Source organism: Prochlorococcus marinus str. MIT 9201 (assembly GCF_000759955.1).
In the GTDB taxonomy this organism is placed as follows: domain Bacteria; phylum Cyanobacteriota; class Cyanobacteriia; order PCC-6307; family Cyanobiaceae; genus Prochlorococcus_A; species Prochlorococcus_A marinus_G.
The window spans coordinates 169,246-214,646 of the sequence record NZ_JNAL01000007.1 but is presented as its reverse complement, the minus strand read 5'-3'; the positions used below and the strand labels follow the sequence as shown (position 1 = coordinate 214,646).

The window sequence follows — 45,401 nt, the reverse complement described above, 5'->3', positions numbered from 1 at the left end:
GCTGCTGCAATCCCTGAATAGCTATTTAATAAAGATATGACAACTGGCATATCTGCTCCACCAATTGGCAAGGTAACTCCGATACCTAATAAAGAAGAAACTATAACTAAAAGCCAAATTGAATTTGTATTGCCGTTTATCAAGTCAAAAAAGGCTATCAAGGAAGCAACTGCAAAAACAATATTTACAAAATGTCTAACTTTGCTCTGTGTCCATCCTGGAGTTGACAACCAACCCTGTAACTTTGCCATTGCCACAATTGAACCTGTGAAAGTTATGGCACCTACAAATATAGAAACAGATATAGAAACCTCATTAATCAGTGACTTGAAAAAATCAATTTTTTCTAAACTATTTGAAATTGGAAAAATAGCTACTCCCAATGCCACTAAAAGCGAAGACATTCCTCCACAACCATTGAACAATGCAACTGTCTCAGGCATCGAAGTCATGGGTACTTTTTTTGCGAGTATTGCTCCGAATAAACTACCTACAATTGATCCAATTATTATCCAGATCCAAGACTGAATCGCAATTCCAGATGTACCCAAATAATAAGAAAGCAATCCTACTACTGATAGCGACATTGCGAATGCAGCTAATCTATTGGCATCTCTCGCCGATTTTACTTTTGACAATCCTTTTATTCCCAAAGCCAGTAAAAGTACAGCTAGAAGGTCAATAACGAATTTAATGATTACAGGTAGATTCATACTAAAAATTACTTTTTATTTGATGGTTTACGACTAAACATCGCGAGCATTCGATCAGTTACAAAAAAGCCGCCTACAACATTGAAAAGAGCAAATCCAAGAGAAATTGAACCAATGATTAAAAGTGGAATGTTACCTTCTGCTTTAACAATCAAAGTCAATGCTGCCAACATTGTTATTCCTGAAATTGCATTTGCTCCACTCATTAAAGGTGTGTGAAGAGTAGGAGGAACTTTTCCAATTAACTCAAGGCCTAATAAACTACCAAGTAAAAGAACCCAAAGAAGACTTATAAAAGACATAATTTTAAAACCTCAATTTTCAAAAACTTTATTTTGAAGAACAACTCCTTCATCGCTTAATAAACATCCAGAAATGAGTTCATCCTCTTTTTCTAATTTAATTACACCATCTTTTATAAAAGGTGTAATTAAAGATGTTAAGTTCTTAGCATAAAGTGAACTTGCATCATAGGGAACTGATGCTGGCAATTCGCCAGCTCCTATCAGTTTTACCCCATCTTTAATAATAGTTTCATTTGATTTTGTTCCTTCACAATTACCTCCCTGAGAAACTGCCAAATCAATCACTACTGCACCAGGCCTCATTTTTTTAATCATGGGAGAATCTATTAAAACAGGAGCCTTTTTACCAAGAACTTGCGCAGTACATATAGCAACATCAGCTTCAGATAAATATTTAGTTAGCGTAGCCTTCTGTTTTGAAAGGAATTCAGCTGTGACAGCTTTTGCATAACCTCCAGCCTCTCCAGGTTTTTCATCCACTTCAGGAAGTTCTATAAATCTTGCTCCGAGAGACTCTACTTGTTCCTTAACAGCAGGTCTAATATCAGATACAAATACTATTGCACCAAGTCTTTTTGCTGTGGCAACTGCCTGCAATCCTGCAACGCCTCCACCGAGAACAACTACTTTTGCGGGTTGAACTGTGCCTGCTGCAGTCATAAGCATTGGGAAATATCTATCTAACTCACTTGCAGCTAAAAGAACTGCTTTATATCCAGCGATATTAGCCTGTGAAGAAAGAACATCAGATGATTGAGCTCTACTAATCCTTGGAAGCAACTCTAGTGATAAAGCTGAAATCTTATTATTACTTATAATCCTGAGAAGCTCCTTATTACCGTATGGGTTAAGAAGACCAAGAAGAATAGCGCCTTTTTTTAATTTAGTTAAATTATCCTCTGATGGAGTTTGAACACAAAAAATTAAGTCCGCTTCACCCCAAATTTTTTGATCAAAGTCACTTATTATTATTCCGCCCGATTCTTCATATGATAAGTCACTAAATCCTGATAATTTTCCTGCTGAAGTTTCAATATAAACATCACATCCAAGGCTTTTTAATTTCTTTACTGCTTCTGGTGTAGCTGAAACTCTCCTCTCACCAGAGCTTGTTTCGGAAGGAATAAGTATCTTTGTCAATTTATTTTTTTTTTTAACATTTTAAATATAAATTGAATAAAGTCAAAAGTCTTGGATATTTGTTAAAAATATATTTTCTTTTCTATAAAAAATAGCTATCTAGAATATGTAGGTACTAAATAATCCAATGAGTATAAAAGCAATCGAATGTCCCGATGGAGTATGTCATAGTCATCATGGTGGTCATGCTGTACCAAGACAAGCTATGCAGAAAAATCTAGAAAAACATGGTAAAGACTGGTGTGAGAAATTAGCAGAGAGAATTTATGAAATGTCAGTTGATACTTATTCACAGACAGTAATGCCCAGTCTCCACTCGGCAGGTTGGCAAAGAAGGCATTTAGATTGGGAATTTAAGCTGGCAGAAAATGATTCCGAACCTGATGAAGCTCTTGTTGAAGGAATTATTAATGCCACAGAAAGCTTTTTAAGGAGTAGTGAGGTGCATCGGTTATTTATTCAAGAATTAGTCCAGGGCACATTTGAGGAAGCAAATGATAAAAAAATAATTTCTAAAGCAATAAAATCTATCATTGAAGAAGAAATAGTTTGTTCACTGAGAGAGAAGAAAGAAACTCTTTTAAAGAAAGTATCAGCAAAATTAATATCAGAAGAAAAAGTTAGCGAGGAACTTGCAATAAATTCAGCTAGAGATGGTTTTGAAGAAGTTGAAAGGCTACTCGCAAATCATAGTGAGGCAGTTTAACCCTATATCTTTATATTTTCTTTATAATTGCCAAGAAATTTGGTTCAAATATAAATTAAAGATTAAATTATTGTTTGGAAGTACAAAGTTGTAACTTATTAGACAATACATATCCCTTTTAATGTGTTTATCTATATACAACTTCTAGATTTCAATGGACAATTTCATTAGAAAAAGGATTGATATTGCAACATGTTGGGCTACCAATAGAATTTCTGCGATGGATACTCTAGAAAGATACGAAGATAGCTATGCAATAGCTGAAGAATTCAGAGAGTGGATATTACATATTGGAGAAAAGAATGAAAATTTAAAAGATTCTGTTTTAAATTTCCCAAAGGAATTAAAAAAATTATTAGACCATAAATTCAACGATTAAATAATTAAACATTCGAGTGAAATCCGCCCTACATTATTTGGGTTAGTTGATTATTATTGGTAGTGAAATAAGTAAATAAATGGAAAATAAAGAAAAAAAATCTAACATAGAAAATGTTGTAATTATAGGATCAGGTCCTGCGGGTTATACAGCTGCAATATATGCAGCAAGAGCAAATCTTCAACCTTTGCTCGTAACAGGATTTAATTCTGGTGGAATTCCTGGCGGGCAATTAATGACTACAACATTTGTTGAAAATTATCCAGGTTTTCCAGATGGGGTACTAGGTCCTGAATTGATGGATCTAATGAAGGCTCAAGCAGAAAGATGGGGTACTAATTTATATGAAAGTGATGTTGTTTCAATAAATACTGATTCACATCCCTTTGAATTAAAAACTTTAGAAGGGACTATAAAAGCTAACTCAATTATTATTGCAACTGGTGCAAGTGCAAATAGATTAGGAGTGATAAACGAAGATAAATTTTGGAGTAAAGGAATAAGTGCTTGTGCAATTTGTGATGGAGCGACTCCACAATTCAGAGATGAAGAATTAGCTGTTATAGGAGGAGGCGACTCTGCATGTGAAGAAGCAGCATACCTCACAAAGTATGGCAGCAAAGTACATTTGATTGTTAGGTCAGAAAAACTAAGGGCTAGCGCAGCAATGGTTGATAGAGTAAAAGCTAATCCAAAGATAGAAATCCATTGGAACACAAAAGTTAATAAAGCTGATGGTTCTGAATGGCTTGAGAAAATAGAAACTATTCACTCTAAAGAAGGTAAAGGGGAAATCAATATAAAGGGTCTTTTTTACGCGATAGGACACACACCAAATACCAAGTTCTTAGGCAACAAGATTGATTTAGATAATAAAGGTTATATTGCTTGCAAATCAGGAAGACCAGAAACATCTATTCAAGGCATTTTCGCAGCTGGTGACGTTGTTGATTCTGAGTGGAGACAAGGAGTTACCGCTGCAGGAACTGGATGCATGGCGGCATTAGCTACCGAAAGGTGGCTAGCAGAGAAAAACTTGGCAAAAACTATAGTCAGAGAAACACCCGAACCAGATAAAAAACTCAATTCATCAGATTTTCATGAAGAAGAAGTTAATGAAGATACTTTCGATTCAAATTCTGAATGGCAAAAAGGCAGTTATGCTTTAAGGAAACTTTATCACGAGAGCAAAAAACCTCTATTAGTAATTTTTAGTTCCCCAAGCTGCGGCCCATGTCATGTTCTGAAACCACAGTTAAAAAGAGTAATTAAAGAACTTGATGGTGCAGTGCTTGGCGTTGAAATAGATATTGATAAAGATCAAGATATCGCAAAACAAGCTGGTATTAAAGGAACACCAACCGTACAACTTTTTAAAGAAAAATTATTAAAAAAACAATGGCAAGGTGTTAAGCAAAGGAGTGAGTTTAAAGAAGCGATAAAAAATATTATCTAAAGTAACCTTTTATTTATTATTTCTCTTAGGATTATTTTTATTAGTAGTAGGTCTCGCACCACCCGCATTTCTTTCTCTATAAGTTATCCTTCCTCTAGAAAGATCATAAGGACTTATTTCAACTAACACTTTGTCTCCAGCTAATAATTTAATTCTAAATTTAGTTAATTTACCTGCAGCTCTACATAAACATTGATGTCCTTCAGGTTGTTCTAAGGTAACCAAATAAAATCCATTCCCCTGCTCTTTTTCTATCACACCTGAAGTTTCAATCATTAATTAATCTTGTACTAAGTTCATATTATCAGAAAAAGATTAGCCAAAATTGATTTAAGAAAAATTACATAAATAAAAATGTGAACTTCAATTCAAATTGAAAATTTAATTTCATTAATTATTTGAAGTTGACCATAGTAAAAATTTGCTTTCGCAATTTTATCAGAATCTTCTAATTGATCAAAAAAAACAAACCCAAGGCTTTCCCATAATGAAGATCCACAAACATTATTCAATTCATTTTTTGCTTCTTTTGCAAAAATATCTAGTTTTCGTTCAAGGTTTTTAGATTTAGAAACAGACATAAAAGTTTTATATATAGTACAAATATACTATACAAGTCTAAAATTGCAATATTAAAAAGGTAATCTCTTTTTTTCTTCAATATTTAGATCTGCTTCCATTTCCCTTAATCTTTTTAGTATTTGTTGGTAGTACTCCTTTATGTAACTCTCCAGGGAGGTCATATCTTCTTTTTTAAGTTCCAATATTTCATAAGTTTTGCTCATGTCAGCATCTAATGATTCACCACTACTAGTTACTTCGGCAAAAGCCAATCTTTCAGCAACATTTAAAGAATCTTGGAAAAAGGAAACTACTTTTTGAGTGATACTAATTAGGAAAGGGGAAACTCTAAAAATTTTTGCTTTTTTTTCACTAAATTTTTCACATAAGGATATAACTTCGTTTGAATCCCATGCTTTGGGACCTACTAATGGCAATGATGTTCTATGAGTTTTTGGGTTATTTACTGCTGCTACAACAACTTTAGCCATATCTTGAGTATTCATATAAGCAATTTTAGTTGGAGTTCCACTCATCCATACTGCTTGACTATCCAAAATTGGGATGGCGAACTGACCAATAACTCCTTGCATAAAAGCTGCACATTTGAAAATTGTATAGTCTAAATCAGATTTCTCAAGAAGTCTTTCAGTGCAAAATTTTATGTCCATCAAAGGAACATTTCTAAACTTCTCTGTTAAAAGAATAGAAAGGAATATTACTCTTTTTACATTTAGAGATTCACAGGCATTAAATAAATTAAGTTTTCCATCCCAATCTATTTCATAAATACTTTTAGGATCATCTGGCCTACTAGTCGCTGAATCAATAACTACTTCAATATCTTGCAATGCATATTCAATATCAGAAGAATTTAACAAATTACCTTTAGTTAATTCACAACCCCACTCTTGTAGAAAAGAAGCTTTTCTTGGGTTTCTTACAAAGCATCTTACTTCATGTCCATCTTCTATAGCTTGCTTCGCTATTTGTCTGCCAAGTGTCCCTGTTGCTCCTACTAAAAGAATCTTCATATTTAAGATTTACTTAACTTTTAGACCATAACTCAAATTGAGATGTATTCGTGAGAATCAATCTCCCTGAAACTTTAATAACAAAGCACCACAAATCAATCCTATTGGTATCAGTACCCAAAAAACTGCTGCAATACTAAAAATTTCTTTAGCCATAGTAAAATTTATTGGTTACTATAATTTACATTCAATATACATTTATTTGTTAAAAAAGTAGATAATGCAAATATCTTGAAAATTTTGAATATATGAACAATAATTTTAAAAAAAAAATAAACATTCCTAATTACTGGAATTGGAATGGTTTTAAAATTTGCTGGAGTGTTGCAGGTGAAGATAATGAAATTCCAATTATATTTCTACATGGATTTGGCGCTAGTCGAAAACATTGGAGGAAAAATTTAGAATATTTTGCGAAAAGGAATTATGCCTCTTATTCTCTGGATTTAATAGGATTTGGGGATTCAGATCAACCTGGGATTAGACAAATTGGAAAATTAAATAATGAGATTTGGTCTAATCAAGTGAAAGACTTTATTACACAGGTGATAAGACCAAAGAATTCTAAGAAAGTAATTCTTATTGGTAATTCTTTAGGATCACTAGTTGCTTTAACATGTGCTGTTTCATTAGAGGATCAGATTGCAACAGTTATTGCATCTCCTTTGCCAGATCAAATAAAAGAAAATAAAAAATTGATAACAAAAAAATCATCATTTAAAAAATTTCAAGATAGATGCATAAGAATATTTTTTATGTTTTTCCCTTTGGAGATTATTTTGTTTTTAATAACCAAATTAGGAGTTATAAAACTGGGATTAAATTCTGCCTATTTCAAAAAAGATAATATTGATCGCGAACTTATAGATTTAGTAACCAAACCAGTTTTAAGACGAACTTCAGCTAGATCACTAAGGGCAATGTGCATTGGAATGTCTTCAAGGGATGAAAAATTTCAAGCTTCTTACCTTTTGAGAAAACTCAGTGCCTCAAAAAAAGTTCCTTTTTTGTTGATTTGGGGAGCAAAAGATAATTTCATTCCTTTGTTTGTTGGTAAAAAGATTGCAAATTTCCATAGATGGGTAAAATTAAAAATAGTATCCAATTCAGGTCATTGTATCCATGATGAAGATCCTTCAGTATTCAATAGAATCTCTTATGAATGGATTAGGGATTTAAAAACCTTTTAAAATATGAAACATACATTATCAGTTCTTGTAGAGGACGAATCAGGAGCTTTGAGTAGAATCTCAGGTCTATTTGCCAGAAGAGGGTTTAATATAGATAGCCTTGCTGTAGGCCCTGCGGAATCGAAAGGGATTTCAAGATTAACAATGGTTGTAGAAGGAGATGATGAAACTCTTCAACAGATGACTAAGCAACTTAATAAATTATTTAATGTTCTGGGAGTTGTAGATTTTACCAATCTCGCTGCTGTTGAGAGAGAATTAATGTTACTGAAAGTATCTTCAAAAGAAGATACAAGAAGCAATATCTTAGATATAGTCCAAATATTCCGAGCAAAAGTTGTAGACGTTTCAGATATAGCTTTAACACTTGAAGTTGTTGGAGATCCTGGCAAGTTAGTTGCTTTAGAGAAATTACTTGAGCCCTATGGCATTCTTGAAATAGCAAGGACTGGCAAAGTTGCTCTTAAGCGCTCTTCAGGAGTTAATACAGAAATGTTGAAAATCAACAAATATTCTCTAGAAATTTAATTAGATATTTTAATTTCCTTGATATAGTCTTCTTTATTAATTTTTTCAAGTACTTCTAATCCATTAATAATTTCTCCAAAAATGGAGTATCTTCCGTCTAATTCTGGAATCTTACTAGTTACAAAAAAAAATTCTGTAGAGGAGGATTTACTTTTCCCTCTTTTAACCATAGCAATTGAACCACTCTCAAAAGTATTTACCAAATTTTCAGTTTCATTAGGATCTTTTATTTGATAGTTGTATCTTGGTTTAACTTCATCTTTAAATTTTATTTCTAAAGGAATTGAGGGACTTGTCTTATTTATTTTTTGATTTTGTTCAAGATTAAAATTATTTTCTGGATAAACACCTCCGTGTATAAATTTCTGTTGAGGATAATTAATTATTTTGTAAAAATTTTTATTTTTATAAATATTTTTGCCTATGTTATCTAGAAAATTAGATACTGTTACAGGGTTATCTTCGCCAAATAATTTAACCTCAAAATTACCTTTTGAAGTTTTAAAATAAACAATCTTATTAACTTGGATACAACTAATTTTAAGTTTTTGACAGTAATAACTTGAATCAATCTCATTTTTAAAACTACAAGCTTGAACCAAAAACAAAAATTGAATAAAAGATAATGTTTTTAAAAAATATTTTCCTTTTATTTTAGGCCCTCCAAATTAACATTTAAAAACTTAGCCAGACGAGCACCTTCTTCTTCAACTTGGAGCAATGGTTTAAGTTGACCTGCTCCGCTAAGAGGAAGAGGTTTTTTTCTACCTTTGAGTACTAAAGCAATTCTTCTTCTAGGATTAAATCCCTCACTTATATCCAACTTAACTGATTTAATTTCATCGAAATTCAATTTAACTTCAATATCTTTAAATAATCCTTTTCTTTTTATTTCTACAGATTGTGTGGATTTATCAAACGAATTACTTCCTGAACCAAAGTTTATGTATACCAAATACCACAAGTAAAAATTTAGTAAATTGGCTATGACTCCGTATGCTCCCATTATTATTCCTTGAGGTATAAATAATAAGGTTGAAGGGTTTCCAAGAGGAAGTAGATCCCTTCCTGTATAACTAGATAAAGAAGCCAAAAGAAACCCAATACCTCCTATTGTTAGCATTCCTCCAATAATATAATTTGAAATTTTTCTTGATCCATCAATTTTTTGTTCGATTTTATCGAAAGACCTGAGATCTGAATTCATTTTTTATCTTTTTTGAACCTAATTCAGATAATTTAACAAACTTAGGGAGTATTCTTACCTATTTTTTAATAAAAAAGTCAGGAAAGCTTTACAAGGCGTTTCAGATATACAAATATTTCCCCACATTACTCTAAATCTTTGTTAAAGTCACTGCGTATCCCGAAGCTAAAAAACGATTTCTCATGACGATCGCAGTTGGTAGCGCCCCACAAAGAGGATGGTTTGATGTCCTCGATGATTGGTTGAAGCGCGACCGCTTTGTATTTATTGGTTGGTCCGGACTACTTTTACTTCCTTGTGCTTATCTTTCTATAGGTGGTTGGTTCGTCGGAACAACATTTGTTACCTCTTGGTACACACACGGAGTTGCAAGCTCCTACCTTGAAGGTTGTAACTTTTTAACAGCAGCTGTAAGTACCCCTGGTGATGCCATGGGACACAGTCTTCTATTTTTATGGGGTCCTGAAGCCCAAGGTAGTTTCGTAAGATGGCTACAACTTGGTGGTCTTTGGAACTTCGTTGCATTACATGGAGTATTTGGCCTTATTGGTTTTATGCTTCGTCAGTTTGAAATTGCTGGCCTTGTTGGAATTAGACCATACAACGCATTAGCTTTCTCAGCGGTAATTGCAGTATTTACAAGTATTTTCCTTATTTATCCTTTAGGACAGCATAGTTGGTTCTTCGCACCTTCATTCGGTGTTGCAGCAATCTTCCGTTATATACTGTTCATTCAAGGTTTTCACAATATAACTTTAAATCCATTCCACATGATGGGAGTTGCTGGAATTCTTGGTGGTGCCTTACTTTGCGCTATTCATGGAGCTACAGTACAAAATACTTTGTATGAAGATACAAGTATTTATACAGATGGTAAGGTTCAAAGTTCAACATTTAGAGCTTTTGATCCAACTCAAGAAGAAGAAACTTATTCAATGATTACAGCGAATAGATTCTGGAGTCAAATCTTCGGTATTGCTTTCTCAAACAAGCGTTTCTTACATTTCTTGATGCTATTTGTACCTGTTATGGGTATGTGGACGTCTTCAATCGGTATTGTCGGCTTAGCACTAAACTTAAGAGCTTATGATTTCGTAAGCCAAGAAATACGTGCAGCAGAAGATCCAGAATTTGAAACTTTCTACACAAAAAATATACTTTTGAACGAAGGTATGCGAGCATGGATGTCTTCTGTGGATCAACCACACGAAAACTTTGTATTCCCTGAGGAGGTTCTACCACGTGGAAACGCCCTTTAATAGTTTACTTAGAGCCCCTAACCAGAGTATTGAAGAAACTGGTTACGCTTGGTACGTAGGTAACGCCAGATTAATTAATTTATCTGGCCGTTTACTTGGAGCTCATATTGCTCACACTGGCCTCATAGTTTTTTGGGCCGGTGCAATGATGCTATTCGAAGTGAGTCATTTCACATTTGATAAACCAATGTGGGAACAAGGCTTAATTTGTATGCCTCACGTAGCAATGTTTGGTTTTGGAGTTGGCCCTGGTGGCGAAATTACTGATGTTTATCCCTTCTTTGTTGCAGGTGTAATGCATTTAGTTTCTTCAGCAGTTTTAGGATTTGGTGGTGTTTATCACTCATTAGCCGGTCCTGAAAAACTTGAACAAGACTTCCCTTTCTTTTCTACAGATTGGAGAGATAAGAATCAGATGACTAATATATTGGGTTATCACCTAATTGTTTTAGGAGTCGGCGCTCTTTTCTTCGTTTTTAACTGGATGTTTGTAGGTGGCGCTTATGACACATGGGCACCAGGTGGTGGAGAAGTTAGACTAGTCAGCCCAACATTAGATCCTAGAGTTATCCTTGGATATCTATTCAGATCTCCATGGGGAGGAGCTGGTTCTATAATCGGTGTTAACTCTATTGAAGATATTGTTGGTGGACATGTTTATGTTGGTATTACTGCCATTATTGGTGGTTTATTTCACATTTTCACAAAACCTTTTGGATGGGCAAGAAGAGCATTTATTTGGAATGGTGAAGGACTACTAAGTTATGCTCTTGGTGGAATTTGTGTAGCAAGTTTTATTGCTTCAACATTCATCTGGTTCAACAATACTGCTTACCCTTCAGAATTTTATGGCCCAACAAATGCTGAAGCTTCACAGGCTCAAAGCTTTACTTTCCTTGTGAGAGATCAAAGAATTGGTGCTAACGTAGGTTCAACAATGGGACCAACAGGTCTAGGTAAGTATCTCATGAGATCTCCTACTGGTGAAATTATATTTGGTGGTGAAACAATGAGATTTTGGGATTTCAGAGGGCCATGGTTAGAGCCTCTAAGAGGACCTAATGGATTGAGCCTTGAGAAAATCCAAAATGATATTCAGCCTTGGCAGGTAAGAAGAGCAGCTGAATATATGACTCATGCTCCTAACGCTTCTATCAACTCTGTTGGTGGAATCATTACAGAGCCCAATGCTGTTAACTTCGTTAACCTAAGACAGTGGTTAGCTGCAGCTCAATTCTTCCTAGGATGGTTTACTTTCATCGGTCACCTTTGGCATGCTGGACGTGCTAGAGCAGCCGCTGCTGGTTTCGAAAAAGGAATCGACAGAAAGAGTGAACCAGCTCTAGAAATGCCTGATCTAGATTAATTTCTATTCATTTCAAAATAGCCCTATCTATTGATAGGGTTTTTTTTTGCTCAATTTTCTTATTTATATAAATTTTTTCTGAGCCATGGCAAACTCAACCCCATCACATTACTGAAACAACCCTCTATTTTTTCTATATATTTACCGCCTATACCTTCCAAAGCAAATCCACCTGCGCAGTATAAAGGTTCGTTTGTATCTACATAACTTTTGATTTCCCAATCTTCCAACTTAGAAAAATAAACTCTTGAACTTACTGTTTTTTTAATAATTTTAGTGATTTTAAAAGTATTGGAAATTGAATCAAAATTTCCGATTATTAGAGTATGCCCCGTATGTAACAATCCAAATTCTCCAGACATTTTTTTCCATCTAATAAATGCTTCTTCTTTATTAGATGGTTTTCCATAAGCTTCTCCTTTAAATTCAAAAATTGAATCACATCCCAGGATTTCAAAAGGGCCGCATTTATATTCTTCTGGCCATGATATTTTTTGAATATTTTCAGATAAACTTTTAGCCTTTTGAAAAGATAATTCAAGAGCTAATTTCAATATATTTTTTTCTTTTATTGAATTTTCATCAAAGCCACTCGATATTTGGATAAATTCAATTTGACAATTTTCCAGTAATTTCTTTCTAGATTGGGAAGTAGAGGCTAGAATTAACACAAATTTTTTACCAAATTATAATTCAATTTACTAGTTAATAAATTTCAAAATTAATATTAATTACCAATGGAATTAGATACGAAATTAAATAAAAGTAAGAAACCAATAATGGTCCTGGGCACTTCCAGTGGAGCAGGTAAATCATTAACGGTTACTGCTATTTGCAGAATTCTTAAAAATTCAGGGGAAGATCCAATACCTTTTAAAGGTCAAAATATGAGTAACAACGCTTGGGTTGATTGGGATGGTGGAGAGATGGCATATTCACAAGCTCTTCAAGCTTTTGCTTGTGGTATTAATCCTTCTGCAGAGATGAATCCTATTTTATTAAAACCACAAGGCAATTCAATAAGTGAGGTTATACACCTTGGCAAAAGTATAGGAATAACAACTGCTAAAAATTACTATAAAGATTGGTTTATTCCAGGTTGGGAAGTAATTAAAAAAAGTCTGAGTTCTATTTATAAAAAAAGTCCAAATTGCCGTTTAATTATTGAAGGAGCTGGAAGTCCAGTAGAAATGAATTTGATTCATAGAGACCTCACTAATTTAAGAGTTGCAAAGTATCTAAATGCAAATTGCATTTTAGTTACTGATATTGAGAGAGGAGGTGTATTCGCACAAATAATTGGGACACTTGAACTCATGAAACCTGAAGAAAAAAAACTTATTAAGGGAATAATTATAAATAGATTCAGAGGAGACCTTTCATTATTTGAAGAAGGTAAAAAATGGATTGAGAGTAAAACGAAAATTCCTGTTATTGGGATTGTGCCCTGGTTGAATGATACATTTCCTCCTGAAGATTCTCTGGATTTATTAGAAAAAAAATCGATTTCCAAATATCCCGAAATAAAAGTTGGAATAATAAAATTGCCATCTATAAGTAACTTCTCAGACTTTGACCCATTGGAAAATGAAGAGTCAATATTTATTGAATGGGTTAAAGAATCGCAAAACCTGAAAAATTATGATTTTATTATTATTCCTGGGAGTAAACAAACTATTAAAGATCAAATATTTCTTGATAACTCAGGTTTATCACAGGATATAAGAGAATATTCAGAAAATAATGGGCATATTATTGGCATTTGTGGAGGTTTACAAATGTTAGGCACAATACTTGAAGATCCTTTTTTAAAAGAGGGCTCGAAAAACCCGTCAGGACAAAAGATTAGAGGCATTGGATTACTTCCATTAAAAACCACTTTCATTGAGAAAAAATTAACACGTCAAATCAGCTCAGAATCTTTTTGGCCATGCCAATCCAAAATTAATGGATTTGAAATTCACAATGGGCAAACCGAATTAGATAGTACTCAAAACTCATTAAAGATTAACCCTATCTTCAGAGACATCAATCTAGGTTGGTATAAAGAAAATAAAAAAGGTGGGACTATCGCTGCCACATACATTCATGGAATCTTTGAAAATGATATTTGGAGAGATCAATATATTAATTTGATAAGAAAGAGAAAAAAATTGCCCGCATTAGAAAAAAAAACAAGATCTTATAAAATTAAAAGAGAATCAATTATTGATAATCTTGCCAATGAATTTGACAAACATATTACCATTTCATCTTTATTAAATTGAATAAATTAATCATTAAAATTTCATGGCCTAATAATATCGAGACATATGCCTCAGAGGGAGATGACTGGTTTGCAGCAGCAGAAAAGGCAGGCTTAAAAATTCCTGCGGGTTGTTTAACAGGAAGTTGCGGAGCTTGCGAAATTGATGTGAATGGAGAAACTGTGAGAGCTTGTATTACAAATATTAAAAGTAAAAAAGAACGAATATTAAATGTTTCACTTACTACAGATCCTTTTTGGGAAAATTAAATTCTTAACTATTTCATAAAAAAAATTTTACGGAGAGTCTAGAATTAGAATTTAGTCCATATGTGCTTATATGGGAAATATAGGGAATGGTAAACCAACTCATAGTTGATAATCCCACAACACATCTCACAACACATCCCACAACACATTTAATCAATATGATTGGATTTTCATAAAATCAAAGTAATTATTGATTATCAAAGTTACTGCAAATACTTAATTTTCAACAAAAAAACTATTCCAAAAAGAAATCAACGGAGAGGGTGGGATTCGAACCCACGAATAGTTGCCTATTAAACGATTTCGAATCGTTCGCTTTCAACCACTCAGCCACCTCTCCCTTCTATTAATTATGGTTGGCATAAATGAGAAAATGTTGATCTATCTAATTTTCTTAATTTTTAATCCCAACCTGAATCTTTCATCATTTTTATTGCTAAAGAGTTATAGTTTCCTAGATCTTCTACGGTTACCGAATCAGAAGTAAATTCTCCAAAGTCTTTAACTATTGGATTTTGATTAACTTCTTTCAGTGGATGTTCAAAAGTTGGAGCAGCTAGACCTTTACTTCCTTGTGGAGATGCTAAATATTCAAGTAGCTTAATAGCTTCTTTTTTATTTGAAGCATATTTTGCCACACCTCCAGCACTAATATTTACATGCGCTGGATTAGGAGTGATGACTGATGTTTTTTTTGCATATAAAGCATCTCTCCTACCATTAACACCTGCTAACATTCTCGCTACATAGTAGTGATTAACAATTCCTACACCACATTTTTTCTTAGAGACTGCTCTTATTATCGAAATATCTCCTGGAAAAAAAGGTTGAGAAACATTAGAGATCATTCCACTTAACCAAGCTTTAGTTTCTGATTCACCTTTATTAACTATTTGATTAGCGACTAAAGATTGATTATATGGACTCTTTCTATTTCTTAAGCAAACTTTGCCTTTTAATGATGGATCAGCTAAATCTGTATAATCTTTAATCTTATTTAGATCAACAACCTTTGGGTTCGCCACCATTACTCTTACTCTTCGAGTTAGTGCATACCATTCTTTACCCCTATCTTTTAAACCATTGGGTACATCATTTTCTAGAGAGGATGATTCTATACTTTGAAGTAGTCCAGCCTTTGCAGCATTAGTAATTCTTGCTGCATCAACAAGCAATATTAAATCTGCTTGAGAATTCTTTCCCTCCCTTTTCAACCTTTCGATTAAGGATATACCTGCGGCTTCGATAAGCCTTACCTTTATTCCTGTTTCTTCCGCAAATTTCTTATAAACTCCCCTATCAGTATTATAATGCCTCCCAGAATAAACCTTCACCTCTTTTTCCATCGCACTTAGAGGTATATTTAAATTAAATAAAAAAGTAAACGTCAAAGCTGAGTAAAGTATCTTTTTTAGTTTTTGCACTTTTATCAAATAGTATCTATGGTTACTTTATATATAGATAAAGCCTAAAAATCCTTAAAGATATTTTCTATACACTTACATGTAACATTTTTTATATCCAGCATGAATTATTTAACGCTCCAGTTACTAAACGAAGAAGAAATAGAAATATTAATTAAAACTGTCAATGACCAAAATAATCTTTGGGAAGATGGAAAAAAAACAGCTGGAAGTCATGCTTCTAAAGTAAAAAATAATTTGCAATTAAATAGAAATTCAGAAATTTCAAAGAAATACTCTCAGTTAATAAAAAAAAGGATCCTGGAAAATCAACTCATTAAGAGTTTTTCGTTACCAAAAATAATTCATGGAATAATGTTTACTAAGTCATCACAGAATATGGGTTATGGGAGGCATATTGATAATCCTTTTATGTCAACAGGTAGGTCAGATTTATCCTTTACTATTTCCTTAACTAATAAAGAAAATTATGAAGGGGGAGAATTAGTTATCGAAACACTTAATTCAGAAAAAGAATTCAAGCTAGATGCAGGTCAAATGATTATTTATCCTAGTACTTTTTTACATTCAGTTAAAGAAGTAAAAACTGGAGAAAGAGTAGTATGCGTAGGTTGGATTGAAAGCTACATTAAATCAATAGAAGAAAGAGAATATTTATTTGATCTTGATGCTGGGGCTAAAAGTTTGTTGGCTAAATATGGAAGATCGGAGGAACTTGATCTTATTTTTAAGTCTTATTCAAACCTTCTTAGATTGCTAGGTAATTAAAGAATCATTTTATACATCGAATAGAAAATTGATCTAGAAATATTTAGAATATTAAATGAGTTATTTTAGTATTAAATGCCAAAAAGAAGTTCGATAGCATTATTTATAGCTGCAACAAGTGCTCTTTCAATTGCCGCCTCAGATGATTTTTCTGTAAAAGCAGGTGAAAATGATATGGGAGGACTTAAAGAGTGGAATACAGATATGCCTATTAATGCAGATTTTGTTCTAGATGATGCTGCACAAAAATTAGCTGATGAAGCTGCCAAATCAAGCGCATGTATACCTATTGGGGAGGGAGAAAACTGCTGGTAAATGATGAAAATTATAATTAATAAAAGACACCCTATAAAGGGTGTTTTTTTATGGAATTTAAGATTCGTTTAGAACTTAAACTATTTTTCAATTAGGGACTAATATAATTCTTCACCAGTTTAATCTGTTGGCATTCGTTACTCCCACAGATAATGGTTTTAAATATTAATAAATAAAAAAAAACACCCTAACAGGGTGTTTTTTTATGAATTTAAAAATTCGTTTAGAACTTAAACTGTGTTTCGATTACTGCACCAGTATAGTCTTCTCCGTCAGTTCCGTTAGCATTTGATGCTCCGAAAATTGCTGGAGTTACTGTTACTGAGTCGTTAACCTTGAAACCATAATATGCTTCCCACATGAATGCATCTTCGTCCTCACCCTCATTTTGTTGAGGTTGACCGAAAGCTACACCGATACGATCATCAGCATTGAAGGTATCTTTCCAGGTTAGACCTACGAAATAGGCATTAGTAGTGTCATCATCGTCATAACCATCCAATGATGAAGTATCATAACCGAATGAAACTTCAGGAATTGCAGTACCAGTCTCTGATGGTCTCCACCAAGCTCTTAAACCAATGTTAGTGCTGTCGTCGCTATTACGATCATCACCACGAGCTGTACTAAAGTAGCTATCTCCCCAGCCTGCAGACTTTTGGTTAACGATTGCTGAAATCGCATACTGATCTTTAGTAAGACCTACTTGAGTAGCCCAAGCAGTTTGAGTTTCGTCAGTTAAAATTCCTGTATTAGCGTATGAGTAAGTTGAAAGAGTGATTTCATTGCCATCTGCATCAGTGGCAGTATCATAAACCTTCTTAGTTCCCATTGACTTAGAAGTAAAGTTTGAACTTATCGCAAATCCATTATCTGCCTTATAAATCCAACCTGCACCTTGAGAAGTACTTGCACCATAAGCAGCTCCATTACCACCAAGAGTAAATGCTTTTAATACTGGCTTATAGATTGATGGAGTAGTTCCATGCATGTAGTAGTTTTCGATCATAGGACCGACAAAAACAGTATTCTTTTCTCCTACAGGGAATTGATACCAGATTTTATCAACCTTGATAACATTAGAGTTTCCTTTAGCAGAACTTAAATAAGTACCGTGGTCTTTATCCTTTGTCCAAGAACCTGCGTTACCTGTTTTAAGTCTTACATAAAGATTGTCATCGCCTGTGAAGCTAGTATTCAAGTTTCCTTGCCACATGTACTGGAAGAGAGCAGCTTCGTTAGAAACTGTGTCACTACCAGAACCATCGTAACTAAGAGCACCTGTGGTAAATACAACTTTACCGTCTAGAGTTGTAGTATCTGAGAATCCACCTGCCTCAAAATTATTTTGCCTTACCTCAAGGCTATCAACACGACCTTTAAGGTTTGCTATGTCTTCACTAACTTCGTTAATGAATGTATTACTGTCAAGTCTTGAAGATTTTGTTTGACTACGAGCGTAGCTGTTCATTTCTTCAATATTGACAACATCAGAAGCCTGAGCAGCTAATGGAGTTATTAAACTCAAAGATGCTCCTGCTACCAACATTTGTTGGAAGAGTTTCATTTTACCTCACACTAAAGTAGCCCACTGAAATGGGTAACTATACTGTATCGAGGGTAACAAAAAAAGAAAGGAATATAAGTTTCAGAGCAGCGTATCATTTTATACTGTTCATTCTTTTTTATGACAGTTTTATTAGGTTTCTTCTATTTAATTAATGGAAATTCCATTAATTTTCTTTCCTCTATCCAAGATGAAGCAACTTCCCTTGCTAATTTTCTAATCTTTTCAATGTATTGAGCACGATCTGTAACTGAAATAACACCTCTTGCATCAAGCAGATTAAAAGTATGGCTACATTTAAGAACAAAATCGAGCGCGGGGTAAGTCAATTTTTTTTCTATTAAATTATTTGCCTCAGTTTGGTAAAGTTCAAATAATTTTCTGAGATTATCAGGACTAGATTCAGTGAAATTATAAGAACATTGACTTTTTTCAAATTGAAGCCAAATATCACTATATTTCAAATTTTTGTTCCAATTTAAATCCCAAATACTTTCCTTATCTTGTAAGAACATTGCAATTCTCTCTAATCCGTAAGTTATTTCAATTGGAACTGGACTACAGTCAACTCCACCGCATTGTTGAAAATAAGTAAATTGAGTGACTTCCATTCCATCTAACCAAACTTCCCAGCCAACTCCCCATGCACCAAGTGTTGGAGACTCCCAATTATCTTCTACAAATCTTATGTCATGATCTCTACAATTAATTCCTAGAGATTCTAAGGATGTTAAGTACTTTTCCTGTATTTTATCTGGCGAAGGTTTAATTATTACTTGATATTGAAAGTAATGTTGGGCCCTATTAGGATTATCACCAAACCTTCCATCTGTTGGTCTCCTGCATGGTTCTGCATATGCAACACTCCAAGGTTCTGGTCCAATAGCTCTTAAAAAAGTGTGCGGATTCATTGTTCCAGCACCCTTTTCAGTATCATATGGTTGCATTATTAAACATCCTTCTTCAGACCAAAATTTATTTAAGTTTTGAATTATATCCTGAAAAAACATCTATTTAAGAAATTTAGAAATTTTAAGCAATTCCATAAAATATGATAACAAAGCTTCTTTCAAAAATATAAATGATTAGAAATAAATTAAAGATTAATTAGTTAAAAAAATCCAACGGCAATGGTCCGAATGTATTAGCTTCTCTAGACTCATGATCATACTGACAAGTTAATAAAATTCCAACTCCAAGACCATTTTCAGATCTAATAAAAACATTTCCTGTTTTTTGATTACCTTTTAAAAAAACACTTCCATTTGCAGCAAGGGGTTCTTTATCGCTGAATTTAATAGAAGCATATTTTTTGGAAATTGATTTTAATGCAGCAATAGCATCTAAATCGGAGGGGGCCATTATTCCGATTGTTATCCAATCGGCATTAAAAATATTTTCTTCAAGTTCTTCTAGTAATTTTTTTATTTGTAATTTATTTAATTGAGGAGCTGATCTAAGACTATTTAAATCATGTAATTGATTTATTTCCAACTTAATAAATACCTAGAAAATCAATTTAGTCATCCAAATGTTCTTCCATTCCATGCCCACATTGAAGCTGAGACATCCTCGAAAGAAATATAAATCTTATCAATTGGAATTCCCAATTTCTCATGTATAAAATCAGAAATTGGCTTTGCCATGTCTGAAGGATTCAAAGAACCTATTGACTTAATTTCTAAAAAGCATGAAGGTAAATAATCATCAAAATACATTTCGCAATTATCATCTAATCTTGCCATTACAAATCTTCTTGATTTACTAGTTAAAGATGAAATAAATATTGAGATTTCTTCAAGTAATTTTTTCTTATCCTCAATTTTTGCTGAAGTAGAAAGATTTATATAAGGCATATTTATGCAGCTAAATTATCTTTTTGGAAATCATTTTGTAGATTAAAAGTCTTACTCTTTAAAACTTTTTTTGTTGAAAGATATGCCATATCATATTGACTTATACCGTTTTTATATGGATTGAAAAGAGCATTCTTAGATCTATTTTTTTTGCTCCTTTTGAATTCAATCATTTTTAATTAAATTATTAATTCATAATTTAACTTCATTTAAATAGATGTCTAGGTATTTTAAAGATCTTTAATTAATTAAGTTCAAAATACATTACAAAAACGCAATCTGAATATCTATTGATTAAATTTAAAAGACATTTCATAGTTATTATTTTGGAAGTCTTAAATAATTATCAAAGAAAAAAGCTTGATGAGAGTAATGATCAAGAATTTTATTCTGATCCAAAATTTGTCTATCATTTAGATGCAAACTTCAGGGACTATCTATCAAATGTTTATAAAAATGAAATTTCAGATTATTCAACCGTTCTAGATTTAATGTCCAGCTGGGATAGTTATTTACCTAAAGAGAAAAAATATAAAAAGGTTATTGGGCATGGTTTAAATAAACAAGAACTTGAAAGAAACAAAATTTTTGATACCTATTGGATACAAAATTTCAATTTAAATCAAGAAATTCCTTTGGATAATGAAAGTGTTGATTATTGTTTAATGGTCGCAGCTTGGCAATATTTACAATACCCAGAAAATTTAACTAAAGAAATCGCAAGAATTTTAAGTAATCAGGGCAAGTTTATAATCGCTTTTTCAAATAGAGCATTTTGGCATAAAGCTCCTAATATATGGACTACCTCTAATGAGGAAGAGAGAGTAGAATATGTAAGAAAAGTGTTAATCACAAACGGATTTAATGAACCAAAAATTATAAAAAAATTTAATCAACCTGTCCTCAATATCTTAAATTTTTTAAATAAAGACCCATTTTATTGCTTAATTGCTATTAAGGAGTAAAAAATACCTTTACTGTATTTCAGAAAAAGCTATTAACAAAAATAAATAGCCATACTTTTTAATTTTTACTAATATTGGATAGTTAAAATTAATAATATGGGCTCCAAAAGAGAAAAATATCCTGAAAAATGCCCTTGGGATCTTGGACCTAATCAGCATTTAGCAAAAGAAGAAAATTGGACTCTAAGATTAGGAGAAGCAAACGTTTGTTTTAGCAAAAATAAACTAGACAATAATTATTTTCATGTAATTAGTAATGAAAATGAAGAACAAATTTTAGCCTTCAGAGCTAGGCTCCTCTATCAAAAACTACTTGATAAAGGATTTAGATTGGTTGAATAAAAAAGTTATTTTAATAAACCTAAATCCTCGAAAACAAACTTTTGTGTTTCTTTTTCTTGATTTTGGTTGAGGTATTTTATTGTTCTTGAATTTAAGATCCAATAATCCTCTTCACCTATATTTATAAATTCATCCACATATTCTAATTTTTGCGATTTTGGCTTAAGTGTATCAGGATCAATTGTTTGACTACAATATTTTTTACTAAGAGCGCCTATTCCTGTATGGAAAAATTCTTCAACAAAAATCTCAATTATGGTTCCATGAATTTTTCTATAAACCATATTAATACAGTCATCTTTAACCCTATATTTATCACCTTGATTCTTGCCAGAAACTATCATTTCAATCCCACTGTCAGAATTTTTAATTAAGTTAAAATTATTTTCTGAATGAACAGAACGGAATTCTCTCTTTACCCTATGTATACAAACTTCAAATAACTGAGAGGCAATACTTTTAACAATTTTTTCATCTTCTATTTTTTGAATAATTGGTTTGAAATTTTTATCTAATACGAAGTTACCTTTATGAATATTATTATTAATCAAAAAAATACATTTACCTTTGTAACCATTAAATTCATTTTTCCAGGTGTACCTATTTTCATAAGCTTTTCGAAAAATCTCTTTACAATTAATTTCTTGTAGATTATCCATTAATGTTTTGAATACGTCAAATAATTCTACAAAAAAAAACCTCCCTATTAAAGGAGAGGTTTTTTTCTGAGATTAAATTAGTTTTGAGTAATTTTTGTATTTTCCATATTATCAAAGGCTTGACCAATTTTCTTGAAGTCAAATCCCATCGCTCTTAAAGCATGCCATAAATGGCCTTGTAAGAAAAAGAACCCTAAATAGAAGTGTCCATTAGCAAGCCATGCTCTTGAACTATATGCACCAGAACCTAAATCAACTGTATCAGTAAAGTAAGGTGCAAATTCAAATTGAAGCTTTAAAGGCTCTCCATATAGATCGACTGGATATATGGTTGTGTTTGAAGCACACCAGAATGCAGCAATAAATGCCATAAAGGAAACTCCTACTACTGAGTAGGACAAAATAGCCTCGGCACCAAGTAGTCCTTTACCTTTGAATTCTGTATATTCTCCAAATTGTTTTGTGCAAATATGGAAAACTCCACCGATGATAGTTAAGAATGCCACAAAAGCATGACCACCCATTATGTCTTCTAAACTATCTATTTTTAGAAAATCAAATTGATGGTTCCAAATTGCTGCAATATCTAGATTGTAAACGACTTGTCTTGTAGAACCTATTGCTGGGTCATAAATTCCATGAATACGAGCCCATTCAACAAACATTATTGCTCCAAGTCCAAGAAAAATTAGATGGTGACCAAGAATAAAAGTTAATTTATCTGGATCATCCCACTCAAAATCAAATTTTTGTGGCTTACTATTTTCTGGATAATCTCCAAGATCACCTGCAAATTTATTGGAATGTAATAATCCCCCAGCACCCAATACTGCTGAGAAAATAAGATGTAATGTGCAAATTACAACAATTCCATATGGCTCTGTAATAACGCCATTTTCAATTCCACCAATTCCAATACCAGCTAGGTGAGGTAAAACAATTGCTTTCTGTGCACCCATTGGAATAGTGGCGTCGTAACGAGCTAATTCAAATAATCCAAAAGCTCCTGCCCAGAACATCATTAAACCTGCATGGGCTGCATGAGCTGCTATGAATTTACCTGAACGGCCTACAACACCAGAATTCCCTGCGTACCAGTCATAGGTAACATCAGATTTTCCGTAATTTTGTAACACTTGATTTAAATAAACAGCAAATTGAGCATATTGCTAATCAGTTTATTTTTTACAAGTTCTTTACAGATTTAATTACTTTTGTAAAAAAATAATCTTATGAAAGAACAAATGTTACAAATTTAGAGAGTAATATCTTTGAAAGTTAAGCCAATGAGGGTATTTCGCCTTTTAGTTGAGAAGCCCATGTTTCAAGACGTGAATCAGTCAAATCAGATTCACTATCCTCATCAAGAGGTAATCCACAAAAACTTTCTCCAATGACGCTTTTAGACTCATCAAATGTATAAGAAGATTTATCTACATAACCGACCATTTCGGCTCCTGCTTTAGTGAAGTAGCTATGAAGTTCTTCCATGGCATCACAATAGTTTTCTGTATAGGTAGAAGAATCTCCTAAGCCAAAAATTGCAACTTTTTTTCCTGATAAACTTAGTTCACCAATATCCTCTAAGATTGAATCCCAAGCAGTTCCTGATCTTTCTTCATCTGCTCCGGTATTCCAAGTAGGTATCCCACAGATTATCCCGTCAAGACCTTCTAATTCCGAAAGATCATCTACATCAGAAACATCTTTAGGTGCCTCTGCTGAAGAAATAAAATTGTGAAGACGATCAGCTACGTCCTCTGTTTTTCCAGTTGTAGTTGCGTAATAAATTCCTACAGTCATAACTTCAAAATGTTTACCTTAAAATAATAAAATCTAAAAACATTAAATTAATTTCTTAAAAAACTTTTTCAAGTAAAATTTTATACCAATTAGAGTAAGAAAAAATTTTTTAAGAAAAATTTATAAAGATATTTAAACTATTGTGACTGACAAATTTCAAAACCATATTAATAATCTTGTTGAAGAATTTAACTTCAAAGGGGAGAAGAGATTTAAATTAATTGTTTTATTTGGCCTATTGGGAGATTTTGATAGCGTTGAATATGCAATAAATCTTAAAAATTTTATCAATAATCGTCAGGATAAAAATTTAGATATTTATGCTATTGCTATTGGCAACCAAAATGGGAAACAAAAATTCTGTAAATTCACTGGCTTCTGTGAAAAAAATTTAATAATTGTTTCTGATAATCAAATTCATAATAATCTTAAAGTCTCAAGAGGTTTAGATATAGGTTTAGGAGGTTGGATTAATATGCTTTTAATGTTATCTGGGATAAATTCTTTTAAAACAATTAAAGAGGTTTTTAGAGGTTATACAGGCGATCGAAAAGCAAAGCAAATCTATTCAGAATTTGATGAAATTGACATTTTAAAATTTCTAAAATTTTCTGGTAATTCTTTTAAGCAGATTTTCGGGGATGGTTATTTAAGACCATTCGAATTAGCAACATTTAGATTAAACAATATGAATGAAATAATTAAAAATTGGAATGATTATATTCTTGATGCAAAATATCTTCCTCAAAGAGGAGCTTCTTTTTTGTTGAGTAATAAAAATCAAGTTATTTATAAATTCTTCTCAAATGATGTTCTCGGATATTCATCAAATATGAGAGATCCCTTAAGGTTTATATCTGATTTAATTAAAGAATAGTTTTTGAAACTTTTATGGATATAGATATATTTGGATATTTTGCCGCGATTTTAACAACAGCCGCATTTCTACCTCAATTATTAAAAACTCTAAAAACAAAAAAAGCAGATGATGTTTCTTTGACAACTTTAATAATGTTTATTATTGGAGTCTTGTCATGGATTATTTACGGTTATAAAATTTCTTCTACACCAATATTGATTGCTAATTTGATTACCTTAATTTTAAATCTCTTGATATTAATCTCAAAAGTATATTTTTCAAAACCATCTAATTAGCAATTATTGTTTTAATAGTTTTAAATTTTAGAGAAATTACTTAAATTTTATTTATCATAGAAATAAATTTCAGTGATCTTGAAAACTTCAAAATGTTGGGTCTGGTTTAAAGGTAGCCTTAACAAAGGCGGTTTTTGGAAAGAGGGGTTTACTTGTACTTTTGATGAGAACCCAGGTGTTTTAATAGAAAGTCCTGCTTATGTCACTTGTAGAGTTCCAAATTGGAGAGTATTGACTAAAGAACCAGAAGATTTAAATAAATCTCCTTTAATTCCTGATAAGGCAATATGGAAAATAATTTAACTTATTCCATTCATAAATTTTTTTTGACTATGCTCGGCAAGTTAGTATTGCTTTAATAAATATTTAATTAATACTATCTACTCTCTCTTTATAAATATTATCCCTTTCTTAATTTTTGGATTTCTTATTGGAAAAAAGAATCCAAGGATTTCTAAATATATTGCAAGACCTCTAATAAGATTTGGCATTCCATTAAGTGTAATGGGTCTTTTATTAAAGGAGGGTATAGATATAAACCTTATTAAAAGTGCATTTTTAGCATTCTCTCTAATTGGATTATTGATATCATTAGTGAATATATTTCGAATATTTAAAAATAGGCTTCCAAATTATACTTTACAGCTAGCAGGTCTAATAGGTAATACTTCATTTCTTGGAATACCAATAGCGATAGCTCTTCTCCCTTCATCTACTATTAACTTCACTATCGGATTTGACTTGGGAACAACATTATTCGCTTGGATATTTGGACCTTTTTTTCTTCAAGGCAAATCCCAAATAAATAAAATCCCAAAGATCGAAGGCTTTTTAAACGCATTGATAAATAGTCCTGCATCAAGAGGCATAATTGGGGTACTTTTAGCATATCTTTTCAATGTAGATGAAATATTAGGAAATTACCTTTGGATCCCTGCTAGGGTAGTTATCGCTTTGGCAATAATAATTGTAGGAACAAGACTTGGCATAATAATAAATCAAAAGGATAAAATTTTTGATCTAAATCAAGAAATTAAATTCTCGATTTTATTAAAGTTATTTATTCTTCCTTTTATCGTTTTTTTAATAAGCAAATTTTTAAATTTTGACTTCTATCAATCATCAGCAGTAATACTTCAGGCAGGAACTCCAACGGCAATTTCCACAATATTAATGGCAGAGGCTTATGACGTGAAACAAAAAATAGCATCAAAAATTCTTTTTACTACAACTTTAATTTCAATAGTTACAATTCCTCTTTTAAAAATTCTTATCGATGCATACAGCAAAAAAACGTTTTAATTGCATAATTAATGAATATTGTAAAGAAAATGTCCTGATAAATACATAATGTCTTAAGATTTAGGTTATGAAGTCAGCGAACCCTGAAAATGAATATATCCCTTTAGACCTCAGGATATCTGTGAGGAGGGATACTCTGAGACTAATCTCAGAGATGGCTCAAGACATGGGAATAAGCATTAATGAAGTTTTTAGTTTTTTAGCCGAAGATTCTGTAATCGATCTGGAATTACTTGAAGATCTAAATAAAATTGAAATCCCTAATAAGTGCAGTCTTGATGATCTTAAAAACGCTCTTCTTAAAAAAAAGCTTTGTTAAAATTTTTCAACTTTTCGATTTTTCCAGTCAGATTTATAACCGCTTTTAACTAAAGTTTCCGAATAATTATTCAAATCATTTTTCTGAATTCGCCATAAATTATAAATTCCATATTCTCCCAATTTTTGATGATTAATATTTGACCAGTGTTTTTCGCGTGAAGAATATTTATCTATAACGACCAATAAAGATTTATATTCATAATCTGGTTGGTCCTTATAATTTTCTCTCCTATCGTTATTGAGCCTGTCTGAGAGATTAATTAATCCTTCTTTAGTATTTGGTTCATAAAAAACTATTTGTCCTGAATAATAATGTAAAGAGGGTTTTCTTATCCCGATCATCGCTAAAGTCTCGTTCCCCTCTCGAATATCTGAAATTAATTTTGAGATGTTCCTCAAGGGCAATTGCCTAGAATTATCCGCTAATTTTCTTATTGGAGACATCAAAAAGGATTGTCCTATCAAAAGTAAAATTTGAAGATAAAGAAATATATTTTTGGATTTTAATGAAAATAAAATTATTGCAATGAGAGTAAATGTAGAGAAGAAGAATTTGGCTTTAAAAATTATCCCAGAACTTATTAATTCGGATCCGAGATTAGGCATTTCAGGATCATTTATTGAACTTAACCAAATATTTGAGAAAAAGAATGCTATGGAGACTCCAAAAAAAATTAAAATATTAAACATCCATAAAAATGAATAAATCTTTTTTGAGTGTTTTAAGTTTTGAAAGCTATTACTTATTAAAATTGACGCCGCTGGAATTGCTGGCAACCAATAGCTTGGAAGTTTTGTAGCAGAAATACTAAAGAAGATTAAGACCGATGTTAACCAACATAGAGAATAAATATATAGGGTCTCATTGACATTGCTACTATTTTTTGAACGTCTCAAGAAATCTTCAAAGACTTTAATTATCCCGTGATACAAAAAAGGAGTGAATGGTAATGAAGCAAATATCATCATGTAAAGAAAAAACCAAAATGGTTCTGAATGATTATTTACAACAGATGTATATCTTTGGAAATTATGATAACCAAAAAAGTTGTCCCAAAAAGGCTTTCCCTCTTTTATGAGTTCTAAGATATACCACGGAACACTTATTAGTATTGTTATTAAAAAACCTTTCTTAGGATTTATCTTATGTAGCAAAGTTTTCCAATCCTTCTGAATGATTAAGAAAAATGCAATAGTCAATGTTGCTAAAACAAATGCAACAGGTCCTTTAGTTAAAATTGCAAACCCTAAAAAAACCCATGCTGAAATGCATTGATCATTATTTTCACTTGCCATTCGTCTCCAAAACAACAGCAGGCTAATCCCTAAGGTTCCAGTCAAAAGAGAGTCACTTACAGCAGTCCTACTCCAGATAATTATGAATGGAGACAGTCCAAAGGCTAATGATGCAAATATTGGAGTGAGGAATTGCCTATCACCCTTCTGCGGCCAACAAAATAAAGTATCTCCAATCATCAACATTAAAAATAATGATCCCAAAGCTGAAGGGAGTCTTGCTGAGATTGTTCCTAAACTATCCCAAATTTCGTTTTTCGGTAATGAGTAAAAAAAACCCATAAGCCAATATATTAGTGGAGGCTTATCAAAACGGAACATTCCATTGACTTTTGGAGTTAACCAATCACCAGATTCACTCATTGCCCGTCCAGCAGCGGCAAATAAAGGAGGAGTTTCATCTACTAGTCCTGTACTACCTAAACCTGAAATAAATAATATGATCCCACAAACTAAAACTATGAGTAAGGTTATAAGCCTTTTTCTTGATTTAAGAATAATCATTTAATAGTTTTTTATTTATATTCGTGCGTTACCTTATTAAGCCAGTTCACAACCTTCTTAGCAAATATATCTGTTGAGGCATTTTTTTCTACCCATTCTCTACATTTCTTACGATTTATTTTTTCAATAATCTCTACATAGGAAAGCATATTTTTTTTATCATCAGGATCAGCAAGATACCCTGTTTGCCCATGCTGAATAATTTCACTGGGCCCTCCCCTTTTATAGGCAATGACTGGCACCCCACAGGCTAAAGCTTCTACAACTACGTTCCCATATGCCTCGTTCCATTTTGGAGTATTTAGCAAAGCCCTACATTTACCAAGTTCTTTTTGTAATTCATTGGTTGATAAAAAACCCATCCAATCTACAGTTCCTTGAGGAAAAGATTTTTGTATTTTTGAGGCATAGTTTTCATCTTCTGTAACTCCCCAAACTTTTAGTTTTTCGCCAAGTTCACTTGCAACATAAACTGCATCCTCTAAACCTTTCTCTGGTGCTACTCTCCCAACCCACGCCAATGGTCCCTTGGCTATATCTTGAAAAGTATAGTTATCTAATTTAAAACCATTACCAATAACTATTGGGTTTTTTATAAATGGATAATCATCAGCTTGTATTTTTGAATGAAAAGCAAAATTATTTGGATGTTTATCATATACCTTTGAGATTAAATTACTAATTACCGAACTTTCCGAGCCCATACTAATGATATGCGCAATGGGTAGCTCTACATTTAGAGTCATCCAGATAGGCAACCAATCATAAGACATATTCAGCAATACATCTGCTTTTTTAGCGATAGCTAATCCCTTTTCAAGCATTCCGGCTAGAAGTGAATTATCTGGAATACTTACAAGAGAATTATAATTTTGATGCTGCCAACTAATTTGATCTTGACCTTCTACAAAATGTAGTTTTGCTTTTTCATTACCTTTATTTAATTTAGAATTTAACGGGGCTATTACATCTACTGAGTGACCTGAACTAAGCAATCCTGAGACTAAGGAATTTAAAGTTAATTCAACTCCACCCCCCCTGCCGCTTCCAAGAAAACCTATCGGAGTACTAATCAAAACTATTCGCATTATTTTATACTTTTTTTCTAAACAATAACCTAATTAAATACTAGTATCAGTTAGTTTATTTTCCCATAAACTCCTTCTCTGACTTACCAAAAATACCGACATAAGAACGAAAGCTACTCCTATCCATTGAACAATATTAAGTCTTTCATCTAACCAAACGCCTCCACTTAAAAGAGCAAATACCGGAGTTAAAAACGCTAGAGTACTAAAACCAGTTATTTCTTTATTATTCGCAAAGTAGAAAAAAAGTCCATAAGCTATTGCCCCTCCAAAAATACTCGCAAATGACATCAGTCCCCAATTAAATATTGACCAATCTGGGATTATTTGAAAATCTGGGCGTAAGCAATGCTTAATAATCAAGGGTACACTTCCCACAACCATATGCCATCCTGTAACTGCAACTGGATCACTTTTGGTACAGGTAAACCTTATTAGAATTGTTCCTAATGCCATAGCCAGCGAAGCTGCAAGCATCCAAAATTCTCCGAAGTTAAAAGATATATCAGTCGTGGCATTATCAGACATTAACCACCAATTCCCAAGAAATTCTTGCGGGACTCCTAAAAATATTATTCCTCCCAACCCAAAAAGTAACCCTAACCATCCTATTGGGTTAATTAAATTCCCAAAAATTGCTCTTGCCAAAATCGCTACCAAAAGGGGCTGAGAATCAATCAATACAGAACCAAGTCCTGCCCCAGTCTTTTCTATGCCATAAGTTAAAAATAACTGAAAAAAAGTAGCATCGATAATTGTAAAAACAAAAAACCACTTCAAATCGCACTTATAAATTTTTAAATCCCTTTTTAACAAATATGTTGTTATTAGGACAAGAACTCCTGCAGGTAATAATCTTAAAGAAGCCACAAACTCAGGACCAGCACTAGATACTAGCGGAGTCATAGCCGCCATTGATGTGCCCCAAAGTGCAAAAGGGAGTATCATTAAAAACCAATTTAAGATTGAATTCATTAAGTCTGCTGATAATCTTTTTAAAGTAGTTTCATGAATTTACCTTAAAAGAATGATTTGGCCTTTTAGACGAAAGTCAAAAAAAAGAATGGCTCGTATTGTAATTGATGAGCCCATAACAAGTGCAACAAGAGTTTCTGTCCTTAAAGCTCTTAAACAAATAGAGGATAGAGAATTTCCTGCTCTAATCGTGAGAATTGATTCACCAGGGGGAACTGTTGGGGATAGCCAAGAAATATACTCTGCTCTTAAAAGGCTAAAAGAAAAAGGATGTAAAGTCATTGCTAGTTTTGGAAACATATCAGCATCTGGAGGTGTTTATATTGGAGTAGCATCCGACAAAATAGTTGCTAATCCAGGTACAATTACAGGTTCTATTGGTGTAATTATAAGGGGAAATAATTTATCTGAATTATTAGATAAAATTGGTATAAAGTTTGAAACTGTTAAAAGCGGTGTATTTAAAGATATCCTCTCTCCAGATAAACCTTTAAGTGATGAAGGGAGAAATCTACTTCAAGGCCTCATAGATGAAAGCTACAAACAATTCACTGAAGCTGTTGCAGACGGAAGAAATTTACCTGTTGAAGAAGTAAGAAAATTTGCCGATGGAAGAATTTTTACTGGAACCCAAGCAAAAGAATTAGGACTCGTTGATGAAGTTGGAGATGAATTTGTTGCAAGGGAACTTGCCGCAAAAATGGTAAATATTGATCCTAAAATTCAGCCCTTAACATTTGGAAAGAAAAAAAAGAAAATACTAGGACTAATTCCTGGAAGTAAAATTATTGAAAGAGTTATCAATAATCTTTTCTTTGAGATTGATTCATCTAATAAAATACTTTGGTTATATAAGCCTTAAATCAGTAAATAAAAAAATATGAAAGATGATTATAAAGTTACATTTATTCGAGGAGCCACAACAGCATCTGGAAATTCTGTTGAGGAAATCGAAGTCGCCGTATTGGAATTAATAGATGCATTAATTTCACGCAATAATTTAATCAAGACGAACTTACTATCAATTACGTTCACCGCGACAAAAGATCTGGATGCATGTTTCCCTGCCTCAATTGCGAGAAAATGTAAAGGACTTAATTCAGTAGCATTTTTAGACTGCCAACAAATGTACGTAGTAAATGATGTGGATTTTTGTATAAGATTAATGGCACAAGTTTTGTTGCCGCCAAATCATTTAGTAAAGCATCCCTATTTAAGAGGCGCTGCAAAATTGAGGTCAGATAGATGTTAACCTTAGATAAAGATTTTACTTTCCATTTTTCAGTCTGAATCAACCTAAAAATTTTTCTTCAATGTTAAAAAAAACAAAGAAACTTTCTTTAAACTTTAAAATTTTAAGATTTTTTCTTATTCCTACAATTTTAGTTTCCACCCCATTCTTCAATAACATCCAAGATGCTAAGTCAGGACTTGAATTCCAATGGGACCAAGACTCTGGACTTAGAAGATTAAAGTGGTTTCAGAAAGAAAATAAAAAAAGTTTTAGAAATACCATTTATTTTTTTTTGAGGCCATCTGATAGAAGAACTGATCTCTTAAAAATTAACCTAGATATCCCCAAAAAATTTAAATCCACTTTAAATAACGAAAAAATAAGTCTTTGCAAGGTAAGAATAGGAGGTTTTGAGAGTCGAACAAAATGTTTAGAAGACGTTCCAGCTGATATAGAAATTAGTAGTGAAGAATCAGGTTCACGTTCCCTAAATTTATTCCCATATAGTCCTATACCCTCTAACAAAGAAAGTTATGCGATTGTCTTTAAAAAAATTTCTAATCCGAAAAAATCAGGACTTTATCAATTCCATTCATATGGCCAACCAAAAGGGAAATCAGTTTCAAGTTATTTAGGAAGCTGGACTATAGTGATCGATTAAATGATAAATTAAATAGGGATAAATAAAAAAATGACTAAAAGAACATTTGGCGGAACTTCAAGAAAAAGAAAACGTGTATCTGGTTTTAGAGTAAGAATGCGTTCTCATACAGGTAGAAGAGTTATTAAAAGCAGAAGGCAAAAAGGCAGAGAAAGAATAGCAGTCTAAGTTAAAATCTTAATGGCCTTACCTAAAGATATGCGTTTAAAAGGTTATAGGACTTTTGATTATATTCATAAAAATTCCAAAAAATATTACGGAAAATCAATGTCATTTAAAGTGGCAAAACCAAATCCAGACATCCTTTCAAGCCATAATCTCACAAATACATCAAACAATTTTAGGATTGCAATAGCTATAAGCAAAAAAGTTTCAAAAAAAGCTGTAGAAAGAAATAAATTAAGAAGAACTATGCACGAGTGGCTATTAACAAATATTCAAAAAATTAATAACCACAAACCATATTGGTTACTTGTTAACCTTAATGATGAGGATTTCTGCAATGATGAAAATAAACTTTTGGAGGAATTTCAAAACTTAATGTTCAAATCCCAAATAATCAAATGATTAACATGAATGAAGAAACCTTTTTCGAAGGAGGTCCTGCAAAAAGTGATTTAATAATAAATCTTATAGCAGGTATAACCATTCTTGGTTTGCCATTTACTTTTGCCGCGATAGTTAGAGCATTGTGGTTGAGATTTAAAATTACAAACAAAAGAATTACGATCGATGGTGGTTGGCTTGGTAAGAACAAAACGCAAGTTTCCTTAAGTAATATCGAAGAAATCAGATCAATTCCAAGAGGATTTGGATCATATGGTGATATGGTTCTTATTCTTAATGACGGATCAAAAGTTGAAATGAAATCATTACCCCTTTTCAGAGAAAAGCAAAAATTTATCGAGAAGAATATTATTAAAAGATCACAAATACCAAATCTCAACGAAGTAGAAGGATTTGCTACTAAGTCATAATTAAAATAATTACAAAAACCTTTTTTTCCTGTAAAATAAAATGTCTACCAAAATTACACTCTTTTTAATATCGTGATAGGGTTCATTTCTGAAAAATTACTTATCCCGATTCTAGATTTTTTCTATGGTTTAGTCCCTAGTTACGGTTTAGCAATTGTTGCATTGACAGTCGTAATTAGAATTGCACTTTTCCCTTTAAGCGCTGGCTCCATTAGAAGCGCAAGAAGAATGAAGATAGCGCAACCAGTAATGCAAAAAAGGCAAGCAGAAATAAAATCTAAGTTTTCAGGTGATCCAAAGAAACAGCAAGAAGAATTAGGAAAACTCATGAATGAGTTTGGTAGCCCTCTCGCAGGATGCCTTCCATTGATTGTTCAAATGCCTGTATTATTTGCATTGTTTGCAACCTTAAGGGGCTCACCATTTGCCGATGTTCCCTACAACATTAATCTTAAAGTTGTTCCACAGGATCAAATTGCAGCTATCGATCCAAAACCCTACAAATCCCCAAGACATTCTATTTTTATAACAGAAAAATCACATTTTCCTGTAATAGCTTCTATACCTAATGGAACAAAACTAGGAACTGAAGAATCAGTCAAAATAAATTTGCAAACGACAAATGGTAATAGCTATCCGGAAGTTTTATCTAAATATGAAAATGGATCAAAATTCCTCCCTAAGTGGAAGGTTTCAAAAGGTTCTGAAATTTTAAAAGTTTCCCAAGACGGTACAGTCACTGCAATTAAACCAGGAGATGCAACAGTAGAAGCGAAAATACCTGGTTTAGCTGCCAAAAGTGGTTTTCTTTTTATTAAAGCTTTAGGTCAAGTAGGTTTTTATGTGGATGGGTCTATCAATTGGGATATTGCTGCACTAGTTGGCTCATTTGGATTAACTTTACTTCTCTCTCAAGTTTTGTCTAGTCAGGGGATGCCTGCTAATCCGCAACAATCAACTGCCAACAAGATTACTCCAATAATGATTACTGGTATGTTCCTATTTTTTCCACTGCCAGCAGGAGTATTACTATATATGGTTGTTGCCAATATATTTCAAGCATTCCAGACTTTTCTTCTAAACAAAGAAGCTCTTCCTGAGAATCTACAGAAAATTCTTGATCAACAATTATTGGCAAAAAATGAAGTAATAACAACCTCTGCTTCAACTATTTCAGAAAAAAGATTGCCTTTTGAACCTAACAGCAAAAAATAGTTTAAATCTTAGATAATGAATTCTTGGTGTAGAAATTTACAATTACTAATAAAATCAAGAACCACATTAATTTGGATAAGAACTAAAGAAGAGGAAAGGTTAGAAAAATTAGTTAATTTCGCTTGTGAAGGATTAAGTATAAAAAGATTCATTTGCTGGGATTGTGTTAATGGTATTAAAGGTTTAATAAATGAAGAAGGTAAATTTTCTAACGATCCTTTAGGAGCGCTTAATTGGCTTAAAGGACAAAGTTCTGAAGTTTCAACGGTTTTATTAGTAAAAGATTTTCATAAATTTTATGATGATCCATCTATCAATAGAACTATTAAAGAACTATCTTCAGCTCTTAAGGAGACTAGTCATAATTTAATTATTAGTTCTCATCTATTTCCATCATCAGAAGAGCTGGATGAATTAATGACAATTTTAAACTTACCTTTACCTGATCAAAAAGAATTAAAAAGTCTAATAAAAAAAATAGCTATCAATACCAATTCAAACCTTGAAGAGCAAGACTTAAACGAACTTTCTATAGCTTCAAGTGGACTAACCGAAATAAAAGTAAAGCAAGTTACTGCAAAGGCTCTTGCTCAAAGAGGAAAAATAAGTAAAGAAGATATTAGAGATATTCTCGAAGAAAAAAAACAAGTTATAGCAAGAAGTGAAATTTTAGAATTTTTTGAAGCCAAATCAAGTCAAGATGATATTGGTGGTTTAAATGTTTTAAAAGTTTGGCTTAACCAAAGATACAGGGCCTTTTCTAAAGAAGCTAGAGAATATGGACTACCTATTCCCAAAGGGGTCTTACTTGTAGGAGCGCAAGGGACAGGGAAATCACTTACTGCAAAATCAATTTCTAGGAGTTGGTCGATGCCGCTTCTCAGGTTAGATGTGGGAAGACTATTTTCTAGCCTTGTTGGTTCAAGCGAGGCAAGAACAAGAGAAACGATATCAAGAGCTGAGGCCATGTCACCTTGTATCCTTTGGATCGATGAAATTGATAAGGGCTTTGGTGGCGATGCCAGAAGTGATGGAGGGACAAGTCAAAGAGTTTTGGCAAGTTTACTAACTTGGATGTCTGAAAAAGAATCCGCCGTATTTGTAATTGCTACTGCTAACGCTATAGATAAGCTTCCTGCTGAATTATTAAGGAAAGGTAGATTTGATGAGATATTTTTTCTTGATTTGCCAAATTCCGAAGAAAGATTAAGCATTCTAGATTTGCACTTAAAAAAAAGAAGACCAAGTTATAGTTTCCCTCTCACTACTATCATTGATAGAACAGATGGATTCTCAGGCGCAGAACTGGAACAAGCAGTAATTGAAGGCATGCACATTTCATTTTCTGAAAATAGAGAACTTATGGAGAAAGATTTAATAAAGGCAGTCTCTGAATTAGTTCCCTTATCAAGAACTGCTAAAGAGCAAATTGATTTATTAAAAGAATGGTCATCTACAGGACGGGCTCGTTCTGCATCGTAAATAAATTTTTAATTTAGCGTAAGTTATGAATCATTAATTTAGTTAATTTTTCATCAAAAATCCCAAATAATCATTTGAGATTAACTATCTTAATTAAGGTATAAAAAAAAAATAGTGTTAGATCAAAAATTAATAAGAGAAAATCCAACATTTGTTGAAGAGAATTTATCCTTGAGAGGAAAAGTTTATAACATATCTCAAATACACGAATTAACTGTTAAGAAAAAAGATATTGATATAGAAATATCCAGTCTTCAATCTGAGAGCAAAAAGTTAAGCAAATCAATAGGTGAGGCAATTGGAAAATCACAAAATAAAAATTCACAACAACTAAATGATTTAAAGAAAAAGGGAAACGAATATAGAATTAAAATTTCTGAACTTGAAGAGAAGCAAAAAGTATTAGATAAACAACTAGATGATGAGATTTATAATTTGCCAAATTTTCCTAGCAAAGATGCACCTATTGGAAAAGATGAAAGTGATAATGTACAACTAAAAACTTGGGGAGACCCCTTTAGAAAAGAGAATATTAAATCACACTGGGAAATAGGCGAAAGTCTTAAAATCTTTGATTCTTTAAAAACAACAAAAATATCAAAAAGTCGTTTTATTACTCTTACAGGTAATGGTGCCAGATTAGAGAGAGCATTGATTAATTTCATGCTCGATATGCATATTAAAAATGGTTATTTAGAGTTAATGCCTCCAGCTTTAGTAAATTCAGAAAGTCTAAAGGGATCTGGACAGTTGCCTAAATTCTCAAATGAAAGTTTTAAGTGTTCTAATGACGATTTATGGCTTTCTCCAACAGCGGAAGTTCCACTAACTGCTTTTCATAGAAACCAGATTATTGATCCCAAGCAGTTACCTATTAAGTATGTTGCATATAGTCCATGTTTCAGGAGAGAAGCTGGAAGTTATGGAAGGGATACTAAAGGTTTAATAAGACTGCATCAATTTAATAAGGTTGAGCTTTATTGGTTTTGTGATCCAAGAAAATCTTTAGAGGCTCATAAAAAAATTACCTCTGATGCAGAAAGCATTTTAAAAAAACTCAACTTACCTTATAGATTAGTAGATATTTGCACAGGAGACTTAGGCTTTTCTTCTAGTAGAACTTTTGATCTTGAAGTCTGGCTTCCCAGTAGTAAATGTTATAGAGAAATTTCGAGTTGCAGCAATTGCCTTGACTTTCAAGCACGTAGATCATCCATAAGGTCGAAAATTGATAAAAAAAATACATATTTGCATACCTTAAATGGTAGTGGGCTCGCTGTTGGAAGAACAATGGCCGCGATTCTTGAAAATGGCCAACAATCAGATGGTAGCGTTAAGATTCCAGATGCTCTTGTTCCATATTTTGGATCAAATTTTTTAAAAACTGCTTAATATAAATTAATGAATGTTTTAACCTCAATAACAGTACTTGGATTTCTCATATTTTTTCATGAGATGGGGCATTTCCTTGCAGCAATTTTACAAGGTATTTATGTAGATGGATTTTCGATTGGCTTTGGACCCGCAATAATTCAAAAAAAATTTAAAGATATCACTTATTCATTCAGAGCTTTTCCTCTTGGAGGCTTTGTATCTTTCCCTGATGAAGAACTAAATAATATTGACCCTAGAGATCCAAATCTTTTGAAAAATAGGCCAATAATTCAGAGAGTTATTGTAATTTCGGCTGGAGTCTTCGCCAACTTAATACTTGCTTACACAATCCTAATTATTAATGTAACTACTGATGGTATTCCATTTGATCCAGAACCAGGTATTTTAGTTTTGGCTACTCAACCTGAGAAGGCGGCCTCCTTAGCTGGCTTAAAACCCGGAGATAAAATCTTAGAAGTTGAAACTAGTACTTTAGGAGTTGGTGATCAAGCTATTTACACTTTAGTAAAAGAGATCCAAAATTCATCAGATGAACCAATTTCAATAAAAATTGAAAGAGATGGGATTTTCAAAAATTTAACTTTGATACCAAAAAATGTTGATGGTAAAGGAACAATAGGTGCTCAATTACAACCAAATATTAGGAAAGAAACTAAAAAGACAAAAAACTTTTTCGAACTTTTTAAATACACCAATAATGAGTTTTCATCACTTTTAGTAAAAACAATCCAAGGGTATAAAGGATTAATAACAAATTTTTCCTCAACAGCTCAACAATTAAGCGGGCCAGTTAAAATCGTTGAAATTGGTGCTCAATTATCGCAACAAGGAGGGACAGGGATATTATTATTTGCAGCTTTAATTTCTATTAATTTAGCAGTCCTCAACTCGTTGCCTTTACCACTTTTGGATGGAGGACAACTTGTTTTTACTTTAATAGAGGGGTTGAGGGGAAAGCCTGTACCAGTAAAGGTTCAAATGGTTGTCACTCAATCTAGTTTTTTTCTTTTAGTTGGACTAAGTGTGCTACTAATTATTAGAGATACAAGCCAACTTTTAATAGTACAAAGATTATTAAACCAATAAATAAATTTAAAAACTGTTGGCCAAGCTGTTAATATAGTAAGAAGTTTAAAGATTTTATTAAATGGCGAAAAAGTCCATGATTGCAAGAGAGGTCAAACGCAAAAAACTTGTGAAAAAATATGCTGCAAAAAGGAAATCACTATTAGATGAATTCAATGCCGCAAAAGATCCAATGGAAAGGTTAGAAATACATAGAAAAATTCAAGGGCTGCCAAGAAACTCTGCTCCAAATAGAGTAAGAAACAGGTGTTGGGCAACAGGTAAACCAAGAGGAGTTTACAGAGATTTTGGTCTTTGCAGGAATCAGTTAAGACAAAGAGCTCATAACGGTGAGCTTCCTGGTGTTGTTAAATCAAGTTGGTAGGATAAATTTTCTCTTTAAGTATTATATTTCATTCAAAAAATGAAAATTAAAGAAATTAGAATACAAATTGAGGAAAATTTTTAAAATTTTTATAGCTTATCTAAATAATTTACTCAATATGTCCCTATAAAATGTAAGAATAAATTATGTATAGAATTATAATTTAAAAAGTGGAAGGACAAAATAAGTCGATCACGTTTGACGGACGAGAGATACGACTAACTACAGGACTATATGCTCCTCAAGCAAGTGGATCAGTAATGATTGAGTGTGGAGACACCTCCCTATTAGTTACAGCAACAAAAACTGTAAAAAAAGAAGCATCAGACTTTCTACCTCTAATATGTGACTATGAGGAAAAACTTTATGCTGCTGGCAGAATTCCAGGTGGGTTTATGAGGAGAGAAGGTCGCCCACCAGAAAGAGCGACTTTAATCTCAAGATTAATTGATAGACCAATGAGGCCTCTTTTTCCCTCCTGGATAAGAGATGAAATTCAAATAGTCGCTTCATGCCTCTCTCTAGATGAGAGAGTTCCAGCAGATGTTTTGGCTGTCACCGGGGCTTCATTAGCAACTTTACTTGGCGAAATTCCATTTTATGGGCCAATGGCTGCAGTCAGAGTTGGGCTCATAGGAGATGATTTCATCTTAAATCCAAGCTACAGAGAGATAGAGAAAGGAGATCTTGACATTGTAGTTGCAGGATCGCCTGATGGTATTGTCATGATTGAGGCAGGTGCTAACCAATTATCAGAGCAAGATACTATCGAAGCTATAGATTTTGGTTATGAGGCAGTTACCGAACTAATTAAATCACAAGAAGATTTACTAAAAGATTTAGGTATAAAACAGGTTAAGCCATTGGCCCCTGAAGAAGATAAAACATTGCTCTCTTATTTAGAAAAAAATTGTACAAAAGCGATTGAGTTGGTTTTAAAGAAATATGACCTTTCAAAGGAAGAGAGAGATCTTGAACTCGAACAAATTAAAACTGAAACTCAAAGCAAAATTGATTCCCTCAAAGACGACAATCAAGTAAAAGTTCTAACCTCAGAAAATGAAAAATTAATTCATTCTGACTTCAAAAAACTTACAAAAAAATTAATGAGATCCCAAATCATTAATGATGGTAAAAGAGTTGATGGAAGAGAACTTGACGAAGTCAGAAAGATAACAGCTTCAGCTGGCATTCTTCCAAAAAGAGTTCATGGCTCTGCACTTTTTCAAAGAGGGTTAACGCAAGTTTTGTCTACCACAACACTAGGGACACCAAGTGATGCGCAAGAGATGGACGACCTTAATCCAAGTACTGAGAAAACATATCTGCATCACTACAATTTTCCACCTTATTCGGTTGGCGAAACTAGGCCTATGAGAACTCCTGGGAGGAGAGAAATTGGTCATGGAGCACTAGCCGAAAGGGCAATAATTCCTGTTCTACCTGGCAAAGAGACATTCCCATACGTTTTAAGAGTCGTGAGTGAAGTTCTAAGCTCTAATGGTTCCACTTCAATGGGCTCTGTTTGTGGAAGCACCCTTTCATTATTAGATGCAGGGGTTCCTTTAAAAGCTCTTGTAAGTGGAACTGCAATGGGTTTAATTAAAGAGGAAAGTGAAATTCGCATTCTTACAGATATACAAGGTATTGAAGATTTTCTTGGAGACATGGATTTTAAAGTAGCAGGTACTGAAAAAGGTATAACTGCATTGCAGATGGATATGAAAATCACTGGACTACCTGTTTCAATAATTTCTGAAGCTATTAAAAAAGCTCGTCCAGCAAGATTACATATATTAGAAAAAATGCAAGAGGCTATAGACAAACCACAGGAATCATTATCTCCACATGCTCCCCGTCTTTTAAGCTTTAGGATTGATCCAGAGCTTATTGGAACTGTAATCGGGCCAGGAGGAAGAACAATTAAAGGTATTACAGAAAGAACAAATACCAAAATAGATATAGAAGATGGTGGGATCGTAACTATAGCTTCACATGATGGTGCTGCCGCTGAAGAAGCTCAAAAGATCATTGAGGGATTAACTAGAAAAGTACATGAGGGGGAAATCTTCTCAGGTGTCGTAACTAGAATCATCCCAATAGGAGCATTTGTAGAAATTCTTCCAGGCAAAGAGGGGATGGTCCACATTTCTCAATTATCAGAAGCCAGAGTTGAAAGAGTTGAAGATGTTGTAAGACAAGGTGATGAGGTCACTGTAAGAGTTCGTGAAATTGATAGCAGAGGTCGAATCAATTTGACATTAAGGGGAGTTGCTCAAAATGGTGGCATGCCTTATCCGGAGCCAACCCCCACCCCAGTAGCACCGCTAAATTAAGCAGTTAGAGGATATAAATTATATTTTTTTATAATCTGCTTTATCTCAAAGCAAATTTTATGATGTGTAGAATAATTATTTGAGGCAACAATAACTCCTCCCTGCTCAAAACTTGGTTTAAAGTACAAAAGTTCTTGATTATCTAAATTAGTTATTGCACCTCCCGCTCCTTTTAAAATTGCAGCTGGTGCAGCAAAATCCCAATCTTTTGGAGAACTTTTTCCAGGCAAGCTCAAACAGATATAAATATCACTTTCTCCTCTAACTATTGATGCAATCTTGCAACCTATACTTCCCATAATTATTACTTCATTAAAATTAATTTTTTTGATTAAATTTTTTAATATTTCATTTCTATGATTTTTACTTGTGACCAGAGTCATCTCATTAAGACTCTTGATTTTATATAAAGCAGGTTTACCTATTATTGATCCGCATCTATTCTCACACCAAACATTTTCTCCATTAGAAATCCATAACTCATCTTTTTCAGGTATTAAAACAATTCCTAAAAAGGGTTTCTTCTTATAGTTGAGGGCGAGATGCATAGCATAGTTACTTGTTCCTTGTATAAAATCCTTAGTACCATCTAGTGGGTCAAGGACCCAAACCCAATCAGAATTGCTTGTGAAATTTTGCGTAACCCCTTTTACATTTTCCTCACTTAATATATCCCAATCAATATCCTTGTATTTTTCATTAATTCTCTGGATTATTATCTCATTAACTTTCAAATCAGCTGATGTGACGGGATCTTCAATATTCCCGTTTTTTAAAATATTGCTTTTATAGTCTGAATCTCTTAATATTTTGGAATAGAAAAGAAGTGTCTCAGCAGCTTCCCAACTAAACCGCCTCAAATCATCTATAAGATTATTAATATCTATTCCAGATGGTAATTTAATCACTAAATGAATATAAAAAAACCATCATCTCACAAAAACTCTGAACCTGAAAGTGGCTTTTTATATATTGTTGGGACTCCAATTGGTAACTTGAATGACCTGTCTCTAAGAGCATTAAATATTCTAAAAAATGTTTCTTTAATTGCATGCGAAGATACAAGGCAAACAAGGAAATTAATGAGTAAATTTGCATTTACAAATAATCTAATAAGCTTTAATAAACACAACTCATCCATTAAAATCCCAAGAATTGTTAATGATCTCAATTCAGGTAAATCAATTGCCCTAGCAAGTGATGCAGGTATGCCAAGTATTTGTGATCCTGGAGAAAACTTAGTTAAATATGCCAAGTCAAAAGGAATAGGCATAGTATGCATACCAGGTCCATGTGCAGCATTAACAGCGATTGTATCAAGTGGACTGCCTTCTTCTAAATTTATATTCGAAGGTTTTCTTCCTAAAAAAAAATCTGAAAGAGAAAAAATACTTTTAGATATAAGTAAAAACGATAAGACTACAATCATATATGAATCTCCTCATCGTCTTTTGAAATTATTAGGCCAATTAAAAGAATATTGCGGAGGAGAAAGAGAAATACAAGTTTTTCGTGAATTGACAAAAAAATTTGAAGAACATATTGGTAATAATGTTGATGAGGTTTTAAATTTTTTTGAAGGCAGAGAAATATTGGGTGAGATTACTGTTGTAATAAAAGGCATTAATAAAGAAATCCAAAATCCTGAACTTAATAAACAGTACTTAAAAGAGGAACTTAATGATTTAATTAAAGCTGGACTAAGTTTATCTTCGGCATCAAAATATCTAGCCAAAAAAAATAACATTTCAAAAAACTTAATTTATAAACTGCATTAAAATAGAAAAATAATTTATTAAAATATGCTTTTTTCTGTTAAAAAAATTTTTTTTACCATTACATTTAATTTTTCTTTGTTTTTACTTTTAATGGTAGGGATACAAAATAGTTCTAATAAAACTAAGATCAATTTAATAATTAATGAAACTGTAAATTTACCAGTTAGTTTTATTGTTGGTATGAGTTTTATAACTGGATCTTTAACAGGGGGGATTTTAAGCTCAAATTTCCACAATAAAAAATAAATAAATTTTATAAAGCTATTAGTTTTTCTTCATTGATTATTCTTGAAATACCTTTTGATAATAAAATAGGCGCAACAATTCTAAAAACCTCTGCATTTGGCACTTTAATAACTTTTTGGTCTTTTGTACAAAATCTCTTTGCGTCTTTTAATTCATTAAAAATTTGAATAGTTTTTCTATTTAATTCTTCTTTTGATAGGAATTCCCAACTTGGGAAATCTCTAAGATATTTAATTTCCAATTCAATTTTTTTATCAACAATCATATATACGATTTTTGGCAAATCAATTTCAGAAATCGGCACAGATGATAAATCTTTCTGCTCCGCACAATCTATTTCGTAATCAAGAGGAGCTATCTCCATAAATTCATTGATTTTTGTAAATTCTTCATTTTTGTTTTCAACAAAAGTTTGTTCATTTGCAGATTTATTGGCATAAATAATTTTTTGTTCATTATCAGACTGTGAATGTAGATTATTGCTACTATTAGTTAATTCTTTGAATTTTTTTTCTCCAATTTCTTTTTTCAGGTTTCTAGAAATTGTTAATTTTGCACAATTGAATTTAATTGCTAGATTTTCTACTGTTTCACCATCAATAAAAAGTTTAATTATTTCTTCTTTATTTTTTCCTGAGAGCCTTTTTGCCAAAATTAAAAGTTTTTAATTCATAGTAATTTAAATATATAAGATAATTGATACTTAATCTAATTTTCAATACGAAATTTTTGAAATAAATTATTATTATTGTTTGAGCTTTCTCCGTTAGATATAATAATAAAGTGCTTCCTTAGCTCAGCTGGATAGAGCAACTGCCTTCTAAGCAGTGGGCCGCAGGTTCGAATCCTGCAGGAAGCGTAAATTTGGCGTTGATAGATAAATGAAATTTTCATCTTTTAAACTTTTAAGAGGCAAAAACATTAATAAATACGGTTTAACTTTTTTCTTGTTAGGAATTTTCTTTATACCCTCTACTTTATTTATTAGTATTTTATTTTTATTACCCGCCGCAATAATAGGAAGTTTTGAACAAAAAAGATTTTTTCTAAAAGATAAATGGAATTATCCTTTTTTAATTTTTGGAATTCTTATCTTAATTAGTACAATTTTACAAAATTCTGTTCTTGAAAATAATTTTTCGGAAATTTGGGACCCAAAGTTGTCAATTATTGGTTTAGGGAATTGGCTTCCTTTTATATGGCTTTTCTGGGCATTTCAGCCCTATCTTGACTCCAAGACAAAAAGGAGAAAATTTGCATTAGTTCTAATATCTAGTACTTTCCCAGTCTTAGTAACAGGTTTCGGTCAATACTTCTTCCATTGGACTGGTCCGTTCGAAACTCTGAATGGTTTAATAATTTGGTATCAAAGGCCAATAGAAAACCCTGCAGGATTGTCCGGGCTATTTAACAACCAGAATTATGCAGGTTCATGGCTAAATATCGTATGGCCTTTTTGTTTAGTATTGTTCCTGGAGAAGAGGAATGATTTCGCACAAAAAACTATATCCTTAGCATTTGTTTTTTCTGTTAGTCTTGCTGCATTTCTAACTTATTCAAGAAATTCTTGGCTTGGTTTAATAATATCTTTTTTGATAATAGTAGGGAAAAAAATAAAAAATCTTTTTATTCCTTTAATAATATTAATGTTATTTATATTTTTAATCATAAATTCTCCAGTATTCAATGCAGAGGTTCAAAACAGTTTAAGGAGCTTATTAACAGAAAAGTTTTTACTTGAATTTACTAATGAAGGTTATGAAGGCTTAGATGCAACGAGAATAGAAATATTTTCAAGAGCAATAAATCTTTTAAAAAATAATCCTTTTTTTGGAATAGGAGCTACTTCCTTTACTGAAATATATCATTTAGAAACAAATTTTTGGAAAGGTCACTCACATAATCTTCTTCTTGAACTGGCAATTAGT

Annotated in this window: 57 protein-coding genes and 2 tRNA genes (1 of these 59 running past the window's edge); 34 read left to right on the top strand and 25 right to left on the bottom strand. The window is 32.5% G+C overall.

The genetic code is table 11. The annotated features are described in order from the left end of the window. The 3 genes from EU95_RS0108805 to EU95_RS06010 all read right to left on the bottom strand — a co-directional run. On the bottom strand, positions 1–713 hold a 713-nt coding region (locus EU95_RS0108805; protein ID WP_032521794.1), incomplete at its 3' end, for an NAD(P)(+) transhydrogenase (Re/Si-specific) subunit beta. Positions 714–721: 8 nt separating this feature from the next. Then, positions 722–1,015, bottom strand: coding sequence for an NAD(P) transhydrogenase subunit alpha (locus EU95_RS06005; RefSeq protein WP_032521793.1), 294 nt, complete (start codon positions 1,013–1,015; stop codon positions 722–724). A 12-nt stretch (positions 1,016–1,027) separates the two neighbouring features. Beyond that, positions 1,028–2,158: an NAD(P) transhydrogenase subunit alpha gene (locus EU95_RS06010; protein ID WP_032521792.1), complete on the bottom strand. Its 1,131-nt coding sequence runs from the start codon at positions 2,156–2,158 to the stop codon at positions 1,028–1,030. A 127-nt stretch (positions 2,159–2,285) separates the two neighbouring features. On the opposite strand from EU95_RS06010, the gene EU95_RS06015 reads away from it, so the two are divergent. From EU95_RS06015 to trxB, 3 genes are all read left to right on the top strand, one after another. Then, on the top strand, positions 2,286–2,864 hold the full coding sequence (locus EU95_RS06015) for a hypothetical protein (RefSeq protein ID WP_032521791.1): 579 nt from the start codon (positions 2,286–2,288) through the stop codon (positions 2,862–2,864). A 154-nt stretch (positions 2,865–3,018) separates the two neighbouring features. Next, a complete protein-coding gene (locus EU95_RS06020) occupies positions 3,019–3,243 on the top strand; it encodes a hypothetical protein (protein ID WP_032520345.1) in 225 nt (74 codons plus the stop codon). Between the two features lie 79 nt (positions 3,244–3,322). Further along, entirely contained in the window at positions 3,323–4,699 is a 1,377-nt protein-coding gene (gene trxB, locus EU95_RS06025) for a thioredoxin-disulfide reductase (RefSeq protein ID WP_032521790.1), read from the top strand. Positions 4,700–4,708: 9 nt separating this feature from the next. Here trxB and infA read toward each other — a convergent pair whose 3' ends face one another. The 4 genes from infA to petM all read right to left on the bottom strand — a co-directional run bounded on the left by infA (position 4,709) and on the right by petM (position 6,450). Further along, positions 4,709–4,975 carry a translation initiation factor IF-1 gene (gene infA / locus EU95_RS06030; RefSeq protein ID WP_025906690.1) on the bottom strand — a complete coding sequence of 89 codons (267 nt, stop codon included), beginning with the start codon at positions 4,973–4,975 and terminating at the stop codon, positions 4,709–4,711. Positions 4,976–5,067: 92 nt separating this feature from the next. Beyond that, positions 5,068–5,280, bottom strand: a complete 213-nt coding sequence (locus EU95_RS06035) for a hypothetical protein (RefSeq protein ID WP_032521789.1) — start codon at positions 5,278–5,280, stop codon at positions 5,068–5,070. A 51-nt stretch (positions 5,281–5,331) separates the two neighbouring features. After that, positions 5,332–6,294, bottom strand: a complete 963-nt coding sequence (locus EU95_RS06040) for an NAD(P)H-binding protein (protein WP_032521788.1) — start codon at positions 6,292–6,294, stop codon at positions 5,332–5,334. A 57-nt stretch (positions 6,295–6,351) separates the two neighbouring features. Then, positions 6,352–6,450, bottom strand: a complete 99-nt coding sequence (gene petM, locus EU95_RS0108800) for a cytochrome b6-f complex subunit PetM (protein WP_032521786.1) — start codon at positions 6,448–6,450, stop codon at positions 6,352–6,354. 92 nt (positions 6,451–6,542) lie between these two features. Here petM and EU95_RS06045 point away from each other — a divergent pair, with 92 nt between their 5' ends. Together EU95_RS06045 and ilvN are read left to right on the top strand one after the other, a co-directional pair. Further along, entirely contained in the window at positions 6,543–7,484 is a 942-nt protein-coding gene (locus EU95_RS06045; RefSeq protein ID WP_032521785.1) for an alpha/beta fold hydrolase, read from the top strand. Positions 7,485–7,487: 3 nt separating this feature from the next. Beyond that, entirely contained in the window at positions 7,488–8,012 is a 525-nt protein-coding gene (ilvN, locus tag EU95_RS06050; RefSeq protein WP_012008031.1) for an acetolactate synthase small subunit, read from the top strand. On the opposite strand, the gene EU95_RS06055 is transcribed toward ilvN, so the two are convergent. Both EU95_RS06055 and EU95_RS06060 read right to left on the bottom strand, forming a co-directional pair. After that, positions 8,009–8,620, bottom strand: a complete 612-nt coding sequence (locus tag EU95_RS06055) for a peptidylprolyl isomerase (protein WP_342665516.1) — start codon at positions 8,618–8,620, stop codon at positions 8,009–8,011. The genes ilvN and EU95_RS06055 overlap by 4 nt on opposite strands. Positions 8,621–8,661: 41 nt before the next feature. After that, positions 8,662–9,219 (bottom strand): photosystem I assembly protein Ycf4, encoded by a 558-nt coding sequence (locus EU95_RS06060; RefSeq protein ID WP_032521783.1) that lies wholly within the window; start codon positions 9,217–9,219, stop codon positions 8,662–8,664. Between the two features lie 182 nt (positions 9,220–9,401). Between EU95_RS06060 and psbD the strand changes: the two genes are divergently transcribed. Together psbD and psbC are read left to right on the top strand one after the other, a co-directional pair. Beyond that, the gene (gene psbD / locus EU95_RS06065; RefSeq protein WP_032521782.1) at positions 9,402–10,478 is read left to right on the top strand and encodes a photosystem II D2 protein (photosystem q(a) protein); all 1,077 of its coding nucleotides are present in this window, start codon (positions 9,402–9,404) and stop codon (positions 10,476–10,478) included. After that, the gene (gene psbC, locus EU95_RS06070) at positions 10,462–11,844 is read left to right on the top strand and encodes a photosystem II reaction center protein CP43 (RefSeq protein ID WP_032521781.1); all 1,383 of its coding nucleotides are present in this window, start codon (positions 10,462–10,464) and stop codon (positions 11,842–11,844) included. Before psbD ends, psbC begins: the two co-directional genes overlap by 17 nt. 59 nt (positions 11,845–11,903) lie before the next feature. On the opposite strand, the gene EU95_RS06075 is transcribed toward psbC, so the two are convergent. Continuing rightward, the gene (locus tag EU95_RS06075) at positions 11,904–12,515 is read right to left on the bottom strand and encodes a nucleoside triphosphate pyrophosphatase (RefSeq protein WP_032521780.1); all 612 of its coding nucleotides are present in this window, start codon (positions 12,513–12,515) and stop codon (positions 11,904–11,906) included. A gap of 66 nt (positions 12,516–12,581) precedes the next feature. On the opposite strand from EU95_RS06075, the gene EU95_RS06080 reads away from it, so the two are divergent. Together EU95_RS06080 and EU95_RS06085 are read left to right on the top strand one after the other, a co-directional pair. Next, a complete protein-coding gene (locus tag EU95_RS06080; RefSeq protein ID WP_032521779.1) occupies positions 12,582–14,111 on the top strand; it encodes a cobyric acid synthase in 1,530 nt (509 codons plus the stop codon). Then, positions 14,108–14,359, top strand: coding sequence for a 2Fe-2S iron-sulfur cluster-binding protein (locus EU95_RS06085; protein WP_032521778.1), 252 nt, complete (start codon positions 14,108–14,110; stop codon positions 14,357–14,359). Before EU95_RS06080 ends, EU95_RS06085 begins: the two co-directional genes overlap by 4 nt. 255 nt (positions 14,360–14,614) lie before the next feature. Here EU95_RS06085 and EU95_RS06090 read toward each other — a convergent pair. Beyond that, positions 14,615–14,699: transfer RNA gene (locus tag EU95_RS06090), tRNA-Ser, on the bottom strand. 61 nt (positions 14,700–14,760) lie between these two features. Continuing rightward, positions 14,761–15,783 (bottom strand): extracellular solute-binding protein, encoded by a 1,023-nt coding sequence (locus tag EU95_RS06095; protein ID WP_032521818.1) that lies wholly within the window; start codon positions 15,781–15,783, stop codon positions 14,761–14,763. A 102-nt stretch (positions 15,784–15,885) separates the two neighbouring features. On the opposite strand from EU95_RS06095, the gene EU95_RS06100 reads away from it, so the two are divergent. Next, complete coding sequence (locus EU95_RS06100; protein WP_032521777.1) at positions 15,886–16,551, top strand: Fe2+-dependent dioxygenase; 666 nt, start codon at positions 15,886–15,888, stop codon at positions 16,549–16,551. A 75-nt stretch (positions 16,552–16,626) separates the two neighbouring features. Continuing rightward, positions 16,627–16,866: a hypothetical protein gene (locus tag EU95_RS06105; RefSeq protein WP_032521776.1), complete on the top strand. Its 240-nt coding sequence runs from the start codon at positions 16,627–16,629 to the stop codon at positions 16,864–16,866. Positions 16,867–17,089: 223 nt separating this feature from the next. Here the strand turns inward: EU95_RS06105 and EU95_RS06110 are convergent, their stop codons facing one another. The 5 genes from EU95_RS06110 to EU95_RS09815 form a co-directional block, all read right to left on the bottom strand. Then, a complete protein-coding gene (locus EU95_RS06110) occupies positions 17,090–18,433 on the bottom strand; it encodes an iron uptake porin (protein ID WP_032521775.1) in 1,344 nt (447 codons plus the stop codon). Between the two features lie 143 nt (positions 18,434–18,576). Continuing rightward, positions 18,577–19,443, bottom strand: a complete 867-nt coding sequence (glyQ, locus tag EU95_RS06115) for a glycine--tRNA ligase subunit alpha (protein WP_032521774.1) — start codon at positions 19,441–19,443, stop codon at positions 18,577–18,579. A gap of 97 nt (positions 19,444–19,540) precedes the next feature. Then, a complete protein-coding gene (locus EU95_RS06120) occupies positions 19,541–19,927 on the bottom strand; it encodes a DUF1824 family protein (protein ID WP_032521773.1) in 387 nt (128 codons plus the stop codon). A 29-nt stretch (positions 19,928–19,956) separates the two neighbouring features. Then, positions 19,957–20,289: a phenylpyruvate tautomerase MIF-related protein gene (locus EU95_RS06125; protein WP_032521772.1), complete on the bottom strand. Its 333-nt coding sequence runs from the start codon at positions 20,287–20,289 to the stop codon at positions 19,957–19,959. A gap of 2 nt (positions 20,290–20,291) precedes the next feature. Beyond that, entirely contained in the window at positions 20,292–20,462 is a 171-nt protein-coding gene (locus tag EU95_RS09815; protein WP_193742449.1) for a hypothetical protein, read from the bottom strand. Positions 20,463–20,615: 153 nt separating this feature from the next. On the opposite strand from EU95_RS09815, the gene EU95_RS06130 reads away from it, so the two are divergent. Further along, positions 20,616–21,254 carry a methyltransferase domain-containing protein gene (locus EU95_RS06130; protein WP_032521771.1) on the top strand — a complete coding sequence of 213 codons (639 nt, stop codon included), beginning with the start codon at positions 20,616–20,618 and terminating at the stop codon, positions 21,252–21,254. 96 nt (positions 21,255–21,350) lie between these two features. After that, entirely contained in the window at positions 21,351–21,596 is a 246-nt protein-coding gene (locus EU95_RS06135; protein WP_002807817.1) for a hypothetical protein, read from the top strand. A gap of 5 nt (positions 21,597–21,601) precedes the next feature. On the opposite strand, the gene EU95_RS06140 is transcribed toward EU95_RS06135, so the two are convergent. From EU95_RS06140 to fldA, 3 genes are all read right to left on the bottom strand, one after another. Beyond that, entirely contained in the window at positions 21,602–22,255 is a 654-nt protein-coding gene (locus EU95_RS06140) for a DUF3386 domain-containing protein (RefSeq protein WP_032521770.1), read from the bottom strand. A gap of 77 nt (positions 22,256–22,332) precedes the next feature. Continuing rightward, positions 22,333–23,391 carry a chlorophyll a/b binding light-harvesting protein gene (locus tag EU95_RS06145; protein ID WP_032521768.1) on the bottom strand — a complete coding sequence of 353 codons (1,059 nt, stop codon included), beginning with the start codon at positions 23,389–23,391 and terminating at the stop codon, positions 22,333–22,335. 142 nt (positions 23,392–23,533) lie between these two features. Further along, entirely contained in the window at positions 23,534–24,058 is a 525-nt protein-coding gene (fldA, locus tag EU95_RS06150) for a flavodoxin FldA (RefSeq protein ID WP_032512937.1), read from the bottom strand. A 142-nt stretch (positions 24,059–24,200) separates the two neighbouring features. On the opposite strand from fldA, the gene EU95_RS06155 reads away from it, so the two are divergent. The 5 genes from EU95_RS06155 to EU95_RS0108795 all read left to right on the top strand — a co-directional run bounded on the left by EU95_RS06155 (position 24,201) and on the right by EU95_RS0108795 (position 26,834). Beyond that, on the top strand, positions 24,201–24,935 hold the full coding sequence (locus EU95_RS06155; RefSeq protein WP_032521767.1) for an AhpC/TSA family protein: 735 nt from the start codon (positions 24,201–24,203) through the stop codon (positions 24,933–24,935). Positions 24,936–24,949: 14 nt separating this feature from the next. Continuing rightward, positions 24,950–25,213 carry a SemiSWEET family sugar transporter gene (locus EU95_RS06160; protein ID WP_032521766.1) on the top strand — a complete coding sequence of 88 codons (264 nt, stop codon included), beginning with the start codon at positions 24,950–24,952 and terminating at the stop codon, positions 25,211–25,213. Between the two features lie 78 nt (positions 25,214–25,291). Continuing rightward, on the top strand, positions 25,292–25,516 hold the full coding sequence (locus EU95_RS06165) for a hypothetical protein (protein ID WP_032521765.1): 225 nt from the start codon (positions 25,292–25,294) through the stop codon (positions 25,514–25,516). A gap of 201 nt (positions 25,517–25,717) precedes the next feature. Continuing rightward, the gene (locus tag EU95_RS06170; protein ID WP_032521763.1) at positions 25,718–26,515 is read left to right on the top strand and encodes an AEC family transporter; all 798 of its coding nucleotides are present in this window, start codon (positions 25,718–25,720) and stop codon (positions 26,513–26,515) included. Positions 26,516–26,582: 67 nt separating this feature from the next. After that, positions 26,583–26,834, top strand: a complete 252-nt coding sequence (locus EU95_RS0108795) for a hypothetical protein (protein WP_032521762.1) — start codon at positions 26,583–26,585, stop codon at positions 26,832–26,834. Here the strand turns inward: EU95_RS0108795 and EU95_RS06175 are convergent. From EU95_RS06175 to EU95_RS06185, 3 genes are read right to left on the bottom strand one after another with little or no spacing between them, the layout of a single operon-like run. Continuing rightward, positions 26,831–28,636: an ArnT family glycosyltransferase gene (locus tag EU95_RS06175; protein ID WP_032521761.1), complete on the bottom strand. Its 1,806-nt coding sequence runs from the start codon at positions 28,634–28,636 to the stop codon at positions 26,831–26,833. The two genes, EU95_RS0108795 and EU95_RS06175, sit on opposite strands and share 4 nt — an antisense overlap. An 11-nt stretch (positions 28,637–28,647) precedes the next feature. Next, positions 28,648–29,724: a glycosyltransferase family 4 protein gene (locus EU95_RS06180; protein ID WP_032521760.1), complete on the bottom strand. Its 1,077-nt coding sequence runs from the start codon at positions 29,722–29,724 to the stop codon at positions 28,648–28,650. 33 nt (positions 29,725–29,757) lie between these two features. Next, positions 29,758–30,699 (bottom strand): DMT family transporter, encoded by a 942-nt coding sequence (locus EU95_RS06185; RefSeq protein ID WP_032521759.1) that lies wholly within the window; start codon positions 30,697–30,699, stop codon positions 29,758–29,760. A 52-nt stretch (positions 30,700–30,751) separates the two neighbouring features. On the opposite strand from EU95_RS06185, the gene sppA reads away from it, so the two are divergent. The 12 genes from sppA to EU95_RS06245 all read left to right on the top strand — a co-directional run bounded on the left by sppA (position 30,752) and on the right by EU95_RS06245 (position 41,449). Beyond that, positions 30,752–31,561, top strand: coding sequence for a signal peptide peptidase SppA (gene sppA, locus EU95_RS06190; RefSeq protein WP_032521758.1), 810 nt, complete (start codon positions 30,752–30,754; stop codon positions 31,559–31,561). Between the two features lie 18 nt (positions 31,562–31,579). After that, the gene (gene aroH, locus EU95_RS06195) at positions 31,580–31,951 is read left to right on the top strand and encodes a chorismate mutase (protein WP_032521757.1); all 372 of its coding nucleotides are present in this window, start codon (positions 31,580–31,582) and stop codon (positions 31,949–31,951) included. Between the two features lie 61 nt (positions 31,952–32,012). Then, positions 32,013–32,594, top strand: a complete 582-nt coding sequence (locus tag EU95_RS06200; RefSeq protein WP_032521756.1) for a DUF2808 domain-containing protein — start codon at positions 32,013–32,015, stop codon at positions 32,592–32,594. 30 nt (positions 32,595–32,624) lie between these two features. Then, a complete protein-coding gene (gene rpmH / locus EU95_RS06205) occupies positions 32,625–32,762 on the top strand; it encodes a 50S ribosomal protein L34 (RefSeq protein WP_002808184.1) in 138 nt (45 codons plus the stop codon). A gap of 12 nt (positions 32,763–32,774) precedes the next feature. Beyond that, on the top strand, positions 32,775–33,161 hold the full coding sequence (gene rnpA / locus EU95_RS06210) for a ribonuclease P protein component (RefSeq protein ID WP_032521755.1): 387 nt from the start codon (positions 32,775–32,777) through the stop codon (positions 33,159–33,161). Then, positions 33,158–33,571: a PH domain-containing protein gene (locus EU95_RS06215; protein ID WP_032521754.1), complete on the top strand. Its 414-nt coding sequence runs from the start codon at positions 33,158–33,160 to the stop codon at positions 33,569–33,571. Before rnpA ends, EU95_RS06215 begins: the two co-directional genes overlap by 4 nt. Before the next feature lie 72 nt (positions 33,572–33,643). Further along, entirely contained in the window at positions 33,644–34,786 is a 1,143-nt protein-coding gene (gene yidC, locus EU95_RS06220) for a membrane protein insertase YidC (protein ID WP_032521753.1), read from the top strand. A 15-nt stretch (positions 34,787–34,801) separates the two neighbouring features. Beyond that, complete coding sequence (locus tag EU95_RS06225; protein ID WP_032521752.1) at positions 34,802–36,268, top strand: AAA family ATPase; 1,467 nt, start codon at positions 34,802–34,804, stop codon at positions 36,266–36,268. Between the two features lie 114 nt (positions 36,269–36,382). Next, positions 36,383–37,660, top strand: coding sequence for a serine--tRNA ligase (gene serS / locus EU95_RS06230; protein ID WP_032521751.1), 1,278 nt, complete (start codon positions 36,383–36,385; stop codon positions 37,658–37,660). Positions 37,661–37,669: 9 nt separating this feature from the next. Further along, positions 37,670–38,749, top strand: a complete 1,080-nt coding sequence (gene rseP, locus EU95_RS06235) for an RIP metalloprotease RseP (RefSeq protein WP_032521750.1) — start codon at positions 37,670–37,672, stop codon at positions 38,747–38,749. Positions 38,750–38,810: 61 nt separating this feature from the next. Beyond that, positions 38,811–39,113, top strand: coding sequence for a 30S ribosomal protein S14 (gene rpsN, locus EU95_RS06240; protein ID WP_012008067.1), 303 nt, complete (start codon positions 38,811–38,813; stop codon positions 39,111–39,113). Between the two features lie 170 nt (positions 39,114–39,283). After that, on the top strand, positions 39,284–41,449 hold the full coding sequence (locus tag EU95_RS06245; protein ID WP_032521749.1) for a polyribonucleotide nucleotidyltransferase: 2,166 nt from the start codon (positions 39,284–39,286) through the stop codon (positions 41,447–41,449). Here EU95_RS06245 and EU95_RS06250 read toward each other — a convergent pair. After that, positions 41,446–42,357, bottom strand: a complete 912-nt coding sequence (locus tag EU95_RS06250) for a 3'(2'),5'-bisphosphate nucleotidase CysQ (protein ID WP_032521748.1) — start codon at positions 42,355–42,357, stop codon at positions 41,446–41,448. The genes EU95_RS06245 and EU95_RS06250 overlap by 4 nt on opposite strands. Positions 42,358–42,360: 3 nt before the next feature. Between EU95_RS06250 and rsmI the strand changes: the two genes are divergently transcribed. Both rsmI and EU95_RS10065 read left to right on the top strand, forming a co-directional pair. Continuing rightward, positions 42,361–43,227 (top strand): 16S rRNA (cytidine(1402)-2'-O)-methyltransferase, encoded by an 867-nt coding sequence (rsmI, locus tag EU95_RS06255; protein ID WP_032521747.1) that lies wholly within the window; start codon positions 42,361–42,363, stop codon positions 43,225–43,227. Positions 43,228–43,317: 90 nt separating this feature from the next. Next, on the top strand, positions 43,318–43,473 hold the full coding sequence (locus tag EU95_RS10065) for a hypothetical protein (RefSeq protein ID WP_342665515.1): 156 nt from the start codon (positions 43,318–43,320) through the stop codon (positions 43,471–43,473). A 7-nt stretch (positions 43,474–43,480) separates the two neighbouring features. Here the strand turns inward: EU95_RS10065 and EU95_RS06265 are convergent, their stop codons facing one another. Beyond that, positions 43,481–44,125 (bottom strand): hypothetical protein, encoded by a 645-nt coding sequence (locus EU95_RS06265; RefSeq protein WP_032521745.1) that lies wholly within the window; start codon positions 44,123–44,125, stop codon positions 43,481–43,483. Between the two features lie 133 nt (positions 44,126–44,258). Between EU95_RS06265 and EU95_RS06270 the strand changes: the two genes are divergently transcribed. Together EU95_RS06270 and EU95_RS06275 are read left to right on the top strand one after the other, a co-directional pair. Next, positions 44,259–44,332 (top strand) — tRNA-Arg (locus EU95_RS06270). Positions 44,333–44,354: 22 nt separating this feature from the next. Continuing rightward, positions 44,355–45,401 carry the 5' portion of an O-antigen ligase family protein gene (locus EU95_RS06275; RefSeq protein WP_052046856.1) on the top strand. 261 nt of this gene lie beyond the right edge of the window, so the window shows 1,047 of its 1,308 coding nt (coding positions 1–1,047); the start codon lies at positions 44,355–44,357; its stop codon lies beyond the right edge, outside the window.

Coding starts and splice junctions, on each gene's coding strand:
- EU95_RS06100 (WP_032521777.1), top strand. CDS start 15,886: ATGAATTATTTAACGCTCCAGTTACTAAACGAAGAAGAAATAGAAATA.
- fldA (WP_032512937.1), bottom strand. CDS start 24,058: ATGACTGTAGGAATTTATTACGCAACTACAACTGGAAAAACAGAGGAC.
- EU95_RS06060 (WP_032521783.1), bottom strand. CDS start 9,219: ATGAATTCAGATCTCAGGTCTTTCGATAAAATCGAACAAAAAATTGAT.
- EU95_RS10065 (WP_342665515.1), top strand. CDS start 43,318: ATGGTAGGGATACAAAATAGTTCTAATAAAACTAAGATCAATTTAATA.
- EU95_RS06170 (WP_032521763.1), top strand. CDS start 25,718: ATGGGTCTTTTATTAAAGGAGGGTATAGATATAAACCTTATTAAAAGT.
- aroH (WP_032521757.1), top strand. CDS start 31,580: ATGAAAGATGATTATAAAGTTACATTTATTCGAGGAGCCACAACAGCA.
- EU95_RS06125 (WP_032521772.1), bottom strand. CDS start 20,289: ATGCCTTATATAAATCTTTCTACTTCAGCAAAAATTGAGGATAAGAAA.
- EU95_RS06020 (WP_032520345.1), top strand. CDS start 3,019: ATGGACAATTTCATTAGAAAAAGGATTGATATTGCAACATGTTGGGCT.
- rnpA (WP_032521755.1), top strand. CDS start 32,775: ATGGCCTTACCTAAAGATATGCGTTTAAAAGGTTATAGGACTTTTGAT.
- rpmH (WP_002808184.1), top strand. CDS start 32,625: ATGACTAAAAGAACATTTGGCGGAACTTCAAGAAAAAGAAAACGTGTA.
- rpsN (WP_012008067.1), top strand. CDS start 38,811: ATGGCGAAAAAGTCCATGATTGCAAGAGAGGTCAAACGCAAAAAACTT.
- EU95_RS09815 (WP_193742449.1), bottom strand. CDS start 20,462: ATGATTGAATTCAAAAGGAGCAAAAAAAATAGATCTAAGAATGCTCTT.
- EU95_RS06185 (WP_032521759.1), bottom strand. CDS start 30,699: ATGAATTCAATCTTAAATTGGTTTTTAATGATACTCCCTTTTGCACTT.
- EU95_RS06110 (WP_032521775.1), bottom strand. CDS start 18,433: ATGAAACTCTTCCAACAAATGTTGGTAGCAGGAGCATCTTTGAGTTTA.
- EU95_RS06225 (WP_032521752.1), top strand. CDS start 34,802: ATGAATTCTTGGTGTAGAAATTTACAATTACTAATAAAATCAAGAACC.
- rseP (WP_032521750.1), top strand. CDS start 37,670: ATGAATGTTTTAACCTCAATAACAGTACTTGGATTTCTCATATTTTTT.
- EU95_RS06035 (WP_032521789.1), bottom strand. CDS start 5,280: ATGTCTGTTTCTAAATCTAAAAACCTTGAACGAAAACTAGATATTTTT.
- petM (WP_032521786.1), bottom strand. CDS start 6,450: ATGGCTAAAGAAATTTTTAGTATTGCAGCAGTTTTTTGGGTACTGATA.
- EU95_RS06175 (WP_032521761.1), bottom strand. CDS start 28,636: ATGATTATTCTTAAATCAAGAAAAAGGCTTATAACCTTACTCATAGTT.
- EU95_RS06105 (WP_032521776.1), top strand. CDS start 16,627: ATGCCAAAAAGAAGTTCGATAGCATTATTTATAGCTGCAACAAGTGCT.
- EU95_RS06200 (WP_032521756.1), top strand. CDS start 32,013: ATGTTAAAAAAAACAAAGAAACTTTCTTTAAACTTTAAAATTTTAAGA.
- EU95_RS06080 (WP_032521779.1), top strand. CDS start 12,582: ATGGAATTAGATACGAAATTAAATAAAAGTAAGAAACCAATAATGGTC.
- sppA (WP_032521758.1), top strand. CDS start 30,752: ATGATTTGGCCTTTTAGACGAAAGTCAAAAAAAAGAATGGCTCGTATT.
- EU95_RS06180 (WP_032521760.1), bottom strand. CDS start 29,724: ATGCGAATAGTTTTGATTAGTACTCCGATAGGTTTTCTTGGAAGCGGC.
- EU95_RS06215 (WP_032521754.1), top strand. CDS start 33,158: ATGATTAACATGAATGAAGAAACCTTTTTCGAAGGAGGTCCTGCAAAA.
- rsmI (WP_032521747.1), top strand. CDS start 42,361: ATGAATATAAAAAAACCATCATCTCACAAAAACTCTGAACCTGAAAGT.
- infA (WP_025906690.1), bottom strand. CDS start 4,975: ATGATTGAAACTTCAGGTGTGATAGAAAAAGAGCAGGGGAATGGATTT.
- EU95_RS06160 (WP_032521766.1), top strand. CDS start 24,950: ATGGATATAGATATATTTGGATATTTTGCCGCGATTTTAACAACAGCC.
- EU95_RS06045 (WP_032521785.1), top strand. CDS start 6,543: ATGAACAATAATTTTAAAAAAAAAATAAACATTCCTAATTACTGGAAT.
- EU95_RS06040 (WP_032521788.1), bottom strand. CDS start 6,294: ATGAAGATTCTTTTAGTAGGAGCAACAGGGACACTTGGCAGACAAATA.
- EU95_RS06140 (WP_032521770.1), bottom strand. CDS start 22,255: ATGGATAATCTACAAGAAATTAATTGTAAAGAGATTTTTCGAAAAGCT.
- trxB (WP_032521790.1), top strand. CDS start 3,323: ATGGAAAATAAAGAAAAAAAATCTAACATAGAAAATGTTGTAATTATA.
- EU95_RS06015 (WP_032521791.1), top strand. CDS start 2,286: ATGAGTATAAAAGCAATCGAATGTCCCGATGGAGTATGTCATAGTCAT.
- psbD (WP_032521782.1), top strand. CDS start 9,402: ATGACGATCGCAGTTGGTAGCGCCCCACAAAGAGGATGGTTTGATGTC.
- EU95_RS06005 (WP_032521793.1), bottom strand. CDS start 1,015: ATGTCTTTTATAAGTCTTCTTTGGGTTCTTTTACTTGGTAGTTTATTA.
- EU95_RS0108795 (WP_032521762.1), top strand. CDS start 26,583: ATGAAGTCAGCGAACCCTGAAAATGAATATATCCCTTTAGACCTCAGG.
- ilvN (WP_012008031.1), top strand. CDS start 7,488: ATGAAACATACATTATCAGTTCTTGTAGAGGACGAATCAGGAGCTTTG.
- EU95_RS06135 (WP_002807817.1), top strand. CDS start 21,351: ATGGGCTCCAAAAGAGAAAAATATCCTGAAAAATGCCCTTGGGATCTT.
- glyQ (WP_032521774.1), bottom strand. CDS start 19,443: ATGTTTTTTCAGGATATAATTCAAAACTTAAATAAATTTTGGTCTGAA.